At 71.6% G+C, this 54,125-nt stretch carries 60 protein-coding genes (2 of these 60 running past the window's edge); 35 read left to right on the top strand and 25 right to left on the bottom strand.

Annotated elements, in window-relative coordinates; translation table 11 throughout:
- A protein-coding gene (locus R4Z63_RS14460) for an RNA polymerase sigma factor (RefSeq protein WP_384450283.1) crosses the window boundary here: on the top strand, positions 1-509 show its 3' portion. The gene continues 121 nt to the left of window position 1, outside the view; only the last 509 of its 630 coding nucleotides appear in the window; the start codon falls outside the window, past its left edge; it ends in the stop codon at positions 507-509.
- Positions 509-1,633, top strand: a complete 1,125-nt coding sequence (locus R4Z63_RS14455; protein ID WP_384450286.1) for a CU044_5270 family protein — start codon at positions 509-511, stop codon at positions 1,631-1,633. The genes R4Z63_RS14460 and R4Z63_RS14455 overlap by 1 nt, the downstream gene beginning before the upstream one ends.
- 194 nt (positions 1,634-1,827) lie before the next feature.
- Here the strand turns inward: R4Z63_RS14455 and R4Z63_RS14450 are convergent, their stop codons facing one another.
- Positions 1,828-2,682: a pentapeptide repeat-containing protein gene (locus tag R4Z63_RS14450; protein ID WP_384450289.1), complete on the bottom strand. Its 855-nt coding sequence runs from the start codon at positions 2,680-2,682 to the stop codon at positions 1,828-1,830.
- A 196-nt stretch (positions 2,683-2,878) separates the two neighbouring features.
- Here R4Z63_RS14450 and R4Z63_RS14445 point away from each other — a divergent pair, with 196 nt between their 5' ends.
- The 5 genes from R4Z63_RS14445 (at position 2,879) to R4Z63_RS14425 (ending at position 6,612) form a co-directional block, all read left to right on the top strand.
- Positions 2,879-3,487, top strand: a complete 609-nt coding sequence (locus tag R4Z63_RS14445; RefSeq protein ID WP_384450292.1) for a LysE family translocator — start codon at positions 2,879-2,881, stop codon at positions 3,485-3,487.
- A 51-nt stretch (positions 3,488-3,538) separates the two neighbouring features.
- Positions 3,539-3,751 carry a hypothetical protein gene (locus R4Z63_RS14440; protein ID WP_491522549.1) on the top strand — a complete coding sequence of 71 codons (213 nt, stop codon included), beginning with the start codon at positions 3,539-3,541 and terminating at the stop codon, positions 3,749-3,751.
- Entirely contained in the window at positions 3,738-4,331 is a 594-nt protein-coding gene (locus R4Z63_RS14435; RefSeq protein ID WP_491522548.1) for a thioesterase family protein, read from the top strand. Before R4Z63_RS14440 ends, R4Z63_RS14435 begins: the two co-directional genes overlap by 14 nt.
- A 341-nt stretch (positions 4,332-4,672) precedes the next feature.
- Positions 4,673-5,680, top strand: a complete 1,008-nt coding sequence (locus R4Z63_RS14430) for a C40 family peptidase (protein ID WP_037924572.1) — start codon at positions 4,673-4,675, stop codon at positions 5,678-5,680.
- A gap of 203 nt (positions 5,681-5,883) precedes the next feature.
- Positions 5,884-6,612, top strand: a complete 729-nt coding sequence (locus R4Z63_RS14425) for a phosphatase PAP2 family protein (protein WP_384450298.1) — start codon at positions 5,884-5,886, stop codon at positions 6,610-6,612.
- Between the two features lie 169 nt (positions 6,613-6,781).
- On the opposite strand, the gene R4Z63_RS14420 is transcribed toward R4Z63_RS14425, so the two are convergent.
- The gene (locus R4Z63_RS14420) at positions 6,782-7,000 is read right to left on the bottom strand and encodes a hypothetical protein (RefSeq protein WP_037924577.1); all 219 of its coding nucleotides are present in this window, start codon (positions 6,998-7,000) and stop codon (positions 6,782-6,784) included.
- 63 nt (positions 7,001-7,063) lie between these two features.
- Positions 7,064-7,291 (bottom strand): hypothetical protein, encoded by a 228-nt coding sequence (locus R4Z63_RS14415; protein ID WP_384450301.1) that lies wholly within the window; start codon positions 7,289-7,291, stop codon positions 7,064-7,066.
- 129 nt (positions 7,292-7,420) lie between these two features.
- On the opposite strand from R4Z63_RS14415, the gene R4Z63_RS14410 reads away from it, so the two are divergent.
- Together R4Z63_RS14410 and R4Z63_RS14405 are read left to right on the top strand one after the other, a co-directional pair.
- Positions 7,421-8,254: an SCO4651 family lipoprotein gene (locus R4Z63_RS14410; protein WP_384450304.1), complete on the top strand. Its 834-nt coding sequence runs from the start codon at positions 7,421-7,423 to the stop codon at positions 8,252-8,254.
- Between the two features lie 136 nt (positions 8,255-8,390).
- On the top strand, positions 8,391-8,576 hold the full coding sequence (locus R4Z63_RS14405) for a hypothetical protein (RefSeq protein WP_037864540.1): 186 nt from the start codon (positions 8,391-8,393) through the stop codon (positions 8,574-8,576).
- Between the two features lie 202 nt (positions 8,577-8,778).
- Here the strand turns inward: R4Z63_RS14405 and R4Z63_RS14400 are convergent, their stop codons facing one another.
- Positions 8,779-9,141, bottom strand: coding sequence for a metal-sensitive transcriptional regulator (locus R4Z63_RS14400; RefSeq protein ID WP_037924585.1), 363 nt, complete (start codon positions 9,139-9,141; stop codon positions 8,779-8,781).
- Between the two features lie 196 nt (positions 9,142-9,337).
- Here R4Z63_RS14400 and R4Z63_RS14395 point away from each other — a divergent pair, with 196 nt between their 5' ends.
- Together R4Z63_RS14395 and R4Z63_RS14390 are read left to right on the top strand one after the other, a co-directional pair.
- On the top strand, positions 9,338-9,958 hold the full coding sequence (locus R4Z63_RS14395; RefSeq protein WP_029382179.1) for a DUF47 domain-containing protein: 621 nt from the start codon (positions 9,338-9,340) through the stop codon (positions 9,956-9,958).
- Positions 9,959-9,963: 5 nt separating this feature from the next.
- Positions 9,964-10,962 carry an inorganic phosphate transporter gene (locus tag R4Z63_RS14390; protein ID WP_037924589.1) on the top strand — a complete coding sequence of 333 codons (999 nt, stop codon included), beginning with the start codon at positions 9,964-9,966 and terminating at the stop codon, positions 10,960-10,962.
- A gap of 198 nt (positions 10,963-11,160) precedes the next feature.
- Here the strand turns inward: R4Z63_RS14390 and pstB are convergent, their stop codons facing one another.
- From pstB to mshD, 7 genes are all read right to left on the bottom strand, one after another.
- A complete protein-coding gene (gene pstB, locus R4Z63_RS14385) occupies positions 11,161-11,937 on the bottom strand; it encodes a phosphate ABC transporter ATP-binding protein PstB (protein ID WP_037924591.1) in 777 nt (258 codons plus the stop codon).
- 29 nt (positions 11,938-11,966) lie between these two features.
- Complete coding sequence (pstA, locus tag R4Z63_RS14380; RefSeq protein ID WP_037924593.1) at positions 11,967-13,049, bottom strand: phosphate ABC transporter permease PstA; 1,083 nt, start codon at positions 13,047-13,049, stop codon at positions 11,967-11,969.
- On the bottom strand, positions 13,049-14,038 hold the full coding sequence (gene pstC / locus R4Z63_RS14375; protein WP_037924595.1) for a phosphate ABC transporter permease subunit PstC: 990 nt from the start codon (positions 14,036-14,038) through the stop codon (positions 13,049-13,051). The genes pstA and pstC overlap by 1 nt, the downstream gene beginning before the upstream one ends.
- 137 nt (positions 14,039-14,175) lie before the next feature.
- Positions 14,176-15,312 (bottom strand): phosphate ABC transporter substrate-binding protein PstS, encoded by a 1,137-nt coding sequence (pstS, locus tag R4Z63_RS14370; RefSeq protein ID WP_037924598.1) that lies wholly within the window; start codon positions 15,310-15,312, stop codon positions 14,176-14,178.
- A gap of 251 nt (positions 15,313-15,563) precedes the next feature.
- Positions 15,564-16,532 (bottom strand): CHAD domain-containing protein, encoded by a 969-nt coding sequence (locus R4Z63_RS14365; protein WP_384450311.1) that lies wholly within the window; start codon positions 16,530-16,532, stop codon positions 15,564-15,566.
- Positions 16,513-18,846 (bottom strand): RNA degradosome polyphosphate kinase, encoded by a 2,334-nt coding sequence (locus R4Z63_RS14360; RefSeq protein ID WP_384450314.1) that lies wholly within the window; start codon positions 18,844-18,846, stop codon positions 16,513-16,515. Before R4Z63_RS14360 ends, R4Z63_RS14365 begins: the two co-directional genes overlap by 20 nt.
- A 500-nt stretch (positions 18,847-19,346) precedes the next feature.
- Positions 19,347-20,273, bottom strand: coding sequence for a mycothiol synthase (gene mshD / locus R4Z63_RS14355; RefSeq protein WP_037924606.1), 927 nt, complete (start codon positions 20,271-20,273; stop codon positions 19,347-19,349).
- Positions 20,274-20,443: 170 nt separating this feature from the next.
- On the opposite strand from mshD, the gene R4Z63_RS14350 reads away from it, so the two are divergent.
- Positions 20,444-22,261, top strand: a complete 1,818-nt coding sequence (locus R4Z63_RS14350) for a bifunctional metallophosphatase/5'-nucleotidase (protein ID WP_384450317.1) — start codon at positions 20,444-20,446, stop codon at positions 22,259-22,261.
- Positions 22,262-22,379: 118 nt separating this feature from the next.
- Here R4Z63_RS14350 and R4Z63_RS14345 read toward each other — a convergent pair whose 3' ends face one another.
- The gene (locus R4Z63_RS14345; protein WP_037924610.1) at positions 22,380-23,162 is read right to left on the bottom strand and encodes an alpha/beta fold hydrolase; all 783 of its coding nucleotides are present in this window, start codon (positions 23,160-23,162) and stop codon (positions 22,380-22,382) included.
- 122 nt (positions 23,163-23,284) lie between these two features.
- Here R4Z63_RS14345 and R4Z63_RS14340 point away from each other — a divergent pair, with 122 nt between their 5' ends.
- The gene (locus R4Z63_RS14340; protein ID WP_384450322.1) at positions 23,285-23,875 is read left to right on the top strand and encodes a TetR/AcrR family transcriptional regulator; all 591 of its coding nucleotides are present in this window, start codon (positions 23,285-23,287) and stop codon (positions 23,873-23,875) included.
- Positions 23,876-23,929: 54 nt separating this feature from the next.
- Entirely contained in the window at positions 23,930-24,814 is an 885-nt protein-coding gene (locus tag R4Z63_RS14335; RefSeq protein ID WP_384450324.1) for a phosphatidylinositol-specific phospholipase C, read from the top strand.
- On the opposite strand, the gene R4Z63_RS14330 is transcribed toward R4Z63_RS14335, so the two are convergent.
- From R4Z63_RS14330 to R4Z63_RS14310, 5 genes are all read right to left on the bottom strand, one after another.
- A complete protein-coding gene (locus R4Z63_RS14330; protein ID WP_037924616.1) occupies positions 24,794-26,230 on the bottom strand; it encodes a sensor histidine kinase in 1,437 nt (478 codons plus the stop codon). The two genes, R4Z63_RS14335 and R4Z63_RS14330, sit on opposite strands and share 21 nt — an antisense overlap.
- Positions 26,227-26,964 carry a response regulator transcription factor gene (locus R4Z63_RS14325; RefSeq protein ID WP_037924619.1) on the bottom strand — a complete coding sequence of 246 codons (738 nt, stop codon included), beginning with the start codon at positions 26,962-26,964 and terminating at the stop codon, positions 26,227-26,229. The genes R4Z63_RS14330 and R4Z63_RS14325 overlap by 4 nt, the downstream gene beginning before the upstream one ends.
- 101 nt (positions 26,965-27,065) lie before the next feature.
- Positions 27,066-28,271 (bottom strand): S1C family serine protease, encoded by a 1,206-nt coding sequence (locus R4Z63_RS14320; RefSeq protein WP_384450329.1) that lies wholly within the window; start codon positions 28,269-28,271, stop codon positions 27,066-27,068.
- 195 nt (positions 28,272-28,466) lie between these two features.
- Positions 28,467-29,489: a LacI family DNA-binding transcriptional regulator gene (locus R4Z63_RS14315; RefSeq protein WP_037924624.1), complete on the bottom strand. Its 1,023-nt coding sequence runs from the start codon at positions 29,487-29,489 to the stop codon at positions 28,467-28,469.
- Positions 29,490-29,559: 70 nt separating this feature from the next.
- A complete protein-coding gene (locus R4Z63_RS14310) occupies positions 29,560-30,342 on the bottom strand; it encodes a response regulator transcription factor (RefSeq protein WP_037924626.1) in 783 nt (260 codons plus the stop codon).
- A gap of 475 nt (positions 30,343-30,817) precedes the next feature.
- Between R4Z63_RS14310 and R4Z63_RS14305 the strand changes: the two genes are divergently transcribed.
- The 13 genes from R4Z63_RS14305 to ygfZ all read left to right on the top strand — a co-directional run bounded on the left by R4Z63_RS14305 (position 30,818) and on the right by ygfZ (position 40,716).
- The gene (locus R4Z63_RS14305) at positions 30,818-31,072 is read left to right on the top strand and encodes a MoaD/ThiS family protein (RefSeq protein ID WP_037925353.1); all 255 of its coding nucleotides are present in this window, start codon (positions 30,818-30,820) and stop codon (positions 31,070-31,072) included.
- A gap of 10 nt (positions 31,073-31,082) precedes the next feature.
- Positions 31,083-32,735, top strand: coding sequence for a hypothetical protein (locus R4Z63_RS14300; protein ID WP_384450333.1), 1,653 nt, complete (start codon positions 31,083-31,085; stop codon positions 32,733-32,735).
- 88 nt (positions 32,736-32,823) lie between these two features.
- A complete protein-coding gene (locus R4Z63_RS14295; protein WP_384450336.1) occupies positions 32,824-33,549 on the top strand; it encodes an LmeA family phospholipid-binding protein in 726 nt (241 codons plus the stop codon).
- 155 nt (positions 33,550-33,704) lie between these two features.
- Positions 33,705-33,794, top strand: a complete 90-nt coding sequence (locus tag R4Z63_RS14290) for an Ms5788A family Cys-rich leader peptide (RefSeq protein WP_350875872.1) — start codon at positions 33,705-33,707, stop codon at positions 33,792-33,794.
- A 178-nt stretch (positions 33,795-33,972) separates the two neighbouring features.
- The gene (locus R4Z63_RS14285) at positions 33,973-34,818 is read left to right on the top strand and encodes a sulfurtransferase (protein ID WP_384450339.1); all 846 of its coding nucleotides are present in this window, start codon (positions 33,973-33,975) and stop codon (positions 34,816-34,818) included.
- A gap of 55 nt (positions 34,819-34,873) precedes the next feature.
- The gene (locus tag R4Z63_RS14280; protein ID WP_384450342.1) at positions 34,874-35,164 is read left to right on the top strand and encodes a DUF1416 domain-containing protein; all 291 of its coding nucleotides are present in this window, start codon (positions 34,874-34,876) and stop codon (positions 35,162-35,164) included.
- A 118-nt stretch (positions 35,165-35,282) separates the two neighbouring features.
- The gene (locus R4Z63_RS14275; protein WP_384450345.1) at positions 35,283-35,546 is read left to right on the top strand and encodes a DUF3099 domain-containing protein; all 264 of its coding nucleotides are present in this window, start codon (positions 35,283-35,285) and stop codon (positions 35,544-35,546) included.
- 113 nt (positions 35,547-35,659) lie between these two features.
- Positions 35,660-36,460, top strand: a complete 801-nt coding sequence (locus R4Z63_RS14270; protein ID WP_384450348.1) for a hypothetical protein — start codon at positions 35,660-35,662, stop codon at positions 36,458-36,460.
- Positions 36,457-37,395: a hypothetical protein gene (locus R4Z63_RS14265; protein WP_384450351.1), complete on the top strand. Its 939-nt coding sequence runs from the start codon at positions 36,457-36,459 to the stop codon at positions 37,393-37,395. The genes R4Z63_RS14270 and R4Z63_RS14265 overlap by 4 nt, the downstream gene beginning before the upstream one ends.
- Positions 37,392-38,339 carry a hypothetical protein gene (locus R4Z63_RS14260; RefSeq protein WP_384450354.1) on the top strand — a complete coding sequence of 316 codons (948 nt, stop codon included), beginning with the start codon at positions 37,392-37,394 and terminating at the stop codon, positions 38,337-38,339. The genes R4Z63_RS14265 and R4Z63_RS14260 overlap by 4 nt, the downstream gene beginning before the upstream one ends.
- Positions 38,340-38,609: 270 nt before the next feature.
- Positions 38,610-39,182 carry a heme-binding beta-barrel domain-containing protein gene (locus R4Z63_RS14255; RefSeq protein ID WP_037924640.1) on the top strand — a complete coding sequence of 191 codons (573 nt, stop codon included), beginning with the start codon at positions 38,610-38,612 and terminating at the stop codon, positions 39,180-39,182.
- A 79-nt stretch (positions 39,183-39,261) separates the two neighbouring features.
- A complete protein-coding gene (locus R4Z63_RS14250) occupies positions 39,262-39,726 on the top strand; it encodes a Fur family transcriptional regulator (RefSeq protein ID WP_384450357.1) in 465 nt (154 codons plus the stop codon).
- 21 nt (positions 39,727-39,747) lie between these two features.
- On the top strand, positions 39,748-40,716 hold the full coding sequence (ygfZ, locus tag R4Z63_RS14245) for a CAF17-like 4Fe-4S cluster assembly/insertion protein YgfZ (protein ID WP_384450360.1): 969 nt from the start codon (positions 39,748-39,750) through the stop codon (positions 40,714-40,716).
- Positions 40,717-40,748: 32 nt separating this feature from the next.
- Here the strand turns inward: ygfZ and dtd are convergent, their stop codons facing one another.
- Complete coding sequence (gene dtd, locus R4Z63_RS14240) at positions 40,749-41,174, bottom strand: D-aminoacyl-tRNA deacylase (RefSeq protein WP_037924644.1); 426 nt, start codon at positions 41,172-41,174, stop codon at positions 40,749-40,751.
- Between the two features lie 137 nt (positions 41,175-41,311).
- On the opposite strand from dtd, the gene R4Z63_RS14235 reads away from it, so the two are divergent.
- The 3 genes from R4Z63_RS14235 to R4Z63_RS14225 all read left to right on the top strand — a co-directional run bounded on the left by R4Z63_RS14235 (position 41,312) and on the right by R4Z63_RS14225 (position 44,019).
- The gene (locus R4Z63_RS14235; protein ID WP_384450365.1) at positions 41,312-41,893 is read left to right on the top strand and encodes an RsiG family protein; all 582 of its coding nucleotides are present in this window, start codon (positions 41,312-41,314) and stop codon (positions 41,891-41,893) included.
- A 46-nt stretch (positions 41,894-41,939) separates the two neighbouring features.
- Entirely contained in the window at positions 41,940-43,184 is a 1,245-nt protein-coding gene (locus R4Z63_RS14230; protein ID WP_384450368.1) for a GNAT family N-acetyltransferase, read from the top strand.
- A gap of 70 nt (positions 43,185-43,254) precedes the next feature.
- On the top strand, positions 43,255-44,019 hold the full coding sequence (locus tag R4Z63_RS14225) for a putative protein N(5)-glutamine methyltransferase (RefSeq protein ID WP_384450409.1): 765 nt from the start codon (positions 43,255-43,257) through the stop codon (positions 44,017-44,019).
- A 289-nt stretch (positions 44,020-44,308) separates the two neighbouring features.
- On the opposite strand, the gene R4Z63_RS14220 is transcribed toward R4Z63_RS14225, so the two are convergent.
- From R4Z63_RS14220 to R4Z63_RS14205, 4 genes are all read right to left on the bottom strand, one after another.
- Positions 44,309-45,136: a DUF4328 domain-containing protein gene (locus R4Z63_RS14220; RefSeq protein ID WP_052031040.1), complete on the bottom strand. Its 828-nt coding sequence runs from the start codon at positions 45,134-45,136 to the stop codon at positions 44,309-44,311.
- Between the two features lie 208 nt (positions 45,137-45,344).
- A complete protein-coding gene (locus R4Z63_RS14215; protein ID WP_037924653.1) occupies positions 45,345-45,713 on the bottom strand; it encodes a hypothetical protein in 369 nt (122 codons plus the stop codon).
- A 302-nt stretch (positions 45,714-46,015) separates the two neighbouring features.
- Positions 46,016-46,342, bottom strand: coding sequence for a DUF6188 family protein (locus tag R4Z63_RS14210; protein ID WP_384450372.1), 327 nt, complete (start codon positions 46,340-46,342; stop codon positions 46,016-46,018).
- Positions 46,343-46,411: 69 nt separating this feature from the next.
- Positions 46,412-47,026 carry a DUF6461 domain-containing protein gene (locus R4Z63_RS14205; protein WP_384450375.1) on the bottom strand — a complete coding sequence of 205 codons (615 nt, stop codon included), beginning with the start codon at positions 47,024-47,026 and terminating at the stop codon, positions 46,412-46,414.
- A gap of 569 nt (positions 47,027-47,595) precedes the next feature.
- Between R4Z63_RS14205 and R4Z63_RS14200 the strand changes: the two genes are divergently transcribed.
- From R4Z63_RS14200 to R4Z63_RS14185, 4 genes are all read left to right on the top strand, one after another.
- Positions 47,596-48,090: an Lrp/AsnC family transcriptional regulator gene (locus R4Z63_RS14200; protein WP_384681012.1), complete on the top strand. Its 495-nt coding sequence runs from the start codon at positions 47,596-47,598 to the stop codon at positions 48,088-48,090.
- Positions 48,091-48,227: 137 nt separating this feature from the next.
- Positions 48,228-48,638 carry a helix-turn-helix domain-containing protein gene (locus R4Z63_RS14195; RefSeq protein WP_384450378.1) on the top strand — a complete coding sequence of 137 codons (411 nt, stop codon included), beginning with the start codon at positions 48,228-48,230 and terminating at the stop codon, positions 48,636-48,638.
- Between the two features lie 23 nt (positions 48,639-48,661).
- A complete protein-coding gene (locus R4Z63_RS14190; protein ID WP_384450381.1) occupies positions 48,662-49,210 on the top strand; it encodes a hypothetical protein in 549 nt (182 codons plus the stop codon).
- Positions 49,211-49,352: 142 nt separating this feature from the next.
- On the top strand, positions 49,353-49,691 hold the full coding sequence (locus R4Z63_RS14185; RefSeq protein ID WP_384450384.1) for a DUF2516 family protein: 339 nt from the start codon (positions 49,353-49,355) through the stop codon (positions 49,689-49,691).
- A 68-nt stretch (positions 49,692-49,759) separates the two neighbouring features.
- Here R4Z63_RS14185 and R4Z63_RS14180 read toward each other — a convergent pair whose 3' ends face one another.
- The 3 genes from R4Z63_RS14180 to R4Z63_RS14170 all read right to left on the bottom strand — a co-directional run bounded on the left by R4Z63_RS14180 (position 49,760) and on the right by R4Z63_RS14170 (position 53,780).
- A complete protein-coding gene (locus R4Z63_RS14180) occupies positions 49,760-51,118 on the bottom strand; it encodes a PP2C family protein-serine/threonine phosphatase (RefSeq protein ID WP_384450387.1) in 1,359 nt (452 codons plus the stop codon).
- A 509-nt stretch (positions 51,119-51,627) separates the two neighbouring features.
- Positions 51,628-52,695 (bottom strand): C40 family peptidase, encoded by a 1,068-nt coding sequence (locus R4Z63_RS14175; protein ID WP_370466503.1) that lies wholly within the window; start codon positions 52,693-52,695, stop codon positions 51,628-51,630.
- A 71-nt stretch (positions 52,696-52,766) separates the two neighbouring features.
- Positions 52,767-53,780: a class I SAM-dependent methyltransferase gene (locus tag R4Z63_RS14170; protein WP_491522547.1), complete on the bottom strand. Its 1,014-nt coding sequence runs from the start codon at positions 53,778-53,780 to the stop codon at positions 52,767-52,769.
- A 241-nt stretch (positions 53,781-54,021) separates the two neighbouring features.
- Here R4Z63_RS14170 and mshA point away from each other — a divergent pair, with 241 nt between their 5' ends.
- Positions 54,022-54,125, top strand: the start of a protein-coding gene (gene mshA / locus R4Z63_RS14165) for a D-inositol-3-phosphate glycosyltransferase (protein ID WP_037924673.1). It continues 1,282 nt past the right edge of the window; 104 of the gene's 1,386 nt are visible here — the first part of the coding sequence; its start codon is at positions 54,022-54,024; the stop codon falls past the right edge of the window.

Genomic DNA, 54,125 nt, shown 5'->3' with positions numbered 1-54,125 from the left:
TCATGTCGGCGGCCTTCATGGAGGCGTGGCGGCTGCGCGGCACGGTCGATCCGGAGGGCGGATCCCTCCGGCCCTGGCTCCTGGGGATCACCACGAACCTGGCCCGCAACCACTGCCGCAGCAATCGCCGCTTCAGGGCCGCCGCCGCTGCCGCCGCGGCGGCAGCGGCGGCGGCGGCGGTCGTGCCCGACCACGCCGAGGAGGTGGCCGGCCGACTGGACGACCGGCAGCAGATCGCGGCAACGCTGGCGCAGCTGGGTGCGTTGCGCGGACCGGAGCGAGAGGTCCTCCTGCTGTGCCTGTGCGAGGGCCTTGAGTACGCCGAGGCTGCACGGGCCCTCGGTATTCCGGTGGGAACCGTCCGCTCGCGGCTGTCGCGGGCCCGTACGAAGCTGCGCAAACTCGCCGACGCGGAAATGAAGAAGAACAGCCGGGAACTCGCGGCTCGGTCCCGACAGACATATGACGACCGCGCGAAGCCGGTCCGGTCCGCACAGGAGGGAATCTGATGAACGCCGACCTTTCCGGGCCCCACCCGGCCGGCCGGGAGGGGAGTTCCCTCCCCCTGTCGTTCGTCGACCGGGAACTCCCCGCGGGCCGCCACCAGTTCCACAAGGAGCGACTGATGGCCCAGATCCACGAAGACCTCCGAGCCGCCGACCCGGGCGAGCCCGCCACCGGAGCTGTCGACCCCGACCGCAGGGCGAGGCGCAATCCCTTCCTGCGGCGGTCGTTCCTCGTGCCCGCTGCGGCCTTCGCCCTGGCCGGAGCACTCGCCGCGGGCTTCCTCACCTACGTGGACCGGGGCGCGGCGGACGGAACGGGCTCCACGATCGCCACGGGTCCGGCGATGACCACCCGCATCGGAGCCGCCGACGCGAAGGGGACGGCGCAGCTCCTGGACCGGATCTCCCTCGCGGCCGCCTCCGCAGGCCCCGGGGTGAAGGTGCGCCCAGACCAGTTCGTCTATGTCGGCGTCAAGACGGCCAACACCTACGTCCGGGTCGTCGACGACAAGAGCAGCCTCGTCAGTGAAGAACTGCACCTGCGGCACACGTGGAACTCCCCCGACGGTCTCAAGGGCTGGCTGATCGAGCCCGGAGCCACTCCTGCGCAGGGCATGACGCTGGATTGGCCGAAGGAGGGGGGCCGGCCCATGCAGCCGAACCTCAACGCGCCCAGCCACGACTACCTCGCCGGGCTGCCCACCGACCCCGACGTGCTGCTGAAGAAGATCTACGAGGAGACGCGTGGCAAGGGGCGCGGACCCGATCAGCAGGCCTTCACCACGATCGGCGACCTGCTGCGGGGCAGCTATCCGCCGGCCGAGCTCACGGCCGCGCTCTACCGGACCGCGGCGAAGATCCCCGGCGTGGTGACCGTGGACGACGCGGTCGACGCCCAGGGCCGACACGGTATCGCCGTCGCCCGGCTCGACGAGGAGAGCGGGCAGCGGGAGGAGTGGATCTTCGACCGGGAGACGCTGGAGTATCTCGGCGAGCGGGTCGTCCAGGTGCGGGGCAGTTCGGGCGAGGACGGGCTGATCAAGGAGGGCACGGTGGTGTTCACCACTGCCGTGATGACGCGGGGTGTCGTCGACCGCATGAAGGAGATGCCGCCTTCGGCCGGTTGAACCCGTCGCCTGCCGCGGGCTCGGCGGATCCCGGCGTCTGCCGTGCCGCCTGCCGCCTGCCGCCGCCTGCCGCGTGTGGCGCCGTCGCGGAGGTGGGCACCGAGGTCCCGGCTCCGCCCGCCCCGCCCCCGCCCCGCGTCTCGGAAGCCGGCGGGCCGGTACGGGGGCCTGCGGGGCCGGGGCGGGCTGCCCGGTCAGGTCCAGTGGGCGGGGCGGGCCAGGGTGGTGGGGATGCGGGTCTGCGCGTCGCCCTGGGCCGCGTTCAACTGGGGCTGGGTGAGGAAGACGGCTCCGCGCAGGTCCGCGCCGCGCAGGTTCGCGTCGCGCAGGTCGGCACCGATCAGGTCGGCCGTGCGGAGGTCGGCGCGGGAGAGGTCGGCGGCGATCAGGTAGGCGCCGCGGAGGTTCGCCCCGCGGAGGTCGGCGCCGGAGAGGCGTGCGCCCATGAGGTCGGCGCCGCGATGGTTCTTCTTGCGGCCCGGCACCGTGGCCCGCACCAGTGCACTGGTTTCGAGCAGCAGGGTGTTGACCCGGCCGCGCAGGGCTGCGACGTCCAGGGTGACGAGGGCCTCGGCGTCGGCGCGGGTCCACTGCTCCGTCTCGGCGAGCACGCGGCGCAGGCCGGGATGGACCGGGGCCGCGTCGGGGAGACCCAGGGCCTGGTCCACGTAGAAGAGCAGTTCGTGCAGTTGCCGCATCACCGGGAACACCTCGAACATCTCGCTCCGGACCCCCGGATGGGTGCGCCAGTCGCGGCCGCCGAAGGTGACCTGGGAGGTCTGCTGGCCCGCGCCGAAGCAGTCGAAGACGGTGCAGCCCTGGAAGCCCTGGTCGCGCAGCCGGGTGTGGATGCCGCAGCGGAAGTCCTGCCGGAGGTTCTTGCAAGGGGTTCCGGCGGGCTTGTTCACGGCGAAGTCGTTGGACCTGGCGAACGGCAGGGCGACGCAGCAGAGCGCGAAGCAGTTCGCGCAGTCGGCTTGCAGGAGCGGCAGGCTGGGCGGGCCGGGCGGATGGGGCGGGCCGGGCGGTCTGGGCGGGGTCGTGGACACGCCTTCATTGTCGCCCGGTCCACGGTCCCCCCGGCCCTCGGTCTCCCAGCCTTCCCGGCCTCGGGCGCGGTCGGGTACCCGGCCGCGCGGGACGGACTCCGGAGGAATGGCGGACGAATGGCGGAGGAATGGCGGAGGGCTGCGGGGCGGGCGAAAGCGGGTTGATCGCGGGGGAGGGCGGGGAGAGCATCGCCGCATGACAGAAGTGATCGCAGTCGCCGTCATCACCGTGCTCGCCGTGATCAGTCCCGGCGCCGATTTCGCCATGGTGGTCCGCAACAGCTACCTCTACGGGCGGCCCACCGGGCTGTTCGCCGCCGCCGGGGTCGCGGCGGGCGTGTTGGTCCACGTCTCGTACACGATGCTGGGGGTCGGTCTGCTGATCTCCTCCTCCACCGCGCTGTTCACCGTGATCAAGCTGGCGGGCGCGGCCTATCTGGTGTGGATCGGGATACGGACCTTCCGGGCGCGGGCGGAGGTGACCGTGGACCTGGAGTCGAAGCCTGGCCTGACCCGGCTGGGGGCGATGCGGTCGGGGTTCCTGACCAACGTGCTGAACCCGAAGACGACGCTGTTCGTGGTGTCGACCTTCACACAGGTGGTCGATCCGGGTACGCCGCTGTGGCAGCAGGCGGGCTACGGGCTGTTCATGTCGGCGGCGCACCTGGGTTGGTTCGGGGCGGTGGCGGTGTTCTTCTCCGTCTCCAGTCTGCGCGAGCGGATGCTGAAGGCGCAGAAGGCGCTGAACCGGGCCATCGGGTCGGTGCTGGTGGGGCTGGGGGTGGGGTTGGGGTTCGCCCGCTGAGGGTCGGTGCGGGGCTGGCGCCGCTGGTTACCTGTCGGTAGCGTTCGGGGCATGAGCAGTGCCGAGGGGTTCTTCGAACGACGTGATGCCGGACGGTTCGCCGCCACCGAGTACACGCGCGGGCCGTGGGACCCGGGCTCGCAGCACGCCGGTCCGCCGGCCGCGCTGCTCGGGCGGGCCGTCGAGGAACGGCCGGGTGCGCGGGCGGACATGCGGATCGCCCCGGATCACGTACGAGATCCTGCGCCCGGTGCCGATCGGTGAGTTGGAGGTCACCACCAGCGTGCTGCGCTCCGGCCGCAGCACCGAGGTGGTCGAGGCCGCGATCGCCCCGGTGGGCGCCGCGCCGGTGATGCTGGCGCGGGCCCTGCGGATCCGGGTGGCCGAGGAGTCCGTACCGGCCGTGGTGGGCGGACCGCAGCTGCCCGCGCCGGGCGAGGTGGAGGTGACGCCGTTCTTCCCGGTGCCGTGGGAGACCGGCTACCACTCGGCCATGGAGACCCGGTTCACCGAGGGCGCCTTCGTCGAACCGGGGCCCGGCACCTGCTGGATGCGGATGAAGGTGCCGCTGATCGCCGGGGAGCGGGTCCGGCCGCTGGACCGGGTGCTGATCGCCGCCGACTCGGGCAACGGGATCAGCGCGGTGATGGACTTCGGGCGCTACGTCTTCGTCAACAGCGACCTGAGCGTCCATCTGCACCGCCATCCGGTGGGCGAGTGGGCGTGCGTGCAGGCCCATACGAGCGTGGACGCGGCCGGCATCGGCCTGGCGGACGCGCGGCTCCACGACGAGAAGGGCCCCATCGGGCGCAGCGCGCAGAGCCTGTACGTCGCGCCCCGTTAGCGGGGGAGCGGGGCGGGCGGTCCGGCGCATCGGGGGGAGCGGCCCGGACCGCACGGCGAAGCCGATCGGCGCCTCACGCGCGCCCCCGCGGTGCCGGCGGTTGCCTTCGCCCCGGGCGCGACCTCTCCATGCACGGCGGGGGCAGGGCGCGGCCCGCCGTGCCCCCGCCCGCCGACCCCGGGTACTGGACGGTGGTCCGCTGTCGCGTCGAGGATGGGCCGAGAAGTGTGCGAGCGCCGCCTGCTCGGGCTTCCAAGTGGGGTAGTAGGACATGCGACACGGCCGAATCGCACGTTGAAGTGACCGTGATGGGGGAGGGTTGACGGGTGCGCAGATTCTGGATGGCCGGCGGGATCGGTATCGGGCTGTGTCTGACCTTCGTGACGCTCCTCGTCGTGGGGACGTACTCGGCGGCGGCGGGGCTCGTGGGTTCGGGTGCCGGCGGCCGCGCCGTGGGCCTGACGAAGGGGGCCGTGCCGGCGAAGTACCAGGCACTGGTGGAGAAGTGGGGCAACCTGTGCCCGGCGATCAGCCCGCCTCTGCTGGCCGCCCAGCTGTACTCGGAGAGCGGCTGGAACCCGAGAGCGGTCAGCCCGGCGGACGCGCGGGGCATCGCGCAGTTCATCCCGGGCACCTGGGCGGGCCACGGCATCGACGGTGACGGTGACGGCGACCGGGACATCTGGGACCCGAACGACGCCATCCCGTCGGCCGCTTCGTACGACTGCCAGCTGGCCAAGGACGTGCGGAGCGTTCCGGGTGACCCGACGTCGAACATGCTGGCCGCCTACAACGCCGGCGCCTACGCGGTCATCAAGTACGGGGGGGTGCCCCCGTACAAGGAGACCCAGGGGTACGTGAAGGCCATCACCACCCTGGCGAAGAGCTTCGAGCGTCCCGTCGGGCGGGTGGCTCCCTCGCAACAGGCCGCCGGGGCGATCTACTTCGCCCAGAAGCAGCTGGGCACGCCCTACCTGTGGGGCGGCAACGGGACGCCCGACCAGGGTGGGCGCTTCGACTGCTCGGGACTGACCAAGGCCGCGTACGAGACGGTCGGGATCGAGCTGCCGCGCGTGGCCAATGACCAGTACAACGCCGGTTCGCACCCCTCGCGCGGCGAACTCCTCCCCGGAGACCTGGTGTTCTTCTCCGATGATCTGACGAATTCGCGGGAGATCCGGCACGTCGGGCTCTACGTGGGCGGCGGATATATGATCAACGCCCCGTACACCGGGGCGGTCATCCGCTTCGACAGGATCGACACTCCCGACTACTTCGGGGCGACCCGCGTGACGAAGGACGGAGCGGAGTCCCTTCCCGGGTGGTCCGGTGCGGCCCGGCCCTCCTAGCAACTCTCCGTGATGCGAAGGCCCTGAGCTGCGACGGCCAGTCACTCTTCGATAACGTTGCCGTGATCATTCGGTGGAGAGTGGAACCCCGTCGCAGGGGCGTGCGTTCCATGAACGCGGGGGTTGATCAAGAGGGTGTCGAAGGGCGCACACCTGGGTGCGTCCGCAGGGGAACCACGGCAAGGGCAAGGGGCCGCGTCACCATGGCTGGACTCACAACAGGTGGGCCGAACGTGGATGTCAGCCTGCTGTACGAGGTCAACGGAGCCGCCCGGCGAGCCCCCGCGTGGGTGGACACGGCCGTGAGTCTGGCCGGTGAGTACGGGATCCTCCTGGCCATGGTGTTGCTGGTCCTGTGGTGCTGGCGCGGCGCCCGCAGGCAGGACGAGGCGGCCGCCGCCGAATCCTTCACCGCGCTGGTGTGGGCCCCGCTGGCCGCCGGCCTGGCCCTGCTCGTGAACGTACCGCTGCGGGAACTCGTCGGCCGTCGACGCCCGTTCGAGCTGCACGAGGGGTTGCAGGTCCTCGAACCCGGCTGGGGCGTGGGCCTGGGCAACACCGAGTACTCCTTCGCCAGCGGTCACACCACCGTCGCGATGGCCCTGGGGGTCGGCCTGTTCGTCGCACACCGCAAGCTCGGGATCCTGGGGATCGCGCTGGCCCTCGTCGAAGGCGTCTGCCGCGTCTACATGGGCGTCAACTACCCGACCGACGTGATCGGCGGACTCGCGCTCGGCACGGCCGTGGTCCTCGTCCTCGCGCCGCTCGCACTGGCCCTCCTGGACCCGGTGGTCCGGGCGGTGGCCGGCTCCCGGCGCCTCGGGCGGCTGGTACGGGCCGGGGGCCGGGCGCGGCCCCTGCCGGTCGACCTCGCGCAGAACCGGACCCCGCCCGCGGGGCGGCGCCCGCAGGACGAGGACCTCGCCGCCTGACGGGCGACCGGCTGACACCCCCTCCACCGCGCGAAGGGGCCTGCCGGGGAGTCAGGGACGGCTCAGCCCGTCCCGTAGGAGTCCCACACGGCGAGCAGCGCGGCCGTCAGCAGGCACAGCGCGGCTGCCCCGAAGCACACCAGGACCGCCCGCGGGCGGGGCCGGGGGGTCACCGGTCACCCGTGTCGGTGTCGCTCCCGCGGCGGTAGCGGGAGCGCAGCCACAGCCCGGTGGCCAGGGCGGCCACCGAGGTGAGCCCGATGGCGAGGGCCACGTCGGCGGGGCTGTCGGCCGAGCCCACGGGTCTGGCCCAGGCCACTGCGGCCGGGGCGAACGCGATGAGCAGGGCCCAGAGAAGGGCCGCGAGGCGGGCTGCGGAACCTGGCATGAGTCAAGGGCATCCGCTGCGGCGCTCGGTGGCCAGCCGGGCCGTCCGAACGGGCGAGGAGACTCAAGCGCCGGTGGCCTCGTGGCCGGCGGCGTCCTTGCGGGCGAGGTCGCGGGAGCGGCGGGCGGGGCCCTTCCAGCCGCAGGAGCAGACGGCCAGGCAGAAGGATCCGCGGTCGGCGGTGGAAGTGGTGTGGGTGGTCGGCGGCTGGGGCTGGGGCTGGGACTGCGGCCGCGGGAGCGGCACGGCGTCGAGCGCAGGGACCGGTGTCGCGTCGATGTGCGGTTCCACTTCTCCACGGTACCCGGGGTCGGCGGTGGGCGGGGAGGGTGCCCCGTGACGGGATACCCCGGGCCTCGTTAAGGGGAGCGGGTGGGGACCTCGGGCAAGCGGCTTTCATGCGTTGGGGGTTGGCAGGCGATGGTGGTTCACCGGCAGAGGCGGCCGCGCGGGCGCGTGGCCGAGGTGGTGCTGGCCGCCGGAGTCGCCCTGGCAGTGACCGCGACGAGCGGGTGCGCCGGCGGCGAAGGAAGCGACGACCGGTCCCCGGCGGAGGCGGCCTCGGTGGTCCGCGGCGCTGCCGACGTGCTGGCGCGCACCGGCAGCGCCCGGGCCCGTACGGCCATGGAGATGGCCACGGGCGGGACCCGGGTCACCATCCGGGGCGAGGGCGGCGTCGACTTCAAGAAGCGGATGGGGCAGCTGCTGGTGCTGCTTCCGGCCGATGTGAAGGGCGAGGACGAGCACCGGCCCATCACCGAGCTCCTCGTGCCGGGCGCGCTCTACATGAAGAACCGCGGCGCGGGCGTCCCCGCCGACAAGTGGGTGCGCATCGACACGACGGCCCTGCCCGACGGGAACCTGGTCACCGGAGGCGCCACCGATCCGCTGCTCGCGGCCGAGCTGCTGCGGGTCGCGCAGGAGGTGACGTACGTCGGGGAGACCGAAGTGGCGGGCACCAGGGTGCGGCACTACCGGGGGACCACCGACATCGGGCGGGCCGCGGTGAGCGCGTCGGCGGAGATGCGCGGGGCGCTGGCGGCGGCGGCGAAAGGGTTCAGCGAGGACACGGTGCCCTTCGACGCGTACCTGGACGACGAGGGCCGGCTGCGGAAGGTCAGGCACCGCTTCAGCTACGTCAACAATGGCGTGATCGATGTGTCATCGACCACGCTGCTGTACGGATTCGGCACGCCGGTGACCGTCGTATTGCCCGCGAGCGGGGACATTTACGCCGGAAAGATCGCGGACTAGTGGGGCGGGCGGTCCGGGAGCCGCGCGATCGGGCCATGGCCGGGTATCCGGAAATGGTCCATCCGTGTCATGCGGGGGGACGAGCGTCCTCCCTACGCTGAGAAGCCGGGCGCCGGCACGAGGTGCGGCACGACCGATGACGGCCGGTGGCCGGTGGCAGATTGAGGTGACACGCGTGACTCCCGCAGGCGGTACGACGGTGCAGGACCACGTGGCGCTCGCCGAGATCGAACTGTGCGGTGAGCTGATCATCGCCGCGTCCGCGGCCGCCGAGGACCGGCTGAGCCTGGACCGCATCGACGAGGTCCTGCTGGGCCGCTAGTGCCGTGCCGGGGGGAGCGTGAGGCGGTGAACCTTTCCGGCCACGGCACTGGGCCGTGTCTGGGGCTCGCGGCGTCCGCGACGGCCCCGGACGAGCCGGGTCGTCCGGCCCCGAACCGCCTCACGCCCCCCGCCCCACCGCCCCCGGGGCGTCGCCGCGGGCGGGCCCCGCCGCGGGAACGCCGGCGGCGGGACCGGTCGCCTCAGGTGCGCAGCAGCCGCGCGATGGCCTTGGTGGCCTCCTCGACCTTGGCGTCGATCTCGGCCCCGCCCTTGACCGCGGCGTCGGCGACGCAGTGGCGCAGGTGCTCCTCCAGCAGCTGGAGCGCGAAGGACTGGAGCGCCTTCGTGCTCGCCGAGACCTGGGTGAGTATGTCGATGCAGTAGACGTCCTCGTCGACGAGGCGCTGGAGGCCGCGGATCTGCCCCTCGATCCGGCGCAGTCGTTTCAGGTGCTCGTCCTTCTGGTGGTGGTAGCCGTGGACGGCCCCGGCGTCGTGGGGGGTGCCCGGGGTGGCCGCCGTACCGGACACGGCTCCGGAGCCCTCCGCCTCGATGGTCGTCATAGGTCCTCCCGTGGTCCGGAGCGAGGGGGCTGGATACCCCTCATGGGTATAGGATACCGGGCTCTCGCCCGACGGGCAGGGGCCCGTGGTCCTCACTCTGCCTGATGGAGGACACTGAGGAATGGCCGGTTAGCCGTGGCAGGGGGATGCGCCTAGCATCAGCCTGACCGAATCCGATGCACCCCGAGGACCTCACGTGCGATTTCGTCTGACCCCCAGGGAGACGAGCTTCTACGACATGTTCGCCGCATCCGCGGACAACATCGTCACGGGCTCCAAGCTCCTGATGGAACTGCTCGGAGCGGACGCGTCCGCCCGGGCCGAGATCGCGGAACGGATGCGGGCGGCGGAGCACGCGGGGGACGACGCGACCCACGCGATCTTCCACCAGCTGAACTCCTCCTTCATCACGCCGTTCGACCGTGAGGACATCTACTCCCTGGCGTCGTCGCTCGACGACATCATGGACTTCATGGAGGAGGCCGTCGACCTCGTCGTCCTCTACAACATCGAAGAGCTTCCCAAGGGTGTCGAGCAGCAGATCGAGGTCCTGGCGCGGGCGGCCGAGCTGACCGCCGAGGCCATGCCGCACCTGCGGACGATGGACAACCTCACCGAGTACTGGATCGAGGTCAACCGGCTGGAGAACCAGGCGGACCAGATCCACCGCAAGCTGCTCGCCCACCTCTTCAACGGCAAGTACGACGCCATCGAGGTGCTCAAGCTCAAGCAGATCGTCGACGTGCTCGAAGAGGCGGCCGACGCGTTCGAGCACGTCGCGAACACGGTGGAGACCATCGCGGTCAAGGAGTCCTGAACCTCGTGGACACCTTCGCTCTGGTCGTGACCATCGGTGTCGCGCTCGGTTTCACGTATACGAACGGTTTCCACGACTCGGCGAACGCGATCGCGACCTCGGTCTCCACGCGTGCGCTGACCCCGCGCGCCGCCCTCGCGATGGCCGCGGTGATGAACCTCGCGGGAGCCTTCCTGGGCAGCGGGGTGGCCAAGACGGTCTCCCAGGGCCTGATCGAGACGCCGCACGGCTCCACGGGCATGTGGATCCTCTTCGCGGCGCTGGTCGGCGCGATCGTCTGGAACCTGATCACCTGGTACTTCGGCCTTCCCTCGTCCTCCTCGCACGCCCTCTTCGGCGGCATGGTGGGTGCGGCCCTGGCCGGCGGCACGCAGGTGATCTGGTCGGGCGTGGTCGACAAGATCGTCATCCCGATGTTCGTCTCGCCGGTCGTCGGCCTGGTCGTCGGCTACCTGGTGATGGTGGTCATCCTGTGGATGTTCCGCCGGACCAACCCGCACAAGGCCAAGCACGGCTTCCGCATCGCGCAGACGGTGTCGGCGGCCGCGATGGCCCTCGGCCACGGTCTGCAGGATGCGCAGAAGACGATGGGCATCGTCGTGATGGCCCTGGTCATTGCGGACGTGCAGACTTCGGACGCGCCGATCCCGGTGTGGGTCAAGGTCGCGTGTGCCGTGATGCTGTCGCTGGGTACGTACGCGGGTGGCTGGCGCATCATGCGTACGCTCGGCCGCAAGATCATCGAGCTGGATCCCCCGCAGGGCTTCGCGGCGGAGACCACCGGTGCCTCGATCATGTTCGGTTCGGCCTACCTCTTCCACGCGCCGATCTCCACCACCCACGTGATCACCTCGGCGATCATGGGTGTGGGTGCGACAAAGCGCGTGAACGCCGTGCGCTGGGGCGTCGCCAAGAACATCATCCTGGGCTGGTTCATCACGATGCCGGCTGCGGCCCTGGTCGCCGCGATCAGCTTCTGGGTCGTGAACCTGGCCTTCGGCTAGGGCGTGCCGGGCGTCCCGGGGCAGACGGGCGGGGATGCGCGACTCGCCGTCCTCGTGCCGTGACCCGCTGAGCCGCGGCTGCGCCGGACACGAAAGCGGGCCGGCTCCCCCCACCCAGGGGGAGCCGGCCCTCTTTCTTTCTTCCGCCCTCGCGGTGGCACCGCCATGCAGCACCGCAGGACGCTTGCACATCTCGCTCTAGCCGAAGCGGCCCGAGATGTAGTCCTCGGTCGCCTGCATGGACGGGTTCGAGAAGATCCGGTCCGTGTCGTCGATCTCGATGAGCTTGCCGGGCTGGCCGACCGCCGCGAGGTTGAAGAACGCGGTGCGGTCGGAGACGCGGGCGGCCTGCTGCATGTTGTGCGTCACGATGACGATCGTGAAGCGCTCCTTGAGCTCGCCGATCAGGTCCTCGATGGCCAGGGTGGAGATCGGGTCGAGGGCCGAGCAGGGCTCGTCCATCAGCAGGACCTGGGGCTCGACCGCGATGGCGCGGGCGATGCACAGACGCTGCTGCTGGCCGCCGGAGAGGCCGGAGCCGGGCTTGTTCAGGCGGTCCTTGACCTCGTTCCAGAGGTTGGCGCCCTGGAGGGAGCGCTCCACGATGTCCGTCAGCTCGGACTTCTTGAAGCTGCCGTTCAGCCGCAGGCCGGCGGCCACGTTGTCGAAGATCGACATGGTGGGGAAGGGGTTCGGGCGCTGGAAGACCATGCCCACCGTGCGGCGGACCGCGACGGGGTCCACGCCGGCGCCGTACAGGTTCTCGTCGTCCAGCATCACCTTGCCCTCGACGCGACCGCCGGGGGTGACCTCGTGCATGCGGTTGAGGGTGCGCAGGAAGGTGGACTTGCCGCAGCCGGAGGGGCCGATGAAGGCCGTCACCGAGCGGGGTTCGACGGTCATCGAGATGTCGTCGATGGCCTTGTGGTTGCCGTAGAAGGCGGACAGTCCGCTGACGTCGATTCGCTTCGCCATGGGGGTCACTTCGCTTTCATACAGTCGCGTCAGCGACCGGTCTTCGGGGCCTTCCAGCGGGCGATGCCGCGGGCCACCAGATTGAGGATCATGACGAAGGCGATCAGGACGAGCGCTGCGGCCCATGCCCGGTCGTAGGAGGCCTCACTGCCGACCTTGTACTGCTCCCAAATGTAGAGCGGGAGCGAGGACTGGGCGCCTTCGAAGGGGTTGCCGTTGATCAGCTGGGAGCCGAAGACCAGCAGCATGATCGGGGCGGTTTCACCGGCGATGCGGGCGACGGCCAGCATCAGACCGGTGGAGATGCCGCCGATGGCGGTGGGAAGCACCACCTTGAGGATCACGCGCCACTTCGGCACACCGAGGGCCAGGGCGGCCTCGCGCAGCTCGTTCGGGACGAGCTTGAGCATCTCCTCGGTGGAGCGGACCACGACCGGCATCATCAGGATCGACAGGGCCATCGCGCCGGCGAAGCCGGAGGGGCCGAAGCCGAGCATCAGGTTCCAGGTCGTGAGGATGAAAAGCCCCGCGACGATGGAGGGGATACCGGTCATCACGTCGACGAAGAAGGTGACGGCCCGGGCGAGCTTGCCCTTGCCGTACTCGACGAGGTAGACGGCGGTCAGCAGGCCGATGGGGGCTGCGATCAGGGTGGCCAGGGCGATCTGCTCGATGGTGCCGAGCAGGGCGTGGTAGACGCCGCCGCCCTCGTCGAAGCTGGTCACACCGTTCATGGAGTGGCTGAGGAAGTTGCCGCTCAGCAGCGTGACGCCGCGGCTGATGGTGGTCCACATCAGCGAGAGCAGCGGGATGACCGCGAGGACGAAGCAGACCCACACGAGGGAGGTCGCGATCCGGTCCTTGGCCTGGCGGCGGTTCTCGATCAGCGCGCTGGCGGCATACGTGATGCCGATGAAGAGCAGGGCCGCGATGAGCCCCCACTGGATCCTGCTGTGGAGGTCGAACACGACGCCGATGCCGCAGCCGAGGGCGATCGCGAGGGCCGCGATGCCGGCCGGGGCCCAGCGGGGCAGGCCGCCTCGGGTGAGGCTGGAGGGGGCGGCGGACTTGGGGGCCCGGGTGGGCCGCTGGTCCTGGAGTGCGTGGCTCATCAGGCGTTCGCCCCCGAGAAGTCCTTGCGGCGAGCGATGATCAGGCGAGCTGCACCGTTGACCAGCAGGGTGAGCAGGAAGAGTACGAGGCCCGAGGCGATCAGGGCGTCGCGGCCGAACTCGTTGGCCTCGTCGAACTTCGCGGCGATGTTCTGGGCGAAGGTGCCGCCGCCCGGGTTCAGGATGTGACCGGAGATGAGGAAGCTCGGCGACAGGACGGTGGCGACGGCCATGGTCTCGCCGAGGGCGCGGCCGAGGCCGAGCATCGAGGCGGAGATGACGCCGGAGCGGCCGAAGGGCAGCACCGACATCCGGATGACCTCCCAGCGGGTCGCGCCGAGGGCCAGGGCGGCCTCCTCGTTCATGCGCGGGACCTGGAGGAAGACCTCGCGGCTGACGCTGGTCACGATCGGCAGGATCATGATCGCGAGCAGGATGCCGACGGTGAAGAGCGAGCGTGCGACGCCGACCTGGGTCTTGTCGAAGACGTAGGTCCAGCCCATGTACTCGTCGAGCCAGAGGTTCAGGCCGGCCAGCTGCGGGACGAGGAAGAGGGCGCCCCAGATGCCGTAGATGATCGACGGCACGGCGGCCAGCAGGTCGACCACGTAGGCGATCGGAGCGGCCAGCTTGCGCGGCGCGTAGTGCGAGATGAAGAGGGCGATACCGACGGCGATCGGAACCGCGATGACCATCGCGATGATCGAGCTGACGATGGTGCCGAAGAGCAGGACGGCGATGCCGAAGACGGGCGGGTTGGCCGACGCGTTCCAGTCGAAGGTGGTGAGGAAGTTCCCCTCGTTCTTCGACAGTGCGATCGAGGCGCGGTAGGTGAGGAAGGCGGCGATCGACGCCATGATCACCAGGAGCGTGATGCCGGAGCCCTTGGAGAGCCCGGCGAAGATCTTGTCACCGGCGCGGCCGGTGGACCCCTTGCTCGTGGAGACGGGCGGATCCGTGTCTATCTGGGTGGGTGTGGTGGAAGCCATGGTCTTTCCGGTCTGTGTGGGGGCAAGCCCCCTGGCGGCGGTGCACCGGATTCCCCCGGGTGGGAGGGGAAGGGGCTCCGGGGCCGGCCTCCCCGTCCCCGGACGGGGAGGGGAGGACCGGCTCCTGGAGCTCAGGACTAGCTCAGCGAGTTGATGACCTCGCGGACCTTGGCGTTGATCTCGGCCGGGATCGGCGCGTAGCCGTTCTCCAGGAGGACCTTCTGGCCCGCGTCCGAGGCGGTGTAGTTCAGGAAGGACTTCACGGTCGGGAGCGTCTCGGCCTTGTTGCCCTTGTCGCAGACGACCTCGTAGGTCACCAGGACGAGCGGGTAGGCGCCCTCGGCCTTGGTGGTGTAGTCGAGCTTCAGCGCCAGGTCGGAGCCAGTGCCGGAGATCTTGGCGGCGGCGATGGCCTTGGAGGCGTTGTCGCCGGTGGCCGGGACCGGGGCGGCGGCGCCCGTGTTCAGGTCGACGGTCTTGATGCCCTGGGCGCTGGCGAAGGAGAGCTCGAAGTAGCCGATCGCGCCGTCGACCTGCTTGACCTGCGCGGCGACACCGGCGGAGCCGGAGGCGGCCTGGCCGCCCGGGGCGGCCCACTTCTTCGCGGGGTCGTGCGGCCAGGCGTCGGGGGCGGCGGCCTTGAGGTACTTGGTGACGTTCTCGGTGGTGCCCGAGTCGTCGGAGCGGTGGAAGGCCTGGATGGCGGTGGAGGGAAGCGTGACGCCCGGGTTCAGCTTCTTGATCGCCTCGTCGTCCCACTTCTTGATCTTGTCGTTGAAGATGTTGGCGACCGTGGCGGCGTCGAGGTTCAGCTTCTCCACGCCGGAGACGTTGAAGCCGAGGGCGACGGGGCCGCCGACCATCGGCAGGTTGACGCCCTGACCGCCGGTGCAGATCTTCTTCGACTCCTCGACCTGCTCCGGCTTCAGCGCCGAGTCGGAGCCGGCGAACCCGACGGTGCCCTGGTTGAAGGCGACGATGCCCTCACCGGAGGAGGAGGACTTGTAGTTGACCTCGACGCCGGAGCAGGCGGCCATGTAGTTCTTGATCCACAGCTCGACCGCGTTCTTCTGCGCGGAGGAACCGGAGGCCAGCAGCTTGCCCTTGGCGTCGTCGCACTTGATGTCGCCGGCGGCCGGAGCGGCGGCCTTGGTGGCGCCGTCGCCGGTCTTCGTGTTGTCGTCCGAGCCGCACGCCGTGAGGACCAGGGCGCCGGACACGACAAGCGCACCGAGGGCGGAGGCACGAAGCATGTTCTTGCGCTGAAGCTTCACTTTCGGATGTTCCTTCCAGAAGCCGCCGGCCGCTTTCCGTTCCGTACCGGGCGGCGTGCGAAGAGGACTACTACGTCGGGTGCGCGGGCCGGCCGCTGCGTCTGCGGGCCGCCGTCTCCGTGCACGACCGAAATTAGGCAGAACAGGTGAAGCAGCCGACCGGCCCGAGTGAACGGACGGTGAACCATGGCGGACGACCCGGTGCGTTCCGGGGCGTCCGCGCACAGCCGCAATCATCCGTTATCCCGCCGTTACCGCGGTGTGACCGCGGGCTCTCTCAGCCAGAGGTGCTGGAATGCGGCCCGGGCCGCCTCGACCTCATGGCGCTGGTCGGCGTGCAGGACACCCAGTGCGTAGGCCGTGGCCGGGGCGATGCGCGGGGTGCGGGCCGCGGTGGCGGAGGCGGCTGCCGCCTCGGCGGCGTCGCGGTGGCGGTCCAGGGCCTCGCCGGCGGCCGCCGGCCGGGTCACGTCCTCGCCGAGGACCTCCCGCGCGTAGCGGTGGACGCGCAGGAGCCGGCGCACCTCGTGCCAGGGGCCGTCGTGGTCGGCGTCGTACGGGCTCGGCGCGGCCTCGCTGCCGCTGATCGGCGGCAGCGCCGCGACCGCCGACGACAGGCGGGTTTCGGCCACCGCCGCGAGCGGTACGAGAACCTCCCCGACCCGTCCGCGGGCCGCCACGGCGTCGAGCGGGACCTCCGAGGCCAGCACCGCCACCGCGTCCGCCACCGCGTGGAAGCGGGACGAGCCGAGGGCCTGGAGGGTGGCCGAGTGGGCGCGCGTACGGGCCAGGGTCAGCTGGCGGTCCAGCAGCGCGCCGGCACGCGCCGATCCCACCTTCAGCGCGCCGGCCGAGCCGCGCGGGGCCGGGAGCTCCGGGGCCCCCGACAGCCGGTGCAGCGCGTCCATGAGCCGGGCCAGCCGGGCGGCGTAGGCGTGCTCGTCGGCCAGGGTCGAGGACAGCCACACCAGCTCGGCGCGCAGCCCGTCGGCCCAGGCCGACTCGGTCACCACCCGGAACGTGGCCAGCGAGCCGCTGATGCGGCGCGCTGCCCCCCGCAGGCGGCGCGCCGCATCACTGCTCGCCGCGGCGTCGGCCCCGCTCACGGCGCTCGGACTGTACTGGCGCATCGCCCGCAGGAAGGCCGTGGCCTGGGCGCGCAGGTAGACGTCGAGCACGTCACCCGCGCATGCCGTCGGGTCATGGTTTGGCTGAGCCACGCCGGCGCCTCCGGGCGTCTATGAGCGTCTCCTGTACGTGCCGCAGCGGCTGGCCGTCCGCGTCCGTGCTGTGCCGTGTCCATTCGCCGTCCGGGCCCAGGTGCCAGGAGGAGGTGGCGTCGGACATCCCGGTTTCCAGCATCCGGTCCAGTGCCGCGCGGTGGGCCGGGTCGGCGACCCTGACCAGTGCTTCGATACGGCGGTCGAGGTTGCGGTGCATCATGTCGGCGCTGCCGATCCACACCTCGGGCTCGCCGCCGTTGCCGAAGGCGAAGACCCGGGAGTGTTCGAGGAAGCGGCCGAGGACCGAACGGACCCGTATGTTGTCCGAGAGCCCGGGCACCCCCGGACGCACCGCGCAGATGCCGCGCACCCAGATATCGACGGGCACGCCCGCCTGGGAGGCCCGGTAGAGCGCGTCGATGAGGGCCTCGTCGACGATCGAGTTCATCTTCAGGCGCACGTATGCGGGGCGGCCGGCCCGGTGGTGGGCGGCCTCCTTGTCGATCCGGGAGATCAGCCCGTCGCGCAGCGAGCGGGGCGCGACCATCAGCCGGCGGTAGGTCTCGCGGCGCGAGTAGCCGGACAGCCGGTTGAAGAGGTCGGAGAGGTCCGCGCCGACCTGCGGGTCGGCGGTCAGCAGGCCGAGGTCCTCGTAGAGCCGTGCGGTCTTGGGGTGGTAGTTGCCGGTGCCGACGTGGGCGTAGCGGCGCAGTTGGTCGCCCTCCTGGCGGACGACGAGCGACAGCTTGCAGTGGGTCTTGAGGCCGACGAGGCCGTAGACGACGTGGCAGCCGGCCTCCTCCAGCTTGCGCGCCCACTTGATGTTGGCCTGTTCGTCGAAGCGGGCCTTGATCTCGACGAGCACCAGGACCTGCTTGCCGGACTCGGCCGCGTCGATCAGGGCGTCCACGATCGGGGAGTCGCCGGAGGTGCGGTAGAGCGTCTGCTTGATGGCGAGGACGTCCGGGTCGGCGGCGGCCTGCTCCAGGAAGGCCTGCACCGAGGTGGAGAAGGAGTCGTACGGGTGGTGCAGCAGGACGTCCCGCTCACGCAGGGCGGCGAAGATGTCGGGCGCGTGCGCGGACTCGACCTCGGCGAGGTCGCGGTGGGTGCCGGCGACGAACTTCGGGTACTTGAGCTCGGGCCGGTCCAGGGAGGCGATCCCGAAGAGTGCGGTCAGGTCGAGGGGCCCGGGCAGCGGGTACACCTCGGAGGCGTTGACGTTCAGTTCCTGTACGAGGAGGTCCAGGACGCCGGGGTCGATGGACTCCTCGACCTCCAGGCGCACCGGCGGCCCGAAGCGGCGCCGCATGAGCTCCTTCTCCAGGGCCTGGAGCAGGTTCTCGGCGTCGTCCTCCTCCACCTCCAGGTCCTCGTTGCGGGTCACGCGGAACATGTGGTGCGCGAGCACCTCCATGCCCGGGAACAGCTCCTCCAGGTGTGCGGCGATGACGTCCTCCAGCGGGACGTAGCGCTGCGGGGAGGCCTCCAGGAAGCGGGAGAGGATCGGCGGGACCTTGACCCGGGCGAAGTGGCGGTGGCCGCTGACGGGGTTGCGTACGACCACGGCCAGGTTGAGGGAGAGGCCGGAGATGTACGGGAAGGGGTGCGCGGGGTCCACGGCCAGTGGGGTCAGCACCGGGAAGATCTGGTTCCGGAACAGCGTGAAGAGGCGGGCCTGCTCCTTCTCGGTGAGGTCGGGCCAGCGGATCAGGTGGATGCCCTCCTCGGCCAGCGCCGGGGAGATGTCCTGCTGGAAGCAGGCGGCGTGCCGGGCCATGAGCTCGCGCGAGCGCGTCCAGATGAGGTCCAGCACCTCGCGGGGCTGCAGGCCGGAGGCCGATCGGGTGGCGACACCCGTCGCGATGCGCCGTTTGAGGCCGGCCACGCGGACCATGAAGAACTCGTCGAGGTTGCTCGCGAAGATCGCCAGGAAGTTCGCGCGCTCCAGGAGCGGGGTCGTCGGGTCCTCGGCGAGCTCCAGGACCCGCTCGTTGAAGGCGAGCCAGCTGCGCTCCCGGTCGAGGAAGCGGTCCGGGGGGAGCTCTCCGCCGTCCTTGTCCTCGTAGGCGTCCAGGTCGGCGTCGAGATCGGGATCGAGGCCGATGTGCGGGCGGTGCGCGGCGATGGAACCTATGCGGGCGTGGGCCGCGGCGCCGGTGTCCGGGCCGGGGGCCTTGCCGGTGTCCTGGTCTGTCGCTTTGCCTGTCGCCCTGCCTGCCGCCTTGCCGGCGGCGGAGGGGGAGGCGGACGTGTGAGACGGGTGCTGGGCGGGGACCTCGGTGGGACCGGCGCTGGGCTTGTGACTCATGACTCCATTCTTCCGCGCAAGCGGCAGGACAGGCGCGTCGGACGGGTCTGCCGTCAGTCGGAGTCGGGGCTGCATTGGGGGAGAGTCGCAAGCGCTTCTGAATGCCCGGTTAATGGCGCATGGCTTCCCGGCTCCGGCTGGGGTACGGCCCTGGCCCGGCGCCCGGGGCGGGGCTGCCGGTCGGTGGGGTGTCGGGCTGGAATCCCCTCGCCGCGCGGCGCCCGGCTGGGTGCGGCACCACACCTTGGCCGCCGCCATCGTGGGTGACCTCCGGTCCCTGCCCCACCATCCCCCGGGCCTGCGCGCGTTGGCGGAGTTCCCGGGGGTCGGTGCACAGCGTCGCGAGACTGGGACGCTACGCCCCCGTCACCGGTCCGGCTCAGCGATTGCACGAGGGTCGACGGCGTCCCGGCGACCAGAGGAGAGGCTGCTGGACCGGCGGGGCCGACCACCGCGGCCGGGAGCCCGGCCGGGGGCCCCGGCCAGGGCCCCGCGGGGGGTCAGCTCTCCGTGCGGTACATCAGGTCGACCTCGTGGGTGGTGAAGCCGAGGCCCTCGTACACGGCCAGGGCCGCCGGGTTGTCCGCGTCGACGTAGAGCATGGCCGTCGGCAGGCCCTGGGCGGCCAGGTGCTGGAGGCCGATCGCGGTGAGGGCCTTGCCGAGGCCGCCGCCCTGGGCGCCGGGCAGGACGCCGACCACGTAGACCTCGCCGAGCTGCTCCGCCGCGTGGACCTTCGTCCAGTGGAAGCCGACGAGCTCTCCGTCGCGTTCGGCGAGGAAGAAGCCCTTGGCGTCGAACCAGGGCTGCGCGATCCGGTCGTCGAGGTCGCGCTGGGTGAGCGAGCCCTGCTCGGGGTGGTGGGCGAAGGCGGCCGCGTTCGCCGCCAGCCAGGCCGCGTCGTCGGTGCCGGGCAGGAAGGTCCGTACGGTCACGCCGGGCGGGAGCACCGGATCGGGCAGCGGGGCCCCTTCGGCCAGTGGCCTGCGCAGCTGGCGCAGCTCGCGGAAGAGGGTCAGGCCGAGTACCTGGGCCAGGTGCCGGGCTGCGGACTTGCCGCCGTGGGCCCATACCCGCAGTCGCTTGCCGGAGGCGGCCAGCAGGGCCATCCCCATGGCCCGGCCGTGGCCGCGACCGCGCAGTGCCGGGTGCACCACGAGTTCGGCGGCCGGGGCCTCCACCGGGTCGGTGTCCTCCAGTTGTCCGTAGGCGGCGAGCCGGCCGCCGTCGGTGAGCAGGAAGTGCCGGATGCCCGGGCGTGCTCCTCCGCGCAGCTGGAGCCTTCCCTGCTCGGACACGGCGGTCGTGCCGTCCGTACGCGCCGCGTCCTCGATCAGGTCGAGGACGGCGTCGGCCTGTTCCCCCGTCAGCTCGTCGAGGGTCTGAATCTGCCGTCCCGGCTCCAGGGCCGCGCTTGCGTCAGTCATGGAACGAGCCTACGACCGTCCCGGCCGCCGAGCGGAGCGCGGACGCTGGGTCGGTCCTTCTTCTGCGTGTAACCAACGCGATACCCGTTACCCCCTGGTAGAGCTACGCGCGTTGACCATAGGCTTCGGCGGACCTCCCGAGCAGTATCGCTGTCCACAAAGGGGACCAAATGTCAGCGACGCCACAACGGCACCGCCGAACCCGCCGGTTGACCTTCGCCGCCCTCGCCGTCACGGCCGGGGCCGGGGCGATGGTCGCCGCCGCTCTGCCGGCCGGGGCCGCGAGTGGTGGCGGTGCGGCCAAGAGCCGTACCGTCGATGTGCAGATGCTGTCGTTCAACGACTTCCACGGCACCCTGGAGCCTCCGCAGGGCTCCTCCGGCACCGTGACCGAACGTCAGGCCGACGGCACCACCAAGGCCATACCCGCGGGCGGGGTCGAGTACCTCGCGACCAGCCTGCGCGAGGCCCGCAAGGGCCACGAGTACTCCGTCACCGCAGCGGCCGGCGACATGATCGGCGGCAGCCCGATGCTGTCCGGGCTCTTCCACGACGAGCCGAGCATCGAGGCGCTGAACAAGCTGGGCCTGAACGTCTCCAGCGTCGGCAACCACGAGTTCGACGAGGGCAAGACCGAGCTGCGCCGCATGGCGTACGGCGGCTGCCACCCGGTCGACGGTTGCTACGAGTTCGGCAAGGAGTTCACCGGCTCCACGTTCCGGTACCTCGCCGCGAACGTCACGGACGAGAAGACCAAGCGCCCCCTGATGTCGCCCACCTACGTGTGGAAGAAGGGCGACGTGAAGATCGGCTTCATCGGCGTCACCCTGGAGGGCACTCCGGACGTCGTGACTGCCGAGGGCGTCAAGGGCCTCACGTTCGGCGACGAGATCGAGACGATCAACAAGTACGCGGCCGAGCTGAACAAGCAGGGCGTGAAGTCGATCGTCGCGCTGATCCACGAGGGCGGTCTGCCCGCGAGCGGTGCGTACAACTACGACTGCGACGCCCCGGGCGCCGGCGCCGGCATTTCGGGTGCGATCGTGGACATCGCCAAGAACGTCGACGCCACGGTCGACGCGCTGGTCACCGGCCACACGCACCAGGCGTACGCCTGCAACATCCCGGACCCCGCGGGCAACCCGCGCACGGTGACCTCGGCCGCCTCCATCGGCCGCCTGTTCACCGAGACCACCCTCACCTACGACCGGAAGACCAAGGACATCGTCCGTACGCCGGTCACCTCGCCGAAGCCGGTCAACAAGGTCGTCCACCGCGACCAGCCCAAGGCTCCGGACATGACCGAGCTGATCGGCCGCTGGAACGCCCTGGCGGCCCCGATCGCCAACCGTCCGCAGGGCTTCATCTCGGCCGACATCGCGGGCCGCGGCTCGTCCGAGCCCGAGAAGCCGCTCGGCGACCTGATCGCCGACGCCCAGCTGGAGGCGCTCGCCCCGGCGGACAAGGGCGGTGCGCAGCTGGCCCTGATGAACCCGGGCGGCATCCGCTCGGACCTCGCCTACAAGGCCTCGGGAGACGAGGGCGACGGCGTGGTGACCTACGGCGAGTCCTTCACGGTCCAGCCGTTCAACAACATGATGAACGTCGTGGACCTGACCGGCGCGCAGCTGATCACCGCACTGCAGCAGCAGGTCAGCGGCCCGGTCAACGGCCCGAGCCCGAAGATCCTCCAGGTGTCGAAGGGCTTCACCTACACCCTCGACATGACGAAGGCGGGCGCCGACCGGATCGTCGTGGACTCGGTCAGGCTGAACGGTGCCGCGATCGACCCCGCCGCGACCTACCGGGTCGCGATGAACGAGTTCCTCGCGGGCGGCGGTGACGGCTTCACGGTCCTGAAGGAGCACCGGAACAAGCTCGTGGGCGCGCCCGACCTGGACTGCTTCAACGCCTACCTGATGAAGAACTCCTCGGAGTCCTCCCCGATCGCCCCGCCGGCGGCGAACCGGATCACCGTCATCAAGTAACACCCGCGCACAGCGTGCCCGAAGGGGCGGCGGGCCCACCGGCCCGCCGCCCCTTCGGCGTTCCCCGTGCACCCCCGTGGTGCGGGGACGGGAGGGACGCGGGACGGGGGGGGAGGGATCAGAGGGCCGCCAGGAACGTCCCGACGGCCCGGTGGAACCCGTCCGGGTCCGTGAACGGCGCGAAGTGGTCGCCGTCGAGGGGTGCGTACGAGGTCTTCGGGCGCCGGGTGGTCATCGCGTCGGCGACCGGCCGGGTGAGTGCCTGGCTGTCGGTGCCGTGGATCAGCAGGGCCGGGCAGGTGCTCGCGAGCCAGGTGTCCCAGTGGTCGCCGGCGCAGGCGTGGAGGGAGTCGAGCATGTCCTGCGGGTGGTACGCCAAGCGCCAGCCGCTGCCGTCCGGGAGGGGCCGCAGCCCGTCGGCGACGAAGGATGCGGCCGGTCCGGCGGCGTCGAGGAGTTCCTCGCGGGTGGGGGCGGTGTAGGGCAGGCCGTCGAGGAAGTCGAACCAGTTCGGGCCGTCGGGGATGCGGATCTCGACGGTGGCGTCGACGCCGATGAGCGCGGCGAACCGGTCCGGGTGGGCGGCGGCCAGGTGGTAGGCGTTGAGCCCGCCCAGGGAGTAGCCGAGCAGCGGCACCGGGGCGTCGAGGCCGAGGTGGTCGAGGAGGGCCACGGCGTCGGCGACGTACCCCTCGCGGCGGTAGTGGGGCGCCCGGTCCGATGCGCCGTGGCCGCGCTGGTCGGGGGCGATGACCCGCCAGTCGTCGCCGAGCGCGGCGGCGAGTCCGGTGAAGGCGAGGGCCTCGGACATGCCGCCGTGCAGGGCGAGGAGCGGGCGGCCGGTGCCGCCGAAGTCCAGGTAGGAGAGGGTCCGGTCGTCGATCTTCAGTTCCTGGCGCATGGTCCTGCCTCCCGTGGGCCCGTGGGTCGTGTCGGTGGCTCCACCCTGCCAGCGGTTGGGCAAGCGCGCAATACGTTTGTATTGGGCGCTTGCCCAAAAAGTGGCGCGGCTACGATCCCGGCATGGGAAATCGCGAGGACCTGCTGGCCGGAGCCCGGCGCTGTTTGGAGGAGAAGGGGTACCTGCGGACGACCGTGCGCGACATCGCCACGGCGTCGGGGGTGAGCATGGCCGCGATCGGCTACCACTTCGGGTCCCGGGAAGCCCTGCTGAACCAGGCCCTGTTCGCCGCCATGGAGGAGTGGGCCGCGGGATCGGGTCGGCTCGCCGGCGAGGGCGGGACCGCGGGGGAGCGGTACGCCGACACCTGGGACCGCAAGATCCGCGACTTCGGGGAGATGCGCTGGCTCTGGCTCGCCTCCGTCGAGGCCTTCGTCCACGCGCAGTCCTCGCCGGAACTGCTCGCGGTGCTCGCCGAGGGGCAGCGCCGCAACCGCCGGACGGTGGCCGCGGCCCTGCGAGGAGTGCCGCCGGAGGAGGTCTCCGAGCGGGACGTGCGGGCTCTCGGCTCGATGCACATCGCGCTGCTCAGCGGGGTGATGGTGCAGACCCTGACCGATCCGGAGCAGGCGCCGGACGGCCGTGAGCTTCTCCAGGGGCTGCGCTCCATGGTCGAACTGCTCGAAGACCGGCCGCCGCTGACGGATGGCTAAATTGACGTGTGCACGCCATAATCCGGCCATTACCGGGTCGGCGAAGGGGCAGGCATGGGCACGGGCACCGGAACGGCAATGGGACGGCGGACCTTCCTGGCCGGAGCGCTGGCCCTCGGAACGGCCGCCGTACGGGGAGCCGTACCCGCCGCGGCGGCGGCACTCGGCACCCGGGACTGGATGGCCGGCCTCGGCGACTCCACCGCCCTCCAGCGGATGACCATCCCCGGCACGCACGATTCCGGCGCGACCAAGGGCGGGCTCTACGTCGCCTGCCAGAACACCTCGATCGCCCAGCAGCTCGACTCCGGCATCCGCTTCCTCGACATACGCTGCCGGGTCACGGGCGGATCCTTCGCCATCCACCACGCGGCGTTCTTCCAGGACCTCATGTTCGGGGACGTCCTCGCCGCCTGCCGGACCTTCCTCGCTGCACATCCTTCCGAGACCGTCCTGATGCGCCTCAAGCAGGAGTACTCGCAGGAGAGCGACGCCACATTCCGCGCCGTCTTCGACGACTACCTCGACCACCGCGGCTGGCGCCCGCTGTTCCTCATCACCGGCGCCCCGCCCGCGCTCGGACAGGCCCGCGGCAGGGTGCTCCTGCTCGCCGACAACGGCGGCCTGCCCGGCCTGCGCTACGGCGACGGCAACGTCTTCGACATCCAGGACGACTACAACACCGAACCCTTCGCCAAGCGGGGACGGATCGAGAACCACTTCCGCAAGGCCGTCCAGCAGCCCGGCAAGCTCTACGTGAACTACGTCAGCACCGCGGCGTACATGCCGCCGCGGTGGAACTCCGACCGGCTCAACCCGCAGGTGCACGGCTTCGTCGACGGCGCCGAGATGGCCGGCCGGACCGGGCTCGGGATCGTCCCGATGGACTTCCCCAACACCCGCTCCGGCCTGGTCGCCTCACTGATCCGGCACAACTGACGGGTCCGAGGGCGGCGGGGTCGGCGCCCCCGGGATGCGGAGCACCGCCTCCGTTCCCGCACCGCCGTCCACCGCCGCCCGCAGCTCGGCGCTGCCGCCCGCGCGGGCCGCCGTACGGGCCACGATCGACAGGCCCAGGCCGCTGCCGGGCAGGGCGCGGGCCGACTCGGACCGCCAGAACCGCTCGAAGACGTGCGGCAGGTCCTCCGCGGGAATGCCCGGCCCGTGGTCGCGCACGGTCAGCTCGCCCGCCCGCAGCGCCACCTCGACCGAGCCGCCCTGCGGGCTGAACTTCACCGCGTTGTCCAGGACGTTGACCACCGCGCGCTCCAGCGCCGCCGCCTCGCCCCGTACGTACCAGGGCTCCAGGTCCGAGGTGAAGGACAGCTCCGGACCGCGCAGCCGGGCCCGGGACAGCGCCGCCGCGGCGATCTCGTGCAGGGGAACCACCCCGAGCGGGCCGGGCGAGGCCGCGTCCGGCCGAGACAGCTCCTGCAGGTCCCCGATCAGCGACGCCAGTTCCGTCATCTGCGCCTTGACCGAGGCGAGCAGTTCCCGCCGGTCGTCGGGCGGGAGGGCCCGCCCGGTCTCCTCACTGCGCGCGAGGAGCTCGATATTGGTGCGCAGCGAGGTCAGCGGGGTGCGCAGCTCGTGCCCGGCGTCCGCGATCAGCTGTGACTGCCGGTCCCGGGAGGAGGCCAGGGCCGCGGTCATCGAGTTGAAGGACCGGGACAGGCGGGCGATCTCGTCGTCGCCCTCGTCGGGGATCCGTACCGTCAGGTCCTCGGTGCGCGCGATGTGCTCGACGGCGTCGGTCAGCTCGTCGACGGGCCGCAGCCCCGTGCGGGCCACCCACAGGCCGGCCGCGCCGGCGCCGACCACACCGACGCCGCAGACCAGGAGCAGCACCCAGGCCAGGGTGGACAGCGGCTTCTCGACGTCGGCGAGCGGCTTGGCCACGGTCAGCGCGGCCGCCCGCCCGTCCAGCAGGGCGGGCTGGGTGTAGACGCGGACCGCCACTCCGTCGGAGGTGGTCGCGTCGTAGAGCGCCGCCCCGCGTCGCCGCTGCGCGACCTCCAGGTCGATGGCGCTGATCCGCAGGGTGCTGCGGCCGTCGATCCAGCAGTGGCTGCCGTCCGGCCGCACGATCTGTACCTGGGCGCTGAGGTTGTTGGCGGGCCGCTCCGGCAGCGCACCGGTGACGGCCACGCAGCCGAGCGTGCGGTAGACCTGGTTGGCCTGAGCCTCGGCGTTGGTGGCGCGGAGCGCGCTGTCCAATTGGTCGCGCAACTGGGTGCGGACCATCACCCACGACACCGCGGCCACCGCCGCGACGGCCAGCGCCACCGCCACGGTGACCAGCAGGGCCAGCCGGGAGCGCAGCGGCAGTGCGCGGAAGCGGGCGAGCGGGCTCACTCCGGCCCGCCCTCGCCGGTGCGCAGTACGTAGCCCACCCCGCGCACGGTGTGGACCAGGCGCGGCTCGCCGCCCGCCTCGGTCTTGCGGCGCAGGTACATCACGTACACGTCCAGGGAGTTGGAGCTGGGTTCGAAGTCGAAACCCCAGACGGTCTTGAGGATCTGTTCGCGGGTCAGCACCTGGCGCGGGTGCGCGAGGAACATCTCCAACAGCGTGAACTCGGTACGGGTCAGCTCCACCGGGCGTCCGGCCCGGGTGACCTCGCGGGTCGCGAGGTCCATGCGCAGGTCGCCGAAGCTCAGGGCGTCCTGGTGGGCGTCGGCGGCGCCACCGGCCTGCGCGGCGGCGTAGGAGCTGCGGCGCAGCAGGGCGCGGACGCGGGCGAAGAGTTCGTCGAGCTCGAACGGCTTGACGAGGTAGTCGTCGGCGCCCGCGTCGAGGCCGGTGACGCGGTCGCCGACGGTGTCGCGGGCGGTGAGCATCAGGATCGGGGTGACGCTGCCGGAGGCGCGCAGCCGTCGGGCAGCCGTGAGCCCGTCCATCCGCGGCATCTGGATGTCCAGCACGATCAGGCCGGGAGCGTACGAGGCCGCCTTGTCGAGGGCGTCGAGCCCGTCGACGGCGGTCTGTACGGTGTACCCCTCGAAGGCGAGGCTGCGGCGCAGGGCCTCGCGTACGGCCGGTTCGTCGTCGACGACGAGGATCCGCGCTTCGCCTTCGGCGGGGTTCATGGATGGGTCTCCCAGGTGTGGTGGCCGGCTGCGGGGTCCGGCGGTGGCGTCCGGCGGTGGGTTCCGGCGGTTGACGGCGTCTCCCAGCCTCGCACGGCGGGCTAGAACGACGTGCCGAAGCCGTCGGCGAAGGAGTCGGCGCCGGCGCTGCCGGAGGATCCCTTGCCGCCGGGTCCGCCCTTGCGGAGGGAGTCCAGGTCGGCCTTGATCGTGTCGACGGGGATGGCGAAGCCGAGGCCGACGCTGCCGGCGCTGGAATTGCCGGCCGAGGGCGAGTAGATCGCGGAGGGCATGCCCACGATCTCGCCCTTCATGTTGACCAGGGCGCCGCCGGAGTTGCCCGGGTTGAGGGAGGCGTCCGTCTGGAGGGCCTTGTACGAAGTGGTGTTCGAGCCGGTGTCCCCGTTGAACTGGCGGCCGCCGAAGGAGAAGGGCCAGCCGCCCTCGCCCTGCTGCCGGCCCTGCGGGGTGCTCCGGTCCGAGGTGGGCACCTTCACCTCGCGGTTCAGGGCCGAGACGATGCCGCTGGTCACGGTGCCGGTGAGGCCGTCGGGGGAGCCGATGGCGACGACCTGGTCGCCGACCCTGACGCTGTCGGAGTCGCCGAGCACGGCGGGCTTGAGGCCGCTCGCGCCCTGGAGCTTGATCAGGGCCAGGTCCTTCCCCGGGTCGGTGCCGACGATCTCGGCGCCGTACTTCTTGCCGTCGCTCGTCGTGACCTGGATCTGGGTGGCGCCGTCGACGACGTGGTTGTTGGTGGCGATCTCGCCGTCGGCGGTCAGCACGAAGCCGGAGCCGGTGCCCTGGCCGGAGCCGGTGCGGGTGTTGATGCGGACGACCGACGGGCTGACCTGTTCGGCGATGCCGGCGACCGTGCCGGTGCTGGACTGCGAGACGTTCGTGCCGCTGATCCCACCGCCGGTGGCGGTCTGCCGGTCCATCAGCTGCTGGACGGCGGCCGCGGTGCCGCCGCCGACCAGGGCCGCGGCGAGCGCGACGGCGGCCAGCAGGGCGACGGGCTTCTTCGCGCGCCGGTCCGGTGCGGCGTGAGCCGGCCCCTGCGGGGTGCCCGGGTCGCCGTCGCCGCTGGCCGCCGCCGGGACGGTCTCGCCCACGATGACCGGCGGCCGGTGAGCCTCGTGCCAGCCGGGCGCGGCCGGCGGGTAGGAGGGCGGCGGCGGATACGCCCCGGTCCCGGCTCCGTGCGCCGGCCGGTTGCCTCCGTGCTGCCAGTCCTCGCCGAACGGCGCGTGCGGGGGGCGGTGTTCCTGCGGGTACTCGCCTTCGCGGCGGAAGCTCTCGGTCATGAGACGACTCTCCCCGCCGTGGATGAGAGCCGCCTGAGTCCGACCTGAGAAGCCCGACAGAACCGCGTATGCCCGATATAAGGGCACGTCCGCCCGTGCGGGGCCGCGTCAGACCCCGGAACCCCGCGCGATGCGGTACAGCACGTTCGGACGCAGCGGCCCGTCGCCGACCCGGCGGACCCGGCCGGTCGGGCCTCAGCGGCAGCCGCAGGAGCGACGGATCACCAGGGCCGACGGGAACTGCTTGAGGCGCTCACGGCGCGAGCCGGCCACGCGCAGGCCGTCGTCCAGGACCAGGTCCACCGCCGCGCGGGCCATCGCCGGGCGGTCCGAGGCCACCGTGGTCAGCGGCGGGTCGGTGAGGGCCGCCTCCTTGACGTCGTCGAAGCCGGCCACGGCCAGCTCCTCGGGCACGTCGATGCGCAGCTCGCGCGCGGCGCGCAGCACGCCGATCGCCTGGTCGTCCGTGGCGCAGAAGATGGCCGTCGGCCGGTCGGGCCGCGCCAGGACCTCCAGGGCGACCGTGTAGGCGTCGTAGCGGTTGTAGGGGGCCTCGATGAGCCGGCCCTCGACGGAGCGGCCGGCCTCCAGCATGGCCCGGCGCCAGCCCTCGACGTGGTCGGCGACCGGGTCGCCGACCGAGGGGGTGTTCTCGATGCCGCCGATACAGGCGACGTACGCGTGCCCGTGCTCCAGCAGGTGCCGGGTGGCGAGCTGGGCGCCGCCGATGTCGTCGGTGACGACCGCGACGTCGTCGATCGCCTCCGGGCGCTCGTGCAGCAGCACCACGCGGGCGTCCCACGCCTCGATCTCGCCGGCCGCCTGCTCACTCATGCCCTGGCTGACCAGGATCAGGCCCGAGACCCGCATACCGAGGAAGGCCCGCAGGTAGTGGACCTCACGCTCGGTGCGGTAGTCGGAGTTGCCGACCAGGACCATCTTTCCGCGCTCGGCGGCGGCCTGCTCGACCGCGTGCGCCATCTCCGCGAAGAACGGCTGGCGCGCATCGGGGACGATCATGCCTATGAGGTCGGTGCGCCGCGACGCCATCGCCTGGGCGACCCGGTCCGGGCGGTAGCCCAGGTCCTTGATCGCGGCGAGGACACGCTCGCGCGTGGCCGGGGCGACCGGCCGGGGTCCGTTGTTGATGACGTAGCTCACGACGGCGGTAGAAGTACCCGCAAGTCGCGCTACGTCATCCCGCGTCACCTTGGCCACGCGCGGCAGTCTACGCGGGGTGACCTATCTCCGGGCAGCGAGTCCCGCGGACCGGACGATCACCGGGCCGTTACGCCGACCGGGTGGCCGCCCCGGAGGCCCGCGAGGAGTCCTCCGCGGCCGCCTCCGCGGCGACCTGGGCCGCCGCCTGGGCCGCGGCCTCCGCCGCCGCCCGCTCCACCTTCTCCGGCGTGACGAAGCGGTAGCCGACGTTGCGGACCGTGCCGATCAGGGACTCGTGCTCGGGGCCGAGTTTGGCGCGCAGCCGCCGCACGTGCACGTCGACCGTCCGGGTGCCCCCGAAGTAGTCGTAGCCCCAGACCTCCTGCAGCAGCTGCGCGCGGGTGAAGACCCGGCCGGGATGCTGCGCGAGGTACTTCAGGAGCTCGAACTCCTTGAAGGTGAGGTCCAGCACCCGCCCCTTGAGCTTGGCGGAGTAGGTGGCCTCGTCCACCGACAGGTCGCCGTTGCGGATCTCCATGGGGGAGTCGTCCGAGCCGATCTGCTGGCGGCCGGTGGCCAGCCGCAGGCGTGCCTCGACCTCGGCGGGGCCAGCGGTGTCCAGTAGGACGTCGTCGATGCCCCAGTCGGCGGTGACGGCCGCCAGGCCGCCCTCGGTGACGACGAGGATCAGCGGACAGCCGGGGCCGGTGGAGCGCAGCAGCTGGCACAGCGACCGGACCTGCGGCAGGTCGCGGCGGCCGTCCACGAGGATGACGTCGGCGCCCGGGGTGTCGACGAGGGCGGGGCCCTCGGCCGGTGCCACCCGGACGTTGTGCAGCAGCAGGCCGAGTGCGGGCAGCACTTCGGTCGACGGCTGCAGTGCGTTGGTGAGCAGCAGGAGCGAGCTCATGACCGACCACCTGCCCGGGCCGGACGGTGGTGCACGGTTCGCTGGTCCATCACGTCGGTTCCTCCTCGGTCCCGTCGAGGACGTGCGCGGTACTGCTTCGTACGTGTCGCCCGGTGTCCTCGCGTCCCCGCGCCCTGGGGGCCGACTCGGTCACCGTTGTTCTCGGTTCGTTCAACGTGCTGAAAGCACAAAAGGACCCGGGGGCCACATTGCCCGGATCCTCTCGCCAGCAGAATAGCCCACCTGCTCTTCCCGACCGAGGCCCTCTTACTTCATCCTCTGTGGTTCCTGCCACGCTCCTGCCACGTTCCCGCCCTGCGTATGCACCGTTTTTCACCGCAACGGAGGCATGCGGGACGCCGGTGCCGGTCCACCCCGGCGCACGGACGGCGCGTCGGGGCACGCCGGGGGCGGCGGCCGGAGGGGCCATCATGGAGGCCGACGGCAGAGAGCCGACGAGACGATGGGAGCTGCAGTGGCAACCGGAACCATCCGCTACTGGGCGGCGGCCAAGGCCGCTGCCGGGACTGCGGAGGAGCCGTACTCGGCGCGGACACTGGCCGAGGCGCTCGACGGCGTGCGGGAACGCCACCCGGGGGAGCTGACCCGGGTCCTGCTGCGCTGCTCCTTCCTCGTGAACGAAGAGCCCGTGGGCAAGCGCCCGCACGACTCCGTGGCACTGACCGAAGGGGGCACCGTCGAGGTGCTCCCGCCGTTCGCGGGCGGGTGAGCGGGAGCCGATGAGCACGCCTGAGGAACGACAGCAGCAGTCGCAGCAGCAGCCGCAGCAGGATCCGTACGGGACCCAGACCTGGCAGGCCGACACCTGGGACACCGGCTATCAGCCGGTGCATCCGCCGCTGGGCGCGGTGCCCGGGCAGCCGGTCGCGCCCGAGGGCTGGTTCCGCGAGGAGGTCGCAGGCCCGGGGGCGGGGGCCGTTCCCGGCCCGGCCGGGGCCTACCCGCCGTACCCGGCCCAGAGCCAGGACCTCGGCCACGGCCTCGGCCACGGCCACGGCCAGGCTCCGGCCGAGGGGCCGGCCTGGGGAGCACCGGGCACCGGTCCCGAGCCGCAGACGCCGGCTCCGCAGGGCTGGTTCCGCGACGAGGCGTCGGCCATGCCGGCGCAGGACTGGTCGCAGGGCGGCCAGGGCGGCCAGGTTGTGGCGGGGTCCGGTGCCGCGGAGCAGACGGCCTACCTGCCGCCGTATCCGGGTCCCGGCCAGGAGCAGGGGGGCGCCGCCGAGCAGACCGCCTACCTGCCGCCCTACACCGGCCCGGCACAGCAGCCGGTGGCTCCGCAGGGCTGGTTCCACGACGAGGCGTCGGCCGTGCCGGCGCAGGACTGGTCGCAGGGCGGCCAGGGCGGCCAGGTTGTGGCGGGGTCCGGTGCCGCGGAGCAGACGGCCTACTTGCCGCCGTATCCGGGTCCCGGCCAGGAGCAGGGGGGCGCCGCCGAGCAGACCGCCTACCTGCCGCCGTTCCCCGGCCCCGGGCAGGCGGCCCCCGACCCGGCCCCGGCTCCCCCCGCGGACGGAGCGGGAGCCGCCGCTCCCGCCGGGGACTCCTCCGGGACACCCGGGGCACCCGAGGCCACCGACTGGTCACCGCCCACCCTCGCCGGGAACACCCTGCGCGCCGTGGATCCGGCCCAGGCCCGTGCCGAAGGCCGGTCGCCGATCATCGACCCCGGCCCGCAGTCGGCCGTACTGACCGCCGCCCTCGGGCTGCTGCTCGCCGTGGCCGCCGCCCTCGGGCAGTTCGCCCTGCTCGTGCCGCTGATCGCCCTCCAGGGCCTCACCGCGGCCGGCTGGTTCCGCCTCAACGGCATGTGGCCGGCCCGCCAGGGCATCGCCCTCGCCTTCGCCGGAGCCCTGGCCGCCGACGCGGCCGTGCTCGCGGTGGAGGAGGCGTACGGCGCCGGAGCGATCGTCGGCACCCTCGGCGCCTGGGTGCTGCTCACCCTCGTGCTCCAGCTGCGCAGCCAGGCCGATCCCGACGAGCGGATGTACGGGCTGATGGCTTCGGTGGCCTCGGCCGCCCTCGCCATCGTCTGTGCCGGCTACCTGGCCGCCGACACCGCCGCCGTCACGGTCGGCGCCGCCGCCGTGGCCGTCGCGGTGTTCGTCCGCGCGCTGCCGCTGCCCACCGCCACCTCGGTCGGGGTCTCGCTGGCCGCGGCCGCGGGCGCGGGCGTCGCGGCCGGCGGGATCACTTCCGTCGGGGTCGGCGGGGCGCTGCTCGGCCTGGCCGCCGGGGTGTGCGCGCTGGTCGGTCTGCGCGTGGCCGCGTACGACTACCCGTCGAAGTTCGTGCACATGACGGCCGGTGTGGCGCTGCCGCTCGCGGCCGCCGCCCCCGCGGTGTACCTGATCGGGCGGGTGGTGGGCTGACCCTGCGCCGTCCCCCGTCGCTGACGGTCTCCTGACGCACCGGCATGGTCCACTGGACCGCACGTACCGATCGGCAGGGGGAGGGCACGTGCGCATCGTGCGCGTCGTCGTGATCATCGCAGTGGTGCTCGGGGCCTTGTTCGTGGGCGTGGACCGCTGGGCGGTCGGCTACGCCGAGAACCGGCTGGCCGACCGCATACAGGCCCGGCAGGGCCTGGCCGGTGGCGCGGAGGTGGAGATCCGCGGGTTTCCCTTCCTGACGCAGGCCCTCAGCCACGAGTTCGAGAGGGTGGACCTGAAGCTCACGGGCGTCGAGGTCGCCGCGGAGGGCCGCAGGACGCGGCTCTCGGAGCTCGACGCGAGCTTCCGCGGGGTGCGGCTCAACGGTGACTACAGCGGCGGCACGGCCGAGCGCGCCGACGGCACCGGGCTCATCACGTACGCCGACCTGACCGCGGCCTCGCAGACCGGCGCGACCCTCTCCTACGGCGGTGCGCCCGGCAAGGTGAAGGTCACCGCGTCGGTGGACATCGCCGGGCGGAAGCTGTCGCGGAGTGTCATCTCGACGATCACGCTCGTGGACGCACCGGGCTCCGGGGGCGGCGCGGGCGGAAAGATCGTCCGGGTGCGCGCCGAGGAGGTGCCGGGCGAGGGCATCCCCGGCCTGGAGCGGCTCGTGCGGCGGCAGACCGATTTCGACCGCACCATCGACAGCGGCCTTCCGGCGGGCCTCCGGCTCTCGGCCCTGACCTCGGACGAGGCCGGCGTGCACCTCACCCTGGGCGGCTCGAACGTGCAGATGGCCGGATCGTGAGACGGTGCGGTCCGATCCGCAGAAGGACCGGCCGGGCGGCGGGTCCCGCGGGCGTCCGGGCGCCCGGAAAGCCTGTTCCCATCCCATGATGCGGACGATCCTGTCTCGGAATATGACACACCGGTGACAGGGCGGCTGATTCGTCCCTACGATCCATGGCTATGAAGCATCAGCAGGCGGACCTCACGAAGCGACGGGCAGTAGACCTGTGTCGCGTCGCCGCCATGCTCTGTCGATCCATGTGACGTGTGAGCGCAACCGCTCCATCAGCCGGACGACGGCCCCGACAGGCCCTTCCCGCGTGACCGCACCTGCCTCCTGACTCCTGACGCCTCCCCGCGCAGGGAATCGAGCGCACCCGCAGGCACGCAGCACAGCGCAACCCGCACCGCCCCGCCGCACACTGCCCCGGAGGAGAACACCATGAGCCGCAGCGACGTCCTCGTAGACGCCGACTGGGTCGAGGCCCACCTGAACGACGCCGACGTCGTCATCGTCGAGGTGGACGAGGACACGTCCGCCTACGACAAGAACCACATCACCAACGCCGTCCGGATCGACTGGAAGACCGACCTCCAGGACCCGGTCCGCCGCGACTTCGTGGACCAGGAGGGCTTCGAGAAGCTCCTCTCCGCCAAGGGCATCTCCAACGACGACACCGTCGTCCTCTACGGCGGCAACAACAACTGGTTCGCCTCGTACGCCTACTGGTACTTCAAGCTCTACGGCCACCAGGACGTCAAGCTCCTCGACGGCGGCCGCAAGAAGTGGGAGCTCGACTCCCGCGACCTGGTCGACGGCAAGGACGTCCCGAACCGCCCGGCCACCGAGTACAAGGCCAAGGCCCAGGACACCTCCATCCGCGCCTTCCGCGACGACGTCGTGGCCGCGATCGGCTCCCTGAACCTGGTCGACGTGCGTTCCCCCGACGAGTTCTCGGGCAAGCTGCTCGCCCCGGCGCACCTCCCGCAGGAGCAGTCGCAGCGCCCCGGCCACGTGCCGAGCGCCCGCAACATCCCGTGGTCGAAGAACGCCAACGACGACGGCACCTTCAAGTCGGACGACGAGCTCAAGGCGCTCTACGAGACCGAGCAGGTCGACCTGGCGAAGGACACCATCGCCTACTGCCGCATCGGTGAGCGCTCCGCGCTCACGTGGTTCGTGCTGCACGAGCTCCTGGGCCAGGAGAACGTCAAGAACTACGACGGCTCGTGGACCGAGTACGGCTCGCTGGTCGGCGTGCCGATCGAGCTCGGCCCCAACAAGTAATACCGGGCACGCGACGCCCTCGTCATACGACCTTCTCCAGGACAGGACAGAGAACATGTGTGGAGCACAGATCGGCGGGCCCGACCTCGCCACCCTCAAGCCCGGTGAGACCGCGATCCAGGGCCAGGTGACCAAGGGCGGCGAGCCCGTCAGCGGTTACGTGCGGCTGCTGGACTCGACCGGCGAGTTCACCGCCGAGGTCCCGACCTCGGCCACCGGCCAGTTCCGCTTCTACGCCGCCACCGGCTCCTGGACGCTGCGCGCGCTCGTCCCGGGTGCCCAGGCGGACCGTGCCGTCGTCGTCGCCGAGGCCGGCGGCGTGACGGACGTGGTGATCGCGGTCTGAGCACCGCACGTGTGATCACCTGATCGACCGGCCGAAGGGCCGCACCCCCGGGGGTTGGACGCCACTGGAACGGGGTGCGGCCCTTCGCGCCGTTCGCACGCCGACCTACGCTGGAGGCATGTACGCCCGGCGCCGGCGCGCCTACTTCCCGCTGATGGGCGGATGCCTCTTCCTCTTCGTCTCCGCCTGGTCCTTCGTGCGCCTGTGGTCGGTCGAGGCGGCCGTGGCCATGTGCGTCGTCGCCATGGTCATCCCGCCGGTGGCCGCGGTGGTCGCGAACCGGCGCGGCCCGGACGACCGCTGGTGGGACGACCCCTCGGGGGACCCGAAGTCCGACGAGTGGTGGGACGAACTGGACGGAAAGCGGCGCCGCGAGGACTGAATCCCCGCGAGACAAGAACGTGACCAGGCTTCGTACAACCGCTCCACCACGCCGAGGGTCATGGGGTACGCGCGGGTAACCCACCCGCGCTTCCGGTTTTGTGGGGGACCCCGTTGGAACACGATCAGACCATCCCTGAGCAGCGGAAAGAGGAGGAAAGCACACCGGAGCCGGATACATCGGCCACGTCGGTCCCGCGACGACGGCCGCTGCGGCGCACGACGCTCCTCATCGCGGGCGCGGCCGTGCTCGGCGTCCTCGCCGGCACCGTCACCGGCTATGCGGTCCAGTACCACCGCGAGCCCACCCCGCTGCCGCCGCTGGCCCAGCAGAAGATGGACGGGCCGAAGCCGGCCGCCGTGAACGACGCGACGAGCCGGCGCTCGATCAACGCCAACCGCTGGCACAAGGCGGACGACGATCTGGCCAAGAAGCTGCTGGAGCTCCCGGGGGGCGCGCAGGACGGCTTCTCCGGTCCCGCGTCCACCGACACCTTCTCCGCGGACTACTTCCTTGAGCCCTCCCACGGGGTCGGCTCGCTCATCAGGCAGGCCGGCCGCCTCGCCACCGCCCGGTGGTCCGAGAACGACCGGAACTTCATCGAGATCAACCTGCTGCAGTTCCGCGACCGCGGAGGCGCCGACGACTTCTACGCGGACATCGTGCAGTACATGCCCGGCAAGGACAACGCAGGCAACGCGGGCAAGGAGCTCCCGGGCGTCCCGGCGGACTTCGGCCACCTGTGGATCGATTCCACGGCCCACCAGGAGCCCGGCTACCACCCGCTGCGGCAGGGCCGGGCCGTGGTCCGGCGCGGTGACATCGTGATGAGCGTCGAGTACACGAACAACCGCGGCAGCGTCGACGAGAAGGCCCTGGTCGAGCTGGCCAAGCGGCAGATGGAGCGGCTGTGAGCGAGCACCAGAACGAGACCGCGCCCGTGCCGGCGCCGGCGCCCGCACCCGCACCCGCGCCCGAGCCCGCGCCCGCGCCCGAGCCCGCGCCCGCGCCCGAACCCGTGACCGCATCCGTGCCGGCGCCCGCGCCCGAGCCGGTGGCCGCACCCGTTTCCGCGGTCGAGACCGAGCCGGCACCCGTGCGCAAGAAGAAGAACCGCAGGACGCTCGCGCTGGTCTCGGCGTCCGTGGCCGTCGTCGTCCTCGCGGGCGGCGCGGTCGCCGCCGCGGCCGCGCTCGCGGACGCCGACCGGACCTCGCCGACCCGGTACTGGGTGGCCGAGGACCACACGACCGGCGGCACGCAGGCTCCGGTGCCGACCGTGCCGCCCAACGAGCTGACGGGCAAGCTGATGCCGATGCCCGCCAACTACTGGCCCGGCCCCGACCTCGACCCCGAGGGCAACGACTACTTCCTGCCGAGCGACAAGGCGTTGCAGAGCTTCAAGGACGCCCGTACGGGCCTGTCCAGCAGCGAGCGGTCCGAACGGGACAGGGAGCTGGCGGACCTCAAGCTCAAGGGCATGGCCGGGCGCAGCTACGCCCGCAGCGAGGGCTACGGCGCGGCGGTCGCCGAGATCCGGCTCATCCAGGCCGATCCGCAGCAGTTGGCCTCGTTCGGCGAGTTCGCCAAGAAGCTCATCGAGCTCACCGGTGACGGCGGGGCGCCTCAGGTGGAGGGGTATCCGCAGGCCAAGTGCGGGCTGGACGGCTCGCTCACCGGGGGGAAGGACGGGAAGGAGAAGATCGACGCCCTGGACTGCGTGGCCGTCGAAGGGGACGTCCTCGTGAGCTTCCGCATGTACGGGAGCGAGGGATTCGCGGTGAAGGACGCCGCCAGCCTGTTCAAGCAGCAACTCGACCACCTCAAGTCCCCCGGAGAGTCCGCGTGAGCAGCGAGCAGACCACCACCGGCACCGACACGCCGGCGCCGCCCGCGCCCGCCGCCGAGCCCGCACCCGCCCCGCAGACCCCCGAGGCCGCCACGGCGGCGGAGGCGTTCGCGCCTCCCGCGGCGGCGGAGGCGGTACCGGCCCCGCCGAAGGACCGGCGGGCGCTGTTCGCGGCCCTGCGCTGGACCGCCGCCGTCGCCGTCTTCGCCGCCGTCGGCACGGGGGTCGCGTACGGGATCACGGCGGCGGACCGCACCGACGTCCCCGGCCTGTCCACCGAGGGCGACGGCCGCTGGACGTTCCCGAAGCTGTCCCAGCCCGCGCTGCCCCCCGGCGCCCCGCTGCCCCAGGGCCCGGACAACAGGGACGGGACGCACTACGCACCCCTCTCCGCCCTGCTCCTGCCCGCTCCCCAGGGCTCCAAGGTCGACGACGCGGTCAAGGCGGACAAGGACGGGGCGGTGCCGCTCGACTCCTTCCTGGAGGAGTACACGCCCGAAGCCCGCGAGAAGCTCAGGACCTCCCTCGAATGGGACGGCCTGCGGCAGATCACCGGCCGGGGCTGGACGATGCCGGACGGCACCCGCACCCACGTCTACCTGCTGCGCTTTCACTCGTCGGGCTTCGTGGACGCCTTCAAGGGCTGCGACAGCAACGCCCAGCTGAACGGGGTCTCGGCCCTGGACCTGGACGACGTCTGGAGCAAGGCCAAGAACACGCAGATGAACACCACCGCGCTGGACTTCCCGGGGGCCGCCAACTTCGACGGCACCGACCTCAGCGTGTACCAGGAGATGAAGCCCGTCACCGGCGAGGAGCAGACCAAGGTCGGCTGCCTGCGGACGGGTGACGTCCTGGGCATGGTCGTCCAGACCCGCAAGGGAGAAGTGGACCCCGTCCCCTTCCACCAGACGGTGATCCTGCAGAGCCAGCTGCTGAGCTGACCGCCCCGGGCCGACCGGTACGGCCCACCTCGCAGCGTGCGCCGGTCCCCGGGCCAGTAGGCTTGGGGACCGGCCCCGTACAGCCCCGAAACGATTCCGAGGAGCACCCCGTGCTTGAGGCAGTCTTCACCTCCCTGCTGGTCCTGGTCTGCGTCGGCGTCATGGCCTTCACCGGCCTGGCCGTCAAGAAGCTGTACCAGGGTCAGCGCTGAGCACCGGCTCAGCTGACCGCCCCGGAACCCCTCCCACAGATCGCCTGAGCAGCCACACATGATCCAGATCCCGTCCGACCTGAACCCGGGCCTCGTCCCCCTCGCCTTCCTCCTCGGCAACTGGGAGGGCGCGGGTGTCTTCGACTTCCCCGGCGAGGAGAAGTGCAACTTCGGCCAGGAGGTCGTCTTCAGCCACGACGGCCGGGACTTCCTGGAGTACACCTCCCGCAGCTGGGTCCTCGACGCCGAGGGCAACAAGGTGCGGCCGCTGGAGTCCGAGTCGGGTTACTGGCGCATCGACAAGGACCGCAAGGTCGAGATCGTCATGGTCCGCGACCAGGGCGTCGTCGAGGTCTGGTACGGCGAGCTCGCCGACCAGAAGCCCCAGATCGACCTGGTCACCGACGCGGTCGCCCGCACCGCGGCCTCCGGCCCGTACAGCGGCGGCAAGCGGCTCTACGGCTACGTGAAGAGCGACCTCATGTGGGTGGGCGAGAAGGCCACCCCGGACGTCGAGCTGCGCCCGTACATGTCGGCCCAGCTCAAGAAGGTCGTCACGCCCGAGGAGGTCGCCGAGATGGCGCGCAACCTCCCGGACATGCCGGACGACGGCATCGCCTTCTTCCGCTGAGCGGAAACCACCACAGGCCGTGTGTGAAAGGGGACCGCGGGCTCGACCGCGGTCCCCTTCGCACACATACACTGACGGGGTGGTGAGCACCGAGAGCACCGAAGGATCCCCGGGCGCGGACTGGAAGAGCGACCTGCGGCGGCGCGGCTACCGGCTGACGCCGCAGCGCCAGCTCGTGCTGGAAGCCGTGGACGCGCTGGAGCACGCCACCCCGGACGAGATCCTGGCGGAAGTGCGCCGGACGGCCTCCGGGGTCAACATCTCCACCGTCTACCGGACGCTGGAGCTCCTGGAGGAACTCGGCCTGGTCTCGCACGCCCACCTGGGGCACGGGGCCCCCACCTACCACCTCGCCGACCGGCACCACCACATCCACCTGGTCTGCCGCGTCTGCGCCGACGTCATCGAGGCGGACCTCGACGTCGCCGCCGAGTTCACCGCGAAGCTCCGTACGACCTTCGGGTTCGAAACGGACATGAAGCATTTCGCGATCTTCGGACTGTGCGCGAAGTGCGCCGCGACGGAGCGTGCCGCCCACGCGTAGCAGGGTCGTAGGCTTGGTCGCATGACCAGCAGCCCCTTGCTCCATCTTCCCGGCGCCGTCCAGGCCGAAGGCCGTGACGAGGGCGTCGCCGCCCACTACGGCGAGCTGTACGGCGAACAGCGCGCCCTCGCGGACGGCCGCGGCTTCGTCGACCTCTCGCACCGCGGGGTCGTCGCCGTCACCGGACCGGAGCGGCTGTGCTGGCTGCACCTGCTGATCACCCAGCACGTGACCGAGCTGCCGGCCGGGCAGGCCACCGAGGCCCTGATCCTCTCCGCCAACGGCCACATCGAGCACGCGCTCTACCTCGTCGACGACGGCGAGACGACGTGGGCGCACGTGGAGCCCGGCACCCAGGGTGACCTGATCGCCTACCTGGAGTCGATGAAGTTCTTCTACCGCGTCGAAGTCGCCGACCGCACCGCGGAGTTCGCGGTGGTGCACCTGCCGGCCGGATCCATCGCCGAGGTCGCCAAGGAGCTCGTCGTGCGCGAGACCGCGTACGGCCGGGACGTCTTCCTGCCCCGTGCCGAGCTGGAGTCCTTCGCCGCCGCGCACGGCCCGGCCGCCGGCCTCCTCGCCTACGAGGCCCTGCGCGTCGAGGGACACCGGCCGCGGGTCGGCCTGGAGACCGACCACCGCACCATCCCGCACGAGCTGGGCTGGATCGGCACCGCCGTGCACCTGCAGAAGGGCTGCTACCGCGGCCAGGAGACGGTCGCCCGCGTCCACAACCTGGGCAAGCCCCCGCGCCGCCTGGTCTTCCTGCACCTGGACGGCTCCGAGGTGGTCCTGCCGGCGCACGGCGCCCCGGTCCGGCTCGCCGCCGACGGTGAGGAGGGCCGCCAGCTCGGCTTCGTCACCACCGCCGCGCGCCACCACGAGCTCGGGCCGATTGCCCTCGCCCTGGTCAAGCGGAACGTCCCGGTCGACGCGCCGCTGCTGGTGGGCGGCACGGCCGCGGCCCAGGAGGTCGTCGTAGCGCCCTGACGTCCGGCCCGGTGGCGTCCTGACGTCCGGGCCTACACGTCGACGACGATGGTGAACGGGCCGTGGTTGGTCAGCGACACCCGCATGTCCGCCCCGAACCGGCCCGTCGCCACCGTCGCGCCCAGCGCACGCAGCTGCGCCACGACCTCGTCGACCAGCGGCTCGGCGACCGGACCGGGCGCCGCGGCGTTCCAGGTGGGGCGCCGCCCCTTGCGGGCGTCGCCGTAGAGCGTGAACTGGGAGATCACCAACAGCGGCGCCCCGTTGTCGCTGCAGGACTTCTCGCCCTCCAGGATCCGTACGGACCACAGCTTGCGCGCCAGCTGCGCCGCCTTCTCCGGCGTGTCGTCGTGGGTCACCCCCACCAGCACGCACAGCCCCTCGCCGACGATCTCGCCCACGGTCTCGCCGCCCACGACGACGCTCGCGCCGTCCACCCTCTGCACCACAGCTCGCATACCACCTGTGTACCAGCCGTGCACCCGTCCGGGGCCGATCGGGTGGAGTGGGACTGCAGTGGGGCCACGGAGAGTGGCACGATGCGTGCAGGCGGTGCGGGTGCGCCGCACCGGTCGAGGGGACGGACCCGATTCGTATGCATACTTCTGGCACCTCTGTACCTGCATCACCCGCTTCCGTCGCGGCTGCCGCGGTACGACCGCCCGCGCAGCGCACGGCCGAGACGCACGACCAGGGGCCCACCGCCCCGGCCGCCGCGCTCGGGCTGCCCGAACTGCGCGCGCTGCGCCGCGACGCGCAGCGCGACGAGGCCGATCTGAGCTACGTGCGCAGACTGCTCCAGGGCCGCATCGACATCCTGCGCGCCGAGCTGGCCCGGCGGACGGATCCCGAGGCACCGGTGGTGGACCGGCTCTCCGCGATCCTCGCCGACGCCCCCTCCAGCCGCAGTGCCTCCGCCCGGCACGTCACGCTCGGCACCCCGCACGGCGAGGAGTACCGGGTGCTGGCGGCGGAGATGCTCGCCGACGTGGAACTGTCGGACCTGGAGGCCCGCACGGACGGTGAACTGCACGACGGGATGGGGCGGCTGGTGCGCTACGAGCAGCAGGTCTCGCGGCGCCGGCAGCAGCTCCAGCGCACGGCCGACGAGTGCAGCGCGGAGATCACCCGGCGGTACCGGGAAGGAGAAGCGCAGGTGGACGACCTGCTGGCGTAGGAAATTCGGGCGACCCGCGCCGGTCGGGCGATTAGCGTGGGCCGCTATGAGTGTTGACGTCCGGCCGATCGCCGAATCCGAAGTCCACGACTGGCTGCGCGCCGTCCACACCGGTTTCCTGACCGCGACCCGGGTGACCGACTCCGATGTCGCGCAGCGTGCCCGGTACGACGACCGGGCCCGTACCCAGGGCGCCTTCGACACCGGGACCGGCCGCTGCGTGGGGGCCTTCCGGTCCTTCGCGCAGGAGCTGACCGTGCCCGGCGGGGCGGCCGTCCCCGCCACGGCGGTCTCCAACGTGGGCGTCCTGCCCACCCACCGCCGACAGGGTCTGCTGACCCGCATGATGCGGGCGGAGTTCGCTGCGGCCGGCGCGCGCGGCGACGTCCTGGCGACGCTGATCGCCGCCGAGTACCCGATCTACGGGCGGTACGGGTTCGGGCCCGCCACGGCCGTCACGGAATGGGAGGTCGACGTTCCGCGCACCGGGCTGGACCGGCGGTGGTCGGCGCCCGAGGGCGGCGGGCGGATCGACCTGGTGGACGCCGCCGACTACCGGCGGTTCGGCCCCGCACTGCACGACCGTTGGCGGGCGGCGGTGCCGGGGGCCGTGGACCGGGGCGAGCGCTGGTGGAATCTCGCGACCGGGGCGGAGGAGATGTCCCACCGCCCCTACAAGCAGAAGTTCCACGCCGTGTACCGGACGGCGGAGGGCGAGGTGGCCGGAGTGGCCGTCTACACCGCCGACGACCACTGGACGGACGCAAAGGTCCCGCAGAACACCGTCCAGGTGTGGGAACTGCTGGCGCTCACCCCGCAGGCGGAGCGCGCCCTGTGGCACTTCCTGTGCTCCATCGACTGGGTCCTGACGGTGCGCACCGGCTACCGGGCGCCCGACGACCTCCTCCCGCACCTGCTGCCCGATCCGCGTTCGGCCCGTGTGGTCACGTCCGCCGACTTCCTGTGGGTGCGGGTCCTGGACGTCGTACGGGCGCTGGGCGCGCGGAGGTACGAGGTGCCCGGAGTGCTCGTCCTGGAGGTCGAGGACGAGACGGGCCCGGCGGCCGGCCGCTACCGGCTGGATGCGGCGAAGGGCGTGTGCGAGCGCACGACGGAGGCGGCCGACCTGCGGCTGGACGTGTCCGTGCTGGGATCCTTGTACCTGGGGGACGCGTCCGCGGTGCGGCTGGCCGCGCTGGGGCGGCTGGCCGAGGAGCGGCCGGGCGCGGTCGCGCTGGCGGACGCGGTGTTCCGCACCGCGCGTCGTCCGTGGTGTCCGGATGTCTTCTGAACCGGGGAAGGCGGACGGCAGGCTGCGGATCGCGGAAGGCGGGCGGCAGACGGTGAACCGAAAGACCGTGGTGGTGGCGTCACTTGTGGCATCCCTGCGCGCGGCCGGCTGTGTCTTCGCCGAGGAGGAGGCGGAGTTGCTGGCCGGCGCCGCCCGCGACGAGGCGCACCTGGCGGAGCTGCTGGCCCGTCGGGTGGGCGGCGAACCACTCGAACACGTCGTGGGCTGGGCGGAGTTCTGCGGGCTGCGCATGGCCGTGGGAGCGGGCGCCTTCGTGCCGCGCAGGCGTACCGAGTTCCTGGTGGAGGAGGCGGTGGCGCTGACCCGGCCGGGCGCGGTGGTGCTGGACCTGTGCTGCGGGGTGGGTGCCCTGGGTGCGGCGGTGGCGGCGCGGGCACCGGGCGGGGTGGAGCTGCACGTCGCCGACATCGATCCGGCGGCACTGGCGTACGCGCGGCGCAACGTGGCCCCGTACGGCGGCCGGGTGTGGGAGGGCGACCTGTACGCCGCACTCCCGGCGGAGCTGCGCGGCCGGGTGGACGTGCTCGTGGTCAACGCCCCGTACGTGCCCACGCGGGAGATCGGGCTGATGCCGTCGGAGGCGCGCGACCACGAGCCGCTGGTCTCGCTGGACGGCGGGGCCGACGGGCTGGACGTCCACCGCCGGGTGGCGGCGGGGGCGCCGGCCTGGCTGGCCCCGGGAGGCCGTCTGCTGATCGAGACGAGTGCCCGGCAGGCCCCGTTGACGGCGTCGGCGCTGACCTCGGCCGGCCTGGCGGTCCGGGCGGTCACCTCGGATGAGCTGCCCGCGACGGTGGTGGTCGGCACGGCCTGAGCGGGGACCGCGGGCGGGTCGGCGCAGCGGGGTGGGCGGAGGTCCCGACCGGCGCGCCCCGGGCCGGCGTCTGTGCGTACCGGCTCGTACCGGCTCGTACCGGTGCGTACCGGTGCCCCTTGCTCCCGGCCGCCGGTGCCGCCGTGCCGATCGGGGTGGCGGTGTACTCCGCGGGGACGGTGGCCGCCGGGCTCCGGGCCCGGGCGTGCGCGCACGCGGTCTTCCCGGTGGCCCGCGCAGCCCCGCGGTGGTCGCCCCGGCCCTCGGCTGCGGCGGCCGACCGAACCCGTCAGGCCTTCGCGTACGGGCCCTGCGTCACCATGGTGTTCTGCATCGCCGTCAGCCTGCGGACGAAGAGGACGGCGAGCACGCCGGCGATCGTGGTGCCCAGGTCCGCGGCGATCCCGAGCTGTCCCGCTACGAGCAGCTCGTCCACGGTGTCGGCGTCCATGTAGATCCGGCTGAAGACGCGGCCCGCGACTGCGGTGAGGGCCCAGAGCACCCACCAGGACGTCAGCAGTGCGGTGGGCGCCGTGCGGTCGGAGCCGTCGGGTCCGCGCTGGGTGCTGGCCCGCCAGGTCTGCCGGGCGACCAGATAGGGCAGGACCAGGTGGGCCACGGGGACGAACCAGCCGCCGATGGCCCAGCCGGGGCCCAGGGTGAAGGCGTCGGGTCGGAAGAGGGCGCCGTTGGTCCGCACACGGTGGAACCAGATGATGAAGACGACGCAGGTGGGCGGCAGTGCGAGCATCTGGAGCAGCCCGGCGAGGAGGGTGAGCCCGCCGGACAGGCTGAGTTCGAGGTCGTCGAAGTGGGTGTCCCCCGAGAATCCCTGCAGCCATGCCTGCTCGTACACGCCGGTGCCGGCGGAGAAGAGGTGGACCGCGGCCGAGGCGCCGAGCAGCCAGGTCAGTGCTGTCGCGAGGCCGTTCGGCGAACGCAGTGCGCCCCGGGGCGCCGGCGGGGCGGCGGGGTACGGCCCGCCGGGGTAGGGGTGCGGCTGCGGGGGGACCGGGTACGGGGCCGGGCCGGGCTGAGGGTACGGCTGCGCCTGCGCGTGCCCCGGCTGCTGCTGGGGCTGCGGCGGCGGCGGTGAGCCGGGCGCGCTGAAGGACATGACGGTGGACCCCCCACGGGAACGGATGACATGCGGACGGCCCCTGCCGGGCGGGCGGGGGCCGTCGCGAAGATAGGCCGGTTCTGTGCTCGGAGTCCAGGCTATTTTTCCTGTTCAGAGGTCCCGTCTCGGTTGAGGTGAACCATGACGAGACGTTGATCGGCAGTGGTGCATCTTGAGTGAGACGCTGTTCGGTGCGGCGCTTCACTCAACCTGAGGTCGGTGAGTCCTGTGCTGCTTCACGCTCGGCAGCGAACTCGTCGAGGAGCTCGAACAGGACCTTGATCGCCTGCTGTTCGTCCTCAGGCGGAAGATTCCACACGTCGTCCCAGCCGTTCGGGAGGGCGATGTGGAGGATTTGGCCCGGCCAGGCGTGGTTGCAGTCGCGCCCGCGACGGGCGACGAGCCAGTCGTGCCAGCCGGTGAGTCCGGGCCCACCGTGCCGGAGAGCATGCTGGTCATAACCGGTCAGGAACGCGGTCAGCATGTGGAAAGAGGTCTTGCCGACGAACATGCCGGGACGTTGGCCGACGCTGGCGAAGTACTCGCGTTCAGTCATCTCGGAGAGGGGCTGCACGCGTCCGTACCTTCCTCGTCAATGGCGCTGTCGTCCAGGTCTGGACGAAGCCTGCTGCGGGCCGCCTCCGGACGTTCGGCGTAGTCCGCCGCATCGCCGACGAGACGGCTGAGGTCCGTCATCTGCACCCGCTCCAGTCAGTCCGACAGAACCAGCGCCTCATCCGAGGTGAGCTTGATGATGATTTACGGATCATCCGTTCCTCGAACATACTTCGTCGAGCCTGCACTGTCAGAGGTGCCTGGCACAGTGCCGCTGTGAACGTTGATTCCCTTCTGGAAGCTCATCGAGGAGTACCGGCGTCAGGCGCAGAGCCCGGAGTTCAGGTGCGTGCCCGTGTCGAATGGGAGTCGGAGGGCGCCGGACTTGAAGGCGATTGCGGAGCGGATCTGTGCTCCGAACGGGGTGAGCGCCGCTGCAACGTCCTGCGTTTCCGGATGTAGAACCGATGGCGGATTGGCTCGGACGGAGCCGTGCGAGAGGCTGGCTGGCGCCTCCAAGGTGACCTCCCAGGCGGAGCCGAGGACCAGTGTGAGCCGGAAGTCCACCACGATCCTGGTGACGGGCAAGTCGCGGAGGTTCAAGATCCATCGGTCTTCGTGTTCAACGGGACCTTGCTCAGTAGTCATCCATGCACCCTGGCTGATGTGAGATGCGATAACCACGCGTTTTGGTACGCCAGGGGCCGTGTCTGACCTTCAGCGGAAGTCGGCGGTGCCGCAGATGAAGGTGGTGTCCTGGAGGAGGTCCGGGGTGACTCGGATGCCGGTGATGTGCTCGGCGAGTGCGAAGGCGGCCGGCACGGCCAGGCCGTCGTCCGTTTTGGTGGGCTCTTCGGGGAAGGTGAAGCCGAGGTGGCGGATGACGTCGAGGAGGTCGTTGGCGCGGGTGCCGGTGCGGTAGGCGGCATCGCGGATTTCGAACTGGAGCTGGGGTTCGGTGTCCTCGGCCCAGAGGAACGAGCCGTCGTTGTTGGCGTTCGCGTTGTCGTAGTGGGAGATCCAGCGGGTGCCCGCTGATGCGGGCAGGGCCTTCTTCTCGTTCACTCCGTGCCAGCCGTTGGGCTCGATCATGAGGGTCCACGGGCCGAGCGTCGTCATTCCGAAGTACGTCCGCGTGGTGCTGAAGTCCCAGAGCCCGTATGCGGTGTCGACGAGTGCGTTGATCCCGGTGACCTCGGGTTCGGGTTGGCCGCCCAGTCTGCTCAGCAGTTCGTTCGGCGGCACGTTGTGCACGAGGGTGAGGCAATAGGACTCGGCGAGGTCCGGGAAGTCTTCCTCGAACCACAGGTAGTCAGCAGCAGTCGTAGCCATGTGGGAGATCCTTCACGACGGCTATGACATTGAGGGTGCCCGGGTCCCGGGAGGGCGTCGCCTCAGGCCGCGGCGGACCCGCCGCATCACCGTGCCGGCCATTGAGGCGATCTTGTAGGGGTGGGGGTCGGAGTGGAGCAGGTCATCGGGCGGCAGGCGTTGGAAGAACTCGTCCAGGAACTGGTTCACATCTGCGGTGTGCATGCTGTCGCTGAGGTGAGCTTGTTCCGCTTTGGCGGACACCATCGGTGTGGTGGTCAGGCCGCGAGGGCGGCCTCGTAGCCCACATGCCCGCCACACGTCGCTGACCAGCACCAGCCGTACCGGTTGCCATGCCCTCGGAAAGCCGGCAACCGGCGCTCGGGCCGTACCGACTCGAACCGGACCGACCACAGAGACTCCGGCGCCTCGCGCCCACGGACCCCGCCTGCGTTTACGTACTCCAGATCGACGTCCTCCGCCGACACCTCACACGCATCCATCCATGCCTCCGAAACTACGCCTACCAGCCACGACGACCGTGGACACAGTCACAGCGACGTACCCGGAGATGACTGTGACATCAGCTCATCTGCCCGGAGATCTCCGAGACTGCCGGACATCACAGAGACCGGACAGCTGCTGGTAATCGAGGACGCGGACAGCCCACTGCGGTCCCCGTTCGTACACGCAGTGGCCTTGGTCGACGCTTCCGTCAGGCGCCTAGGCAACGGTTCACTCGGCGCGCAGAACCCTCAAGGAGCCCGGTACCCAGCGATGACGTCGGCCTCTTCCAGGCGTTTGAGCCGGCGCAGGCAGGCGTCCTTGACCCGGAAACCCTCGGTCGCGGCCTTGAGGGCCTAATCGACGTCGAGATCTACTCCCAGGACCGCAAGAGCTTCGAGGAGTTCGAGTCCGCCGTGGCCGCCTTCGATGAGGTCATCGAGTGCCGATGCATGTACGGCCGCCCCGACTACTTCCTTCGCGTCGCCGTCGGCGACCACGCCGCCTACGAAGCCTTCCTCACAGGCAAGCTGAGCGGCCTGACCGGCGTACGGTGCAAGAAGATCAAGGTAGACAGCTGACCGGCAATGGTGGGACGACAGATGTCCTGCAAATACGACACCTATCGTGCTCAGTCACAAGTCGGGCCGGGAGGCGGGTGGGAGATGTTGCAAGCATCTGCTTGCAAAAGTTAGCAAGGTCGGGCAGGATCTGGAGCATGGCATCGCTCAACGTCGGACATCTCGGCGAATACCTCCGTGAGCAACGGCGGCAGGCGCAGCTCTCGCTGCGGCAGCTGGCCGATGCGGCGGGGGTGTCGAATCCGTACCTGAGCCAGATCGAGCGCGGGCTGCGCAAGCCGAGCGCGGACATCCTGCAGCAGCTGGCCAAGGCGCTGCGGATCTCCGCGGAGACGCTGTACGTGCAGGCCGGGATCCTGGACGAGCGGGACCGCGACGAGGTGGAGACGCGAGCCGCCATACTCGCCGACCCGTCCATCAACGAGCGGCAGAAGCAGGTGCTGCTCCAGATCTACGAGTCGTTCCGCAAGGAGAACGCACTCGACGCGCCCGCCGTTCCCGACGGGCCTGGCACACCGTCCGACGAGATGCCGTCGAAGACCGACTGAAGTTGATCCGGGAGGACCAGCACATGGCCATCGCCGATGACCTGAAGAAGACCCTCACCGACCCCACTCCCCTCTACTTCGCCGCCGGCACCGCCGACCTCGCCGTCCAGCAGGCGAAGAAGGTGCCGGAGCTCATCGAGCAGCTGCGCGCCGAGGCCCCCGCGCGCATCGAGGCCGTGAAGAACACGGACCCGAAGGCCGTGCAGGAAGCGGTCACGACGAAGGTGGCCGAGGTGTTCGGCGCGATCGACCCGAAGAAGATCGGGGAGAGCGCCCAGGACCTGGCGCTGCGCGGCGTCGGGGTGGCCGCCGAGTACGCGGTGCGCGCCAAGGAGACCTACGACAAGGTCGCCGAGCACGGTGAGCAGGCCGTACGGGCCTGGCGTGGCGAGGTCTCCGAGGAGATCGTCGACATCGCCGTCGTCGTCGAGCCGCGGCCCGAGCCGACTCCTGAGGTGCAGGCCGAGCCGGCCGCGGAGGCCGCGGCCGAGGAACGGCCCGCCGCGAAGAAGCCCGCCGCGCGCAAGACCACGGCCAAGAAGGCCGTCGTCGCCGCGGACGACGCGAGCTGAACCGCGCCCGCAGGGGCGAGCACGGGCCGGGCACCCTTCGAGGGCCCGGCCCGTTGTGGTTGATGGAGGGGCGGGTACCGGTAGCGTGGAGTGAGGCGGGATCCGACGTGCGAAGTGCGAGCAGGAGAAGGCGGTCGAAGCGATGTTGATGGACGGGTTCGATCGAGGGGTGATCCCGCTGCTCGGGCTCGCCATGCTGGTGCTCGCCGTGGTGGCCTTCGGGTTCGCGCTGCTGGCCCGTGAGGACGCCTACCGGGCGGCCGACAAGCAGAGCAAGACCTTCTGGCTGGTGATCCTCGGTATCACCGTGCTCGTGGACGCCTTCCTGGGGCTGCTCTTCCTCCAGATCGCGGGCCTGGTGGCGACCATCGTGTTCTTCGTGGACGTACGGCCGGCCCTCAAGCAGGTCTCGGGCGGCGGCCGCCGCAGTGGCGGCAGCAGCAGTGACGGGCCGTACGGCCCCTACAACGGCGGACGGTAGCCCCGTCTCCGGCCGGTAGCCCTTTGCCGCCAGGGGCAGGGGTAGGGGCGGGCCGAGCCGGGCTCGGGTCAGCCTTCGGCGCGCGAGAGCAGGACCAAGGCCACGTCGTCGGTGAGCTCGCCGCCGTTGAGGCGGCGGGCCTCGGTGACGGAGGCCTCCAGCAGCGCCTCGCCGCTCAGACCGCGGTCCAGGTGGCGGTTGATCATCTCGACCATGCCGTCCTGGCCCAGGCGTTCCTTGCCCTCGCCGATCCGCCCCTCGATGAGGCCGTCGGTGTAGAGCATCAGGCTCCAGCTGCCGCCGAGCTCGACCTGTCGGCGCGGCCAGCGGGCCCGGGGCAGCAGTCCGAGGGCCGGGCCGCTGTTCTCGTACGGGAGGAGCTGCGCGCGGCGCCCCGGACGGGAGATCAGCGGTGCCGGATGGCCGGCCAGGCACAGGCCCGCGCGGCGGCCGTCCGGGGCGATGTCGACGGTGCACAGCGTCGCGAAGATCTCCTCGCAGGGGCGCTCCACCTCCAGTACCTCTTGGAGGGTGGCCAGCAGGTCGTCGCCGCAGAGGCCGGCCAGGGTCAGGGCGCGCCAGGCGATGCGGAGCTCGACGCCGAGGGCGGCTTCGTCCGGGCCGTGGCCGCAGACGTCGCCGATCATGGCGTGGACGGTGCCGTCGGGGGTGCGGACGGTGTCGTAGAAGTCGCCGCCGAGGAGGGCCCGGCTGCGGCCGGGGCGGTAGCGGGCGGCGAAGCGCAGATCCGACCCCTCCAGGAGGGGGGTGGGGAGCAGGCCGCGCTCCAGGCGGGCGTTCTCCTGGGCGCGCAGTTTCGATTCTGCAAGCTTGTACTGGGCTATGTCGGCCCGTTTTCTCTCCACCGCGTAGCGGATGGCGCGGCTCAGCAGGCGGCCGTCCAGTTCGTCGCGGAAGAGGAAGTCCTGGGCACCGACCCGGACGGCCTCGGCGGCGCGCTCGGCGTCGTCCTCGTCGGTCAGGACGAGGACGGCGTGGTGGGGCGCGAGGCGCAGCACCTGGTGCAGGACGGCGAGCTGCTGCTCCACGGTCGCGGTCGCGGTCGCCGGCGCGGTGGCGGTGGCGGTGGCGGTGGTCGTGACCCCGATGCCGGCGCGGGTTCCGCTTCCGGGAAGCGACAGGTCGAGCAGGATGCAGTGCACATCGGGGGTGAGCAGCCGCTCGGCCTCGGTGAGGTTGCGGGCGGTGCGAACCCGGATGCGGTGGCCGTCGGCGTCGAGGATCTCGGGGACGGTGAGACCGCCGGCGGGGTCGTCCTCGATGACCAGGAGGGTCAGGGCGGTGGTCTGCGGGGTCGCCTGTGCGACACCGGCACCGATGGGGATGGGCGGTGCGGCGGCATGCAGAACGGCCTGACCGCTCTCCGTGGCGGGGGTCTCCCTCTGCCGCGGTACGGGTACGGGCATCGTTTCCGGTTCCTTCCCTCCCCCCGAGGGTGCGCTCCGGCAGACCCTAGCGGTCCCGGCCCCGCGAACGGAATGCCGTTCTCGGCGGGGGTCTCCGTCATATGCCGTCATCACGGGGGAAAAACGGCCTCACTGGATGACAAAGGTCACGGCGGGGCCGCATTCCGTCCCGTGTACCGAGACGTCCCCCGCCCGCACCGGGTTGCCTCGGTCCCGGCGCCTGCCGGCCGCCCTGCCGCCTGCGGCTCGCGGGCCTGCCCCGGCCAGGTGCGGGGCCGGACCTGGCGGGCCGGACCTCCAGGGCTGGACCTCCGGGGCCGGACCCCCGCCTCCCGGGTACGCAGGGCTTCGCCCGGCCCGCCGACCGCAGCCCGCCGAGCCCGGCCCCGGCTTACGGATGCCGGGCCCCCGCCCCGGCTTACGGATGCCGGGCCGGCTGCGGGCCGATTGCGTGCCGGGCTCGGGGCGGGGTGCGTGGCCCCGTGGCCGCCGACCCCGCCCGGGAGGGATCAGGCGTCCGGGCGGACCACTGCCTTGATCGGCATCGAGCCCGCGCCCGCCATCGTCACGTTGCGGCCGGGGCGCGGGGCGTGGACCATCGCGCCGTCGCCCACGTACATGCCGACGTGGCTCGCGTCGTCGAAGTAGATGATCAGGTCGCCCGGACGCATGTCCTTGACCGCGATCTTCGGCAGCAGCCGCAGCTGCTCCTGCGAGGTGCGCGGGATGCCGCGTCCCGCCGCGCGCCAGGCCTGGGAGGTCAGCCCGGAGCAGTCGAAGGAGTCGGGGCCGACGGCGCCCCACTTGTACGGCTTCCCTATCTGCGCCGTGGCGAACTGCACGGCCAGCTTCCCGGCCTCCGTCGCCTTGCCGTTCACGTCCTTCATCGCGCCCGTGGACAGCCATGCCGTCTGCGCGCGGTACTGGGCTTCCTGTTCGAGCTGGATCAGCCGGGCCTTCTCTTCGGCCTCCAGCTTGCTCTCCAGCTCCTCGGCGGCCTTGATCTTCTCCTCGATCTGCTTCTTGGACTCCTCCTGCTTGACCCGGTTGTCCTCCAGCGTCTTCCAGCGCTCGCTCGCCTCCTCCGCGTAGCGCTGCAAGTCCGCCTGGGTGCGGTTTAGTTCGGAGAGGAGGTCCGAGGCGGCCTTCTCGCCCTGGCGCAACCGGTCCGCCCCGTCGAGGAACTGGTTCGGGTCCTCGCTCAACGCCAGCCGCGCGCCCGGGGGCAGGCCGCCCGAGCGGTACTGCGCACGGGCCGCAGCACCCGCACGGCTCTTCAGGACGGCGATCCGCTCCTTGCCGGCGACGATCAGGTTGGCGATCTCGACGATCTTGTCCGACTGGGCCTTGGCCTCGGCTTCGGCGAGATTGTAGGCGTCCGTCGCGGCGCCCGCCTGCCGGTAGAGCTCCTCGATGTCCTTGCGGACCTGCTCCAGCGACGCGCCGCCCGGCTCGGGCAGCGGAGCGGTCGGTGCCCCGGGTGCGGCCGGAGCCGTCGGCGCGCCCGGCGCGCCCGGTACGGCCGGAGCCGCGTACGCCGTGCCCGTCGCCAGGCCCGGCGCCGTCAGTACCGCCATCGCGCACAGCAGCGCGAGAGAGCTTGCGCGTCGTCGCCCTACCGACCCCATGGTCCCCCCAGGCACCCGCGTCAGATCCGACACCAGATCTGACTATTCATCAGTAACTTCGCACTGCCATCGGGATGGTGCCACGAGTCGAAGAATTCCGACAGCCTTGTGGAGGGCATTTCGATCTTGTCTGCCCCGACGGCCCCCGATCCCTGCCCCCCCATGGATCGAACGGGGCACACCCGCCCCCCGGTTCCCCGCCGCACCGCATTCACCCCAGCGGGCGCAACGACTCCCAGCGCAGGGTCAGTTCCCCCCTGCCGCCACCGCACCGGCCCGTCCGCCAGCGGCCAGTCGGCGGACAGCGCCCGCGCCGTCCGGATCCAGCGCTGCCGCGCTCCGTACGAGGCGTACGGAGCCGCCGCCGCCCACGCCCGGTCGAAGTCGCGCAGGAACGCGTGCACCGGCTCGCCCGGAACGTTCCGGTGGATCAGCGCCTTCGGCAGCCGCTCCGCCAGGTCGGAGGGGCGCTCCAGCGACCCCAGCCGGGTCGCGAACGTCACCGTGCGCGGGCCCTCCGGACCCAGCGCCACCCACACGTGCCGCCGCCCGATCTCGTCGCAGGTCCCCTCCACCAGCAGCCCGCCCGGGGCCAGCCGCGCGCACAGCCGCGCCCAGACCTCTGCGACCTGCTCCTCGTCGTACTGGCGCAGTACGTTCGCCGCGCGGATCAGCATCGGCCGTTCCCCGCCCTCCAGCGGGACCTCGAAGCCGCCGTGTCGGAAGCTCAGCCCGTCCCGCTCGTACGGCTTCGCCCCCGCCACCCGAGCCGGCTCGATCTCGATGCCCACCACCCGCACGCGCGGCGCCGTCTCCCGCAGCCGTGCCAGCAGCTCGACCGCGGTCCAGGGCGCGGCCCCGTAGCCGAGGTCCACCGCCACCGGATCACCCGCACGCCGCAGCACGGCCCCGTGGGTGGCCGCGATCCAGCGGTCCATCCGGCGCAACCGGTTCGGGTTCGTCGTCCCGCGCGTCACCGAGCCCACAGGACGGCCGGGGGCGCGGCTGGGTGACGGGGTGGTGCGGGAGGCCATGGGCCGAGGGTAAGCGGAGCGCCCGCACACCATGAAAATCGCGCGGCGCCGGGCGCCCCGCACCGGATTGCGCTCCCGGAAGGCGGCAAGAATCACGAGGAGCCGGCAGGAAATGCGGATTCCCCGGAATGCGGGGGACGGCCATCCGGGTTGCACTCCTTGCAGGGCGCCCCACGCGCCCCTGTCGTCATGCCGTCCGAGCGTCGCGCGCGCACCGTCCGAGCCGAGAGGAAGCGCTTCCTTGAGCCAGTACGTGTCCCGCCTCGGCGGCAGCCTCAGCGGGCGCCTCGCCGCCGCCCGTGCCGCCACCCGCCACGAGCCGCCCCGGCTGCGCCTGCCGGCCGT

This window comes from Streptomyces sp. PL-29 (assembly GCF_058344425.1).
The sequence above is the reverse complement of the archived record's forward strand: the minus strand, read 5'-3'. Positions and strand labels throughout refer to the sequence as shown.

What these genes read in the sequence shown, in the direction of transcription:
- pstB (WP_037924591.1), bottom strand. Translation starts at nt 11,937, where the DNA reads ATGGCGAAGCGAATCGACGTCAGCGGACTGTCCGCCTTCTACGGCAAC.
- R4Z63_RS14310 (WP_037924626.1), bottom strand. Translation starts at nt 30,342, where the DNA reads ATGAGCTCGCTCCTGCTGCTCACCAACGCACTGCAGCCGTCGACCGAA.
- R4Z63_RS14400 (WP_037924585.1), bottom strand. Translation starts at nt 9,141, where the DNA reads ATGACGACCATCGAGGCGGAGGGCTCCGGAGCCGTGTCCGGTACGGCG.
- R4Z63_RS14255 (WP_037924640.1), top strand. Translation starts at nt 38,610, where the DNA reads ATGATCCAGATCCCGTCCGACCTGAACCCGGGCCTCGTCCCCCTCGCC.
- pstC (WP_037924595.1), bottom strand. Translation starts at nt 14,038, where the DNA reads ATGGCTTCCACCACACCCACCCAGATAGACACGGATCCGCCCGTCTCC.
- R4Z63_RS14410 (WP_384450304.1), top strand. Translation starts at nt 7,421, where the DNA reads ATGGTGGTTCACCGGCAGAGGCGGCCGCGCGGGCGCGTGGCCGAGGTG.
- R4Z63_RS14280 (WP_384450342.1), top strand. Translation starts at nt 34,874, where the DNA reads ATGTGTGGAGCACAGATCGGCGGGCCCGACCTCGCCACCCTCAAGCCC.
- R4Z63_RS14455 (WP_384450286.1), top strand. Translation starts at nt 509, where the DNA reads ATGAACGCCGACCTTTCCGGGCCCCACCCGGCCGGCCGGGAGGGGAGT.
- R4Z63_RS14340 (WP_384450322.1), top strand. Translation starts at nt 23,285, where the DNA reads ATGGGAAATCGCGAGGACCTGCTGGCCGGAGCCCGGCGCTGTTTGGAG.
- mshD (WP_037924606.1), bottom strand. Translation starts at nt 20,273, where the DNA reads ATGACTGACGCAAGCGCGGCCCTGGAGCCGGGACGGCAGATTCAGACC.
- R4Z63_RS14180 (WP_384450387.1), bottom strand. Translation starts at nt 51,118, where the DNA reads ATGCCCGTACCCGTACCGCGGCAGAGGGAGACCCCCGCCACGGAGAGC.
- R4Z63_RS14425 (WP_384450298.1), top strand. Translation starts at nt 5,884, where the DNA reads ATGGCTGGACTCACAACAGGTGGGCCGAACGTGGATGTCAGCCTGCTG.
- R4Z63_RS14190 (WP_384450381.1), top strand. Translation starts at nt 48,662, where the DNA reads ATGGCCATCGCCGATGACCTGAAGAAGACCCTCACCGACCCCACTCCC.
- R4Z63_RS14170 (WP_491522547.1), bottom strand. Translation starts at nt 53,780, where the DNA reads ATGGCCTCCCGCACCACCCCGTCACCCAGCCGCGCCCCCGGCCGTCCT.
- R4Z63_RS14345 (WP_037924610.1), bottom strand. Translation starts at nt 23,162, where the DNA reads ATGCGCCAGGAACTGAAGATCGACGACCGGACCCTCTCCTACCTGGAC.
- R4Z63_RS14205 (WP_384450375.1), bottom strand. Translation starts at nt 47,026, where the DNA reads ATGGCTACGACTGCTGCTGACTACCTGTGGTTCGAGGAAGACTTCCCG.
- R4Z63_RS14430 (WP_037924572.1), top strand. Translation starts at nt 4,673, where the DNA reads ATGGCCGGCGGGATCGGTATCGGGCTGTGTCTGACCTTCGTGACGCTC.
- R4Z63_RS14290 (WP_350875872.1), top strand. Translation starts at nt 33,705, where the DNA reads ATGGCTATGAAGCATCAGCAGGCGGACCTCACGAAGCGACGGGCAGTA.
- R4Z63_RS14320 (WP_384450329.1), bottom strand. Translation starts at nt 28,271, where the DNA reads ATGACCGAGAGCTTCCGCCGCGAAGGCGAGTACCCGCAGGAACACCGC.
- R4Z63_RS14405 (WP_037864540.1), top strand. Translation starts at nt 8,391, where the DNA reads ATGACGGCCGGTGGCCGGTGGCAGATTGAGGTGACACGCGTGACTCCC.
- R4Z63_RS14175 (WP_370466503.1), bottom strand. Translation starts at nt 52,695, where the DNA reads ATGGCGGTACTGACGGCGCCGGGCCTGGCGACGGGCACGGCGTACGCG.
- R4Z63_RS14195 (WP_384450378.1), top strand. Translation starts at nt 48,228, where the DNA reads ATGGCATCGCTCAACGTCGGACATCTCGGCGAATACCTCCGTGAGCAA.
- R4Z63_RS14285 (WP_384450339.1), top strand. Translation starts at nt 33,973, where the DNA reads ATGAGCCGCAGCGACGTCCTCGTAGACGCCGACTGGGTCGAGGCCCAC.
- R4Z63_RS14445 (WP_384450292.1), top strand. Translation starts at nt 2,879, where the DNA reads ATGACAGAAGTGATCGCAGTCGCCGTCATCACCGTGCTCGCCGTGATC.
- ygfZ (WP_384450360.1), top strand. Translation starts at nt 39,748, where the DNA reads ATGACCAGCAGCCCCTTGCTCCATCTTCCCGGCGCCGTCCAGGCCGAA.
- R4Z63_RS14235 (WP_384450365.1), top strand. Translation starts at nt 41,312, where the DNA reads ATGCATACTTCTGGCACCTCTGTACCTGCATCACCCGCTTCCGTCGCG.
- R4Z63_RS14350 (WP_384450317.1), top strand. Translation starts at nt 20,444, where the DNA reads ATGTCAGCGACGCCACAACGGCACCGCCGAACCCGCCGGTTGACCTTC.
- pstA (WP_037924593.1), bottom strand. Translation starts at nt 13,049, where the DNA reads ATGAGCCACGCACTCCAGGACCAGCGGCCCACCCGGGCCCCCAAGTCC.
- R4Z63_RS14420 (WP_037924577.1), bottom strand. Translation starts at nt 7,000, where the DNA reads ATGCCAGGTTCCGCAGCCCGCCTCGCGGCCCTTCTCTGGGCCCTGCTC.
- R4Z63_RS14440 (WP_491522549.1), top strand. Translation starts at nt 3,539, where the DNA reads ATGAGCAGTGCCGAGGGGTTCTTCGAACGACGTGATGCCGGACGGTTC.
- R4Z63_RS14230 (WP_384450368.1), top strand. Translation starts at nt 41,940, where the DNA reads ATGAGTGTTGACGTCCGGCCGATCGCCGAATCCGAAGTCCACGACTGG.
- R4Z63_RS14210 (WP_384450372.1), bottom strand. Translation starts at nt 46,342, where the DNA reads ATGACTACTGAGCAAGGTCCCGTTGAACACGAAGACCGATGGATCTTG.
- R4Z63_RS14220 (WP_052031040.1), bottom strand. Translation starts at nt 45,136, where the DNA reads ATGTCCTTCAGCGCGCCCGGCTCACCGCCGCCGCCGCAGCCCCAGCAG.
- R4Z63_RS14185 (WP_384450384.1), top strand. Translation starts at nt 49,353, where the DNA reads ATGTTGATGGACGGGTTCGATCGAGGGGTGATCCCGCTGCTCGGGCTC.
- R4Z63_RS14300 (WP_384450333.1), top strand. Translation starts at nt 31,083, where the DNA reads ATGAGCACGCCTGAGGAACGACAGCAGCAGTCGCAGCAGCAGCCGCAG.
- R4Z63_RS14275 (WP_384450345.1), top strand. Translation starts at nt 35,283, where the DNA reads ATGTACGCCCGGCGCCGGCGCGCCTACTTCCCGCTGATGGGCGGATGC.
- R4Z63_RS14335 (WP_384450324.1), top strand. Translation starts at nt 23,930, where the DNA reads ATGGGCACGGGCACCGGAACGGCAATGGGACGGCGGACCTTCCTGGCC.
- dtd (WP_037924644.1), bottom strand. Translation starts at nt 41,174, where the DNA reads ATGCGAGCTGTGGTGCAGAGGGTGGACGGCGCGAGCGTCGTCGTGGGC.
- R4Z63_RS14360 (WP_384450314.1), bottom strand. Translation starts at nt 18,846, where the DNA reads ATGAGTCACAAGCCCAGCGCCGGTCCCACCGAGGTCCCCGCCCAGCAC.
- R4Z63_RS14325 (WP_037924619.1), bottom strand. Translation starts at nt 26,964, where the DNA reads ATGAACCCCGCCGAAGGCGAAGCGCGGATCCTCGTCGTCGACGACGAA.